Source organism: Paenibacillus sp. FSL K6-2524 (assembly GCF_038005525.1).
In the GTDB taxonomy this organism is placed as follows: domain Bacteria; phylum Bacillota; class Bacilli; order Paenibacillales; family Paenibacillaceae; genus Fontibacillus; species Fontibacillus anaericanus.
Genome location: NZ_JBBOSP010000001.1, coordinates 1840243 through 1897913, shown reverse-complemented (window position 1 = coordinate 1897913; position 57671 = coordinate 1840243). Strand labels below are relative to the sequence as shown.

49 protein-coding genes, 2 tRNA genes, 1 pseudogene and 1 other annotated feature (1 of these 53 running past the window's edge) are annotated in these 57671 nt (G+C 42.9%); of the genes and pseudogenes, 17 read left to right on the top strand and 35 right to left on the bottom strand.

Annotation, left to right across the window (positions count from 1 at the left end; all coding sequences use genetic code 11):
* From NST85_RS08390 to NST85_RS08375, 4 genes are all read right to left on the bottom strand, one after another.
* Positions 1 to 903, bottom strand: the 5' portion of a protein-coding gene (locus NST85_RS08390; RefSeq protein ID WP_127192430.1) for an aminotransferase class I/II-fold pyridoxal phosphate-dependent enzyme. 309 nt of this gene lie to the left of the window's left edge; the window shows 903 of its 1212 coding nt (coding positions 1-903); its start codon is at positions 901 to 903; the stop codon falls past the left edge of the window.
* Positions 904 to 916: 13 nt separating this feature from the next.
* Positions 917 to 1417 carry an Lrp/AsnC family transcriptional regulator gene (locus NST85_RS08385; RefSeq protein WP_127192431.1) on the bottom strand — a complete coding sequence of 167 codons (501 nt, stop codon included), beginning with the start codon at positions 1415 to 1417 and terminating at the stop codon, positions 917 to 919.
* A gap of 181 nt (positions 1418 to 1598) precedes the next feature.
* The gene (locus tag NST85_RS08380; RefSeq protein WP_211350101.1) at positions 1599 to 1955 is read right to left on the bottom strand and encodes a spore coat protein; all 357 of its coding nucleotides are present in this window, start codon (positions 1953 to 1955) and stop codon (positions 1599 to 1601) included.
* A gap of 73 nt (positions 1956 to 2028) precedes the next feature.
* Positions 2029 to 2262, bottom strand: a complete 234-nt coding sequence (locus tag NST85_RS08375) for a hypothetical protein (RefSeq protein ID WP_127192433.1) — start codon at positions 2260 to 2262, stop codon at positions 2029 to 2031.
* A gap of 161 nt (positions 2263 to 2423) precedes the next feature.
* Between NST85_RS08375 and NST85_RS08370 the strand changes: the two genes are divergently transcribed.
* The gene (locus NST85_RS08370; protein ID WP_341189057.1) at positions 2424 to 3647 is read left to right on the top strand and encodes an NAD(P)/FAD-dependent oxidoreductase; all 1224 of its coding nucleotides are present in this window, start codon (positions 2424 to 2426) and stop codon (positions 3645 to 3647) included.
* Positions 3648 to 3743: 96 nt separating this feature from the next.
* On the opposite strand, the gene NST85_RS08365 is transcribed toward NST85_RS08370, so the two are convergent.
* From NST85_RS08365 to NST85_RS08355, 3 genes are all read right to left on the bottom strand, one after another.
* Positions 3744 to 4274 carry a hypothetical protein gene (locus NST85_RS08365; protein ID WP_307394169.1) on the bottom strand — a complete coding sequence of 177 codons (531 nt, stop codon included), beginning with the start codon at positions 4272 to 4274 and terminating at the stop codon, positions 3744 to 3746.
* A 131-nt stretch (positions 4275 to 4405) separates the two neighbouring features.
* A complete protein-coding gene (locus NST85_RS08360; protein WP_341191092.1) occupies positions 4406 to 4822 on the bottom strand; it encodes a DUF350 domain-containing protein in 417 nt (138 codons plus the stop codon).
* Between the two features lie 18 nt (positions 4823 to 4840).
* On the bottom strand, positions 4841 to 7207 hold the full coding sequence (locus NST85_RS08355) for an endonuclease MutS2 (protein WP_341189056.1): 2367 nt from the start codon (positions 7205 to 7207) through the stop codon (positions 4841 to 4843).
* Between the two features lie 145 nt (positions 7208 to 7352).
* Between NST85_RS08355 and NST85_RS08350 the strand changes: the two genes are divergently transcribed.
* Positions 7353 to 7715 carry a phage holin family protein gene (locus NST85_RS08350; RefSeq protein WP_341189055.1) on the top strand — a complete coding sequence of 121 codons (363 nt, stop codon included), beginning with the start codon at positions 7353 to 7355 and terminating at the stop codon, positions 7713 to 7715.
* A 187-nt stretch (positions 7716 to 7902) separates the two neighbouring features.
* Positions 7903 to 8280, top strand: coding sequence for a cupredoxin domain-containing protein (locus tag NST85_RS08345; protein ID WP_127192438.1), 378 nt, complete (start codon positions 7903 to 7905; stop codon positions 8278 to 8280).
* 76 nt (positions 8281 to 8356) lie between these two features.
* Here NST85_RS08345 and zapA read toward each other — a convergent pair whose 3' ends face one another.
* The 3 genes from zapA to pheS all read right to left on the bottom strand — a co-directional run bounded on the left by zapA (position 8357) and on the right by pheS (position 13520).
* Positions 8357 to 9898 carry a cell division protein ZapA gene (zapA, locus tag NST85_RS08340; RefSeq protein WP_127192439.1) on the bottom strand — a complete coding sequence of 514 codons (1542 nt, stop codon included), beginning with the start codon at positions 9896 to 9898 and terminating at the stop codon, positions 8357 to 8359.
* Between the two features lie 113 nt (positions 9899 to 10011).
* Positions 10012 to 12459 (bottom strand): phenylalanine--tRNA ligase subunit beta, encoded by a 2448-nt coding sequence (gene pheT, locus NST85_RS08335; RefSeq protein ID WP_127192440.1) that lies wholly within the window; start codon positions 12457 to 12459, stop codon positions 10012 to 10014.
* A 26-nt stretch (positions 12460 to 12485) separates the two neighbouring features.
* Positions 12486 to 13520 (bottom strand): phenylalanine--tRNA ligase subunit alpha, encoded by a 1035-nt coding sequence (gene pheS, locus NST85_RS08330; protein WP_127192441.1) that lies wholly within the window; start codon positions 13518 to 13520, stop codon positions 12486 to 12488.
* Positions 13521 to 13569: 49 nt separating this feature from the next.
* Positions 13570 to 13859 (bottom strand) — a binding site (T-box leader).
* A 124-nt stretch (positions 13860 to 13983) separates the two neighbouring features.
* Between pheS and NST85_RS08325 the strand changes: the two genes are divergently transcribed.
* Positions 13984 to 14175, top strand: a complete 192-nt coding sequence (locus tag NST85_RS08325) for a YwbE family protein (RefSeq protein ID WP_127192442.1) — start codon at positions 13984 to 13986, stop codon at positions 14173 to 14175.
* 44 nt (positions 14176 to 14219) lie between these two features.
* Here the strand turns inward: NST85_RS08325 and NST85_RS08320 are convergent.
* From NST85_RS08320 to NST85_RS08295, 6 genes and pseudogenes are all read right to left on the bottom strand, one after another.
* A pseudogene (locus NST85_RS08320) lies at positions 14220 to 16038 on the bottom strand (APC family permease).
* A gap of 306 nt (positions 16039 to 16344) precedes the next feature.
* Positions 16345 to 16415: transfer RNA gene (locus NST85_RS08315), tRNA-Gly, on the bottom strand.
* A gap of 8 nt (positions 16416 to 16423) precedes the next feature.
* A tRNA-Pro gene (locus tag NST85_RS08310) sits at positions 16424 to 16500 on the bottom strand.
* A 107-nt stretch (positions 16501 to 16607) separates the two neighbouring features.
* A complete protein-coding gene (locus NST85_RS08305) occupies positions 16608 to 18728 on the bottom strand; it encodes a putative bifunctional diguanylate cyclase/phosphodiesterase (RefSeq protein ID WP_341189054.1) in 2121 nt (706 codons plus the stop codon).
* Between the two features lie 280 nt (positions 18729 to 19008).
* Entirely contained in the window at positions 19009 to 20460 is a 1452-nt protein-coding gene (locus tag NST85_RS08300) for an IS1182 family transposase (RefSeq protein ID WP_127195312.1), read from the bottom strand.
* A 143-nt stretch (positions 20461 to 20603) separates the two neighbouring features.
* Positions 20604 to 21563: an aldolase catalytic domain-containing protein gene (locus tag NST85_RS08295; protein ID WP_127192445.1), complete on the bottom strand. Its 960-nt coding sequence runs from the start codon at positions 21561 to 21563 to the stop codon at positions 20604 to 20606.
* Between the two features lie 232 nt (positions 21564 to 21795).
* On the opposite strand from NST85_RS08295, the gene NST85_RS08290 reads away from it, so the two are divergent.
* Genes NST85_RS08290 through NST85_RS08280 form a run of 3 tightly spaced genes read left to right on the top strand, consistent with a single transcriptional unit; the run spans position 21796 to position 24321 of the window.
* Entirely contained in the window at positions 21796 to 22023 is a 228-nt protein-coding gene (locus NST85_RS08290; RefSeq protein ID WP_246054085.1) for a FeoA family protein, read from the top strand.
* Between the two features lie 29 nt (positions 22024 to 22052).
* Positions 22053 to 24110, top strand: coding sequence for a ferrous iron transport protein B (gene feoB, locus NST85_RS08285; protein WP_127192446.1), 2058 nt, complete (start codon positions 22053 to 22055; stop codon positions 24108 to 24110).
* A 49-nt stretch (positions 24111 to 24159) separates the two neighbouring features.
* Positions 24160 to 24321, top strand: a complete 162-nt coding sequence (locus NST85_RS08280) for a FeoB-associated Cys-rich membrane protein (protein ID WP_127192447.1) — start codon at positions 24160 to 24162, stop codon at positions 24319 to 24321.
* Positions 24322 to 24391: 70 nt separating this feature from the next.
* Here NST85_RS08280 and NST85_RS08275 read toward each other — a convergent pair whose 3' ends face one another.
* The 7 genes from NST85_RS08275 to ilvB form a co-directional block, all read right to left on the bottom strand.
* Positions 24392 to 25510: an ATP-binding protein gene (locus NST85_RS08275; protein ID WP_127192448.1), complete on the bottom strand. Its 1119-nt coding sequence runs from the start codon at positions 25508 to 25510 to the stop codon at positions 24392 to 24394.
* 253 nt (positions 25511 to 25763) lie between these two features.
* Entirely contained in the window at positions 25764 to 26180 is a 417-nt protein-coding gene (locus tag NST85_RS08270) for a hypothetical protein (RefSeq protein ID WP_127192449.1), read from the bottom strand.
* Between the two features lie 446 nt (positions 26181 to 26626).
* Positions 26627 to 27706 carry a 3-isopropylmalate dehydrogenase gene (gene leuB, locus NST85_RS08265; RefSeq protein WP_127192450.1) on the bottom strand — a complete coding sequence of 360 codons (1080 nt, stop codon included), beginning with the start codon at positions 27704 to 27706 and terminating at the stop codon, positions 26627 to 26629.
* A 609-nt stretch (positions 27707 to 28315) separates the two neighbouring features.
* The gene (locus NST85_RS08260; protein WP_341189053.1) at positions 28316 to 29827 is read right to left on the bottom strand and encodes a 2-isopropylmalate synthase; all 1512 of its coding nucleotides are present in this window, start codon (positions 29825 to 29827) and stop codon (positions 28316 to 28318) included.
* Positions 29828 to 29917: 90 nt separating this feature from the next.
* Positions 29918 to 30907 (bottom strand): ketol-acid reductoisomerase, encoded by a 990-nt coding sequence (ilvC, locus tag NST85_RS08255; protein ID WP_127192452.1) that lies wholly within the window; start codon positions 30905 to 30907, stop codon positions 29918 to 29920.
* Between the two features lie 166 nt (positions 30908 to 31073).
* Positions 31074 to 31562 (bottom strand): acetolactate synthase small subunit, encoded by a 489-nt coding sequence (gene ilvN / locus NST85_RS08250; protein ID WP_211350098.1) that lies wholly within the window; start codon positions 31560 to 31562, stop codon positions 31074 to 31076.
* Positions 31559 to 33304: a biosynthetic-type acetolactate synthase large subunit gene (gene ilvB / locus NST85_RS08245; protein ID WP_127192453.1), complete on the bottom strand. Its 1746-nt coding sequence runs from the start codon at positions 33302 to 33304 to the stop codon at positions 31559 to 31561. The genes ilvN and ilvB overlap by 4 nt, the downstream gene beginning before the upstream one ends.
* A 566-nt stretch (positions 33305 to 33870) precedes the next feature.
* On the opposite strand from ilvB, the gene NST85_RS08240 reads away from it, so the two are divergent.
* Positions 33871 to 34326, top strand: a complete 456-nt coding sequence (locus NST85_RS08240; RefSeq protein WP_127192454.1) for a GNAT family N-acetyltransferase — start codon at positions 33871 to 33873, stop codon at positions 34324 to 34326.
* Between the two features lie 10 nt (positions 34327 to 34336).
* Here NST85_RS08240 and NST85_RS08235 read toward each other — a convergent pair whose 3' ends face one another.
* From NST85_RS08235 to NST85_RS08215, 5 genes are all read right to left on the bottom strand, one after another.
* Entirely contained in the window at positions 34337 to 34672 is a 336-nt protein-coding gene (locus NST85_RS08235) for a hypothetical protein (RefSeq protein ID WP_127192455.1), read from the bottom strand.
* 167 nt (positions 34673 to 34839) lie between these two features.
* The gene (gene rplT, locus NST85_RS08230) at positions 34840 to 35199 is read right to left on the bottom strand and encodes a 50S ribosomal protein L20 (RefSeq protein ID WP_127192456.1); all 360 of its coding nucleotides are present in this window, start codon (positions 35197 to 35199) and stop codon (positions 34840 to 34842) included.
* A gap of 30 nt (positions 35200 to 35229) precedes the next feature.
* Positions 35230 to 35430 carry a 50S ribosomal protein L35 gene (rpmI, locus tag NST85_RS08225; RefSeq protein WP_127192457.1) on the bottom strand — a complete coding sequence of 67 codons (201 nt, stop codon included), beginning with the start codon at positions 35428 to 35430 and terminating at the stop codon, positions 35230 to 35232.
* Between the two features lie 79 nt (positions 35431 to 35509).
* Positions 35510 to 36004 (bottom strand): translation initiation factor IF-3, encoded by a 495-nt coding sequence (infC, locus tag NST85_RS08220; RefSeq protein ID WP_127192458.1) that lies wholly within the window; start codon positions 36002 to 36004, stop codon positions 35510 to 35512.
* Between the two features lie 288 nt (positions 36005 to 36292).
* Positions 36293 to 37531: a glycosyltransferase family 2 protein gene (locus NST85_RS08215; protein ID WP_127192459.1), complete on the bottom strand. Its 1239-nt coding sequence runs from the start codon at positions 37529 to 37531 to the stop codon at positions 36293 to 36295.
* A 592-nt stretch (positions 37532 to 38123) separates the two neighbouring features.
* On the opposite strand from NST85_RS08215, the gene NST85_RS08210 reads away from it, so the two are divergent.
* Both NST85_RS08210 and NST85_RS08205 read left to right on the top strand, forming a co-directional pair.
* Positions 38124 to 38651 (top strand): phosphatase PAP2 family protein, encoded by a 528-nt coding sequence (locus NST85_RS08210; protein WP_127192460.1) that lies wholly within the window; start codon positions 38124 to 38126, stop codon positions 38649 to 38651.
* Between the two features lie 60 nt (positions 38652 to 38711).
* A complete protein-coding gene (locus NST85_RS08205) occupies positions 38712 to 39848 on the top strand; it encodes an MGDG synthase family glycosyltransferase (protein WP_127192461.1) in 1137 nt (378 codons plus the stop codon).
* Between the two features lie 90 nt (positions 39849 to 39938).
* Here the strand turns inward: NST85_RS08205 and trmB are convergent, their stop codons facing one another.
* Entirely contained in the window at positions 39939 to 40658 is a 720-nt protein-coding gene (trmB, locus tag NST85_RS08200; protein ID WP_127192462.1) for a tRNA (guanosine(46)-N7)-methyltransferase TrmB, read from the bottom strand.
* A gap of 333 nt (positions 40659 to 40991) precedes the next feature.
* Here trmB and NST85_RS08195 point away from each other — a divergent pair, with 333 nt between their 5' ends.
* From NST85_RS08195 to NST85_RS08185, 3 genes are all read left to right on the top strand, one after another.
* Positions 40992 to 41945: a TIGR01212 family radical SAM protein gene (locus NST85_RS08195; protein WP_370877645.1), complete on the top strand. Its 954-nt coding sequence runs from the start codon at positions 40992 to 40994 to the stop codon at positions 41943 to 41945.
* 1 nt (position 41946) lies between these two features.
* Positions 41947 to 42531 (top strand): class I SAM-dependent methyltransferase, encoded by a 585-nt coding sequence (locus NST85_RS08190; RefSeq protein ID WP_127192464.1) that lies wholly within the window; start codon positions 41947 to 41949, stop codon positions 42529 to 42531.
* Between the two features lie 67 nt (positions 42532 to 42598).
* Positions 42599 to 43537, top strand: coding sequence for an alpha/beta hydrolase (locus NST85_RS08185; RefSeq protein WP_445671175.1), 939 nt, complete (start codon positions 42599 to 42601; stop codon positions 43535 to 43537).
* A 673-nt stretch (positions 43538 to 44210) separates the two neighbouring features.
* Here the strand turns inward: NST85_RS08185 and NST85_RS08180 are convergent.
* A complete protein-coding gene (locus NST85_RS08180; RefSeq protein ID WP_127192466.1) occupies positions 44211 to 45983 on the bottom strand; it encodes a B12-binding domain-containing radical SAM protein in 1773 nt (590 codons plus the stop codon).
* A gap of 11 nt (positions 45984 to 45994) precedes the next feature.
* On the bottom strand, positions 45995 to 47836 hold the full coding sequence (gene recQ / locus NST85_RS08175) for a DNA helicase RecQ (RefSeq protein WP_127192467.1): 1842 nt from the start codon (positions 47834 to 47836) through the stop codon (positions 45995 to 45997).
* A gap of 165 nt (positions 47837 to 48001) precedes the next feature.
* Between recQ and rlmD the strand changes: the two genes are divergently transcribed.
* Positions 48002 to 49513 carry a 23S rRNA (uracil(1939)-C(5))-methyltransferase RlmD gene (gene rlmD / locus NST85_RS08170; RefSeq protein WP_341189052.1) on the top strand — a complete coding sequence of 504 codons (1512 nt, stop codon included), beginning with the start codon at positions 48002 to 48004 and terminating at the stop codon, positions 49511 to 49513.
* A 118-nt stretch (positions 49514 to 49631) separates the two neighbouring features.
* A complete protein-coding gene (locus NST85_RS08165; protein ID WP_341189051.1) occupies positions 49632 to 50339 on the top strand; it encodes a DNA alkylation repair protein in 708 nt (235 codons plus the stop codon).
* A gap of 123 nt (positions 50340 to 50462) precedes the next feature.
* Here NST85_RS08165 and NST85_RS08160 read toward each other — a convergent pair whose 3' ends face one another.
* Positions 50463 to 50732, bottom strand: coding sequence for a PQ-loop domain-containing transporter (locus NST85_RS08160; RefSeq protein WP_307394217.1), 270 nt, complete (start codon positions 50730 to 50732; stop codon positions 50463 to 50465).
* A 124-nt stretch (positions 50733 to 50856) separates the two neighbouring features.
* Between NST85_RS08160 and NST85_RS08155 the strand changes: the two genes are divergently transcribed.
* Positions 50857 to 53130, top strand: a complete 2274-nt coding sequence (locus tag NST85_RS08155) for an MFS transporter (protein WP_341189050.1) — start codon at positions 50857 to 50859, stop codon at positions 53128 to 53130.
* A 102-nt stretch (positions 53131 to 53232) separates the two neighbouring features.
* Here the strand turns inward: NST85_RS08155 and NST85_RS08150 are convergent, their stop codons facing one another.
* The 3 genes from NST85_RS08150 to NST85_RS08140 form a co-directional block, all read right to left on the bottom strand.
* Positions 53233 to 54243 carry an aminoglycoside phosphotransferase family protein gene (locus tag NST85_RS08150; protein ID WP_127192471.1) on the bottom strand — a complete coding sequence of 337 codons (1011 nt, stop codon included), beginning with the start codon at positions 54241 to 54243 and terminating at the stop codon, positions 53233 to 53235.
* A 188-nt stretch (positions 54244 to 54431) separates the two neighbouring features.
* Positions 54432 to 56156, bottom strand: coding sequence for a cellulase family glycosylhydrolase (locus NST85_RS08145; protein ID WP_127192472.1), 1725 nt, complete (start codon positions 56154 to 56156; stop codon positions 54432 to 54434).
* Between the two features lie 187 nt (positions 56157 to 56343).
* Positions 56344 to 56748 (bottom strand): GNAT family N-acetyltransferase, encoded by a 405-nt coding sequence (locus tag NST85_RS08140; protein ID WP_127192473.1) that lies wholly within the window; start codon positions 56746 to 56748, stop codon positions 56344 to 56346.
* 324 nt (positions 56749 to 57072) lie between these two features.
* On the opposite strand from NST85_RS08140, the gene NST85_RS08135 reads away from it, so the two are divergent.
* Positions 57073 to 57624: a 50S ribosomal protein L25 gene (locus NST85_RS08135; protein WP_127192474.1), complete on the top strand. Its 552-nt coding sequence runs from the start codon at positions 57073 to 57075 to the stop codon at positions 57622 to 57624.
* Positions 57625 to 57671 lie beyond the last annotated feature (47 nt).

Here is a 57671-nt window from a genome sequence, read left to right as displayed (position 1 = left end):
TTTCTCGCTTAACCCATTCTTCAAAGCTTCAAGTGCAGCCACTTGGCCCATTACTGGGGCACACATCACTGTATATTGGTGAATTTTGAGCATGGCATAGATCAGTTCAGGATGACCACAAGCATATCCCATACGCCATCCGGTCATAGCGAACGCTTTAGAGAACCCATTTACTAAGATCGTTCGATCCTTCATACCTGGTAGGGAAGCAAAGCTAACGTGTTTTTGACCATATGTTAATTCGGAATAAATTTCGTCTGAAATAACGATCAAATCATTCTTTTCCACCAACTTGGCAATAGGTAGCCAATCCTCGTAAGTCATGATCCCCCCTGTTGGATTATTGGGGTAATTCAATATCAGCACTTTCGATTTCGGTGTAATCTTCTCAGAAAGTTGTTCCGCCTTCAGTTTAAAACTGTTCTCTGCATTGGTCTCAATCTCAATAGGTACCCCGCCCCCAATGGAAGCGATCGGAGAATAGGAGATATAACAAGGCACTGGAATCAGAATTTCATCTCCTGGTTCGATCAGTGCCCGTAGCGCTAGGTCTATTGCTTCGCTACCTCCGACGGTAACGAGGATTTCATCCTTCGGATCGTATTTCACATCATAGCTGATGTACAAATACTCTGCAATTGCTTCCCGAAGTTCAGGCGTACCCGCATTTGAGGTATAACTGGTATATCCTCTTTCAAGAGAATACACACAGGCTTCGCGCACATGCCATGGTGTAATGAAATCTGGCTCACCTACACCAAGTGTAATAATATCCTTGCTTCCACTAACTAGATCAAAGAACCGTCTTATGCCCGAAGGTTGGATTTCTCTAACGAGCGGAGCTAAATAAGAGGTCATAGAACGATCCGACAGTTCGGACGATTGCTGTGAATTTATACTCATACTATTACTTCCTTTACGGAGATATCAACAGACGGCGGTCTTCTTCAGGATCTTCGAAGATGATTCCGTCTTGTTTGTATTTTTTAAGAATAAAGTGCGTTTTCGTTGATAACACGGATTCCAATGGGGACAGTTTATCAGATACAAAACTAGCGACTTCTTTCAAGTTGCGCCCTTCCACTTCCACAAGTAGATCATAGGCACCTGACATGAGATAAACCGACATTACTTGTGGGAACAAATAAATTCGTTCCGCGATCGCTTCAAACCCACGCCCACGCTCAGGAGTAATTTGTACCTCGATTAAAGCGGTCACCTTCTCATCATCCAATTTACTTGAATTGATAACCGTCGCGTACTTCACAATTACATGATCTTCTTCTAACTCTTTGATAACCTCTGTCACTTCTTCTGTAGTTGCCCCAAGCAGGGTTGCAAGAAGAGAAGGATCCCTACGCGCATCCTCTTTCAAAAGATCCAGCACTTTCAGCTTCAATTCACTCAATTGTTTCATGCTTCAATCCTCCAGCGCTGTTCCGATGACCTACACTTAGTTTATAGCCCTCGGAATCTAAATTTATTACTATTTTACATGAATTCAAGGTTGATGCAAAGAAAAACCGTCCGCTAGGGAGTGCATTCCCTAGAAACGGACGGTGATCATCAACAATTGATTCATTCTACACCTAAAGGGGTTACATATAATTCGATTGCTGCGAAGAGACATTGGACTGAGGTTGATACGATGTATTCGTATTCGCTACTCTTTGTTGTACGAATTGTTGAGCTTTTTGTATCGTTTGTTGAGCTGATTGTAGCTGCTTGCTTACTTCTGTCCGTGGGGCCGGCGTAGGTGCGGTATACATATTGTTTTGTGACATGAGTTGATAAAGATCACCTTGGAGCTTCAAGGTACTGTTGGTCATCTCAGTGAATAGCTGACGGATACTTGGACAATTTGATTCAGTAGTTGCCGTTGTATATTCCCGAACCGAACGTTTTAAGTCACAAAGAATCGTATTAAGTAAATCCTCCAGTGGAAGTATATCCATATTTTGCAATTGTGAATTCACAGTTTTTGTCCTCCCATATTTTTATTATTACCTGCAGTAATTGTCTTCTGAATTAATGAGCTTGAGTCGGGGCTAAATGCTGATGTTGTTGTAAAGCATCAGTCAGTTTCGTCAAATGCTGTTCATGAGTACGGATATGCTCCGAAAGGGCTTGGCTAATCGTTGGATTGTGACAAACTACGGCTGCCGCTGCACATTGCTTAACCAGTAAATCTTCATTTGAAATGCAATCGGAGATGTAATCCAATTCTTTGTTTGAAATCGGCTGCATTTGCGATACGTTCATGGTTGTGTTCCCTCCTGATTTTAGTTGCACTCAGGCATATTATGTCCCGTAACTTGCCTGATATGTGTTTTAAGAAAAGTCATAATAATGAACACGACTTGTAGAACGTTATCTCATGGAGATAATGACTATATCCTGATAACCGATGGAGGGATAATGATATGAGGCTGCATAGTGGAATATATTTATGGCCGGAAACAGTGCCAAACCGACCTCAATATCCAGCACTATCCGAAGATATTTCCTGCGACTGCCTGATTGTTGGCGGAGGTATAGGAGGCGCACTTTGTGCAAATTTACTCTCTAAAAAGGGTGTAAAGACTGTACTGATAGATAAGCGAGAGATAGCCAGCGGGAGTACTTTAACTAATACTGGCTTATTGCAATATTCCAGTGATAAAACACTGTCTTCCTTTATACAAACTTTCGGTGAGGAAACCGCCGTTCATTTCTATAGACTATCCCAAAGGGCGCTGGTCAAGCTTCAGGAGATCAGTTCACAATTTGAACCTAATGCACGACTCATTCCACGAAGCAGCTTATATTTAGCAAGCACCTTAGATGATGTCGACGTGCTCCGCGAAGAGTTTGAAACGCAGCGACGATTTCAATTCCCTGCAGAATGGTGGGATGAAGAAATGATACGCGAGCGATTCCCCTTTACAAGACCAGCAGCTATCTATACATATGGTGATGCAGAGGTTAACCCATTAATGCTGGTTCATGAATTAATTCAGGAGGCTTCATCCAACGGAGTTCGAGTTTACGAGCACAGTAACGTAAATGGATTCCAATTTCATGAAAATGATGTGAAGTGCCGATCAGGTAAGTGGGAAATCACAGCAAAGCACATCATTTTTGCAACAGGTTACGAAACCCAACAATTCAAAAAAGATCAAGGAGCTAACTTAACGAGTTCTTATGTAACAGTGACCGAACCAGTGCAAGATTTCAACGATTGGTATCAACGTTGCCTCATTTGGGAGACCGCAAGACCCTATTCATATTTGAGAACAACTCCAGATGGTCGGATTATATCCGGAGGACTCGATGAACATTTACCTGGGGGAGTGCTGGAAGATAACCGTTATATCCATCAGAGTAAAAAGCTTTTAAACGTCATTCACACCATGTTTCCGCGCAAAGCTGCTCTGAAATCGGAATATGCTTGGGGAGCGGTGTTTGGAGGAACACGTGATGGCCTGCCCTACATTGGACCCCATCCAGACTATCCTCATTGTTATTTTCTAGAGGGATATGGGGGAAATGGAACCGTGTGCAGTATGATCGCCGCCGAGATGATCACAGATGTGTTAACCGGTATCCATCGGCCTGATATGGAGATATTCTCCTTAATGCGAACATCTAAACCTAACCGAAGATGATCCAAGATATCGTAGAAAAAGACAAATGGCAGGACTAAGGATTACTCCCTTGTCCTGCCATTTGTCACCCTATAAATTGATAATTTAACAGAGTTATTACTTGTCGTTTTCTCCACTAATCGTCTGAATCAACGCATTTCTATCGTCTTCCGAGAGGAAACGACTAACATGGAAACAGGCTGAACAAACATATACATTCAGTTTCGCGTTGTCCAGTACTAAAGGATTTTTCAGCCCTTCTGGTACAACTCCTTCGAAGTCACCATGTGCAAGGGATTGCTTACCCGTGAATAACATGTATTCCCTGCAATGCGGGCACTCTGGAACTTCATCTTGTCCATTTAGCAATGTCTCAACACCAGATTCATAAACAAGTGGATTTCTGCCACCCGCTGCAAAAACATCCAAGCGGCGGCTAGACTCCAACTGTTCCTCATTCTCCTCTTCCCAGAATGGTTGTCCTCCTTTGTTACCTTCTTCTTCATCCTCTATGTCAGAATCAAGATCAATATTCAAAGTGCGATATCCTTTTAATTCATTGTGGCAATAAGGACATTCTTCCTCAGGACCTAGTTCCTCATCCCATACAATTTCCGTCTGACACCATGGGCAAATCGTTGTTTCCATGCAGTCCATCCTTTCCATAACTTAATTTAAGCGTTCCAAAGATAATAGATGCCCGCAGCCATAAAAAGCACAGCAGCTACGAACAAAATTCTTGCTAAATTCCGCATAAAATTCTTCAAACTATACTCCCCCTAACCTATACAAGCTCCAATTAGATACGATACCGATATCGAAACGGTCATGGCAATAAATCCAACCGCCACATTACCGGCAGCAATTTCTTTATCGACTTGAAAAACCGATGTCAAAAATTGAAACAATACATAGGCTACAAAGAGCATTCCAATGCCTAGAGAAGACCAAAGTATGAAATCATAGATCGTCGACTCATTAGCCGCACTACGAATGATATGACTAATCCCGAATATCTTCCCACCCGTAGCAAGTGACGCGGCTAGATTCCCACGTTTAATCTCTTGCCAGCAATTATATCTCGTTACAAGTTCAAAGAAGGAAAGAAACACGACTAATTCCATAACTGCTACAGAAAGATAACCGACCATAAACCCAAATGGCTGTTCAAGCAGTGGATCAATGTTTCCCACGATCTCCCCTCTTCTCCCCTGTTACTTAAGTTCTGCTACTGTTACTCCTGTACCGCCTTCACCATAATTCCCAAGACGGTAGCTTTTTACATGTTTATGTTTACGAAGGTAATCTGATATCCCTGTACGCAAAATTCCAGTACCTTTGCCGTGAATAATATTGATCTGACCTAAGTTTCCTAGGTATGCCTCATCAATAAAACGATCAACCTCAATGAGAGCTTCCTCTAAGTTGGCACCACGAAGATCCAATTCACTACGCACGTGTTCATCTCGTGTCCGCTTCACGTTAGCTAATGTACGCCCCGCCGGCTTGCTTTCAGGAGCAGAGCCAATCAACTCCAAATCGTCCAAGCGAACTTTCATCTTCATGATCCCAAGCTGAACAACAGCTTCCTTTCCTCCAGCTAGTTCTACCACAAGCCCTCGTTGGTTCAAGCTATATACCATCACTTCATCACCAGGGCCTATGGAACGTGCTGCTTTGACCGCTTTAGGCTTAGCCCCTACCTTTTTCCGGCGTTGCGGTTCAGCTTCATCCAACTGTTTGCGAGCGGCAATAAGTTTATGCTCCTTGACCGAAGCACCTTCCTCTTGGGCGAGTTTCCGTAGATCCCTGATAATCTCCTCGGCTTCATTTCGTGCCTTAGCAATGATCGCAGATGCCTCTTCTTTAGCCTTGTCCAAGCGTCTGTCTCGCTGCTCTTCAAGTTTCTGTAGTTCCACCTCATGACGACTCCGTAAAACTTCCAGTTCACTACGCAGCTTCGCTGCAGTCTCGCGTTCCTGTTCTGCCCCAAGGCGATTCTCTTCGAGTGAAGCAATCATATTCTCGACACGAAGATCTTCTTCTTTGACCTCTCCCCGAGCGAAATCTAAAATATCATCTTGCAGTCCAAGACGGCTCGCTATAGCAAACGCATTACTTCGTCCGGGAACACCAACTAATAGTCGATAGGTCGGGCTGAGTGTATTTACATCAAACTCCATGCTCGCATTAATAACACCCTTACGCTCATATGCATAGGCTTTTAACTCACTATAGTGTGTAGTAGCTACCATACGACTGCCCAGAGAATGAATATGCTCGAGAATTGCTATAGCAAGTGCCGATCCTTCCGCCGGGTCAGTTCCTGCCCCAACCTCATCAAGTAGCACTAGGCTTTTGGGTGTCATTACGTTGAGTATCGAAATGATATTGGTCATATGGCTGGAGAAGGTACTGAGACTCTGTTCAATACTCTGTTCATCACCGATATCAGCATAAATGGCATCAAACACACATAATTGAACCCCATCTTCAGCGGGTACAAATAGTCCTGACATGGCCATCAGACTAAGTAGACCAATGGTCTTTAACGTTACCGTCTTTCCGCCCGTATTGGGTCCAGTTACGATAATGGAGGTATACTCATTGCCTAGCTCCACATCGATAGGAACAACTTGATCAGCAGGAATAAGCGGATGCCGGCCCTTTTTCAGCTTTAAAAATCCTCGATCATTCATTCTCGGCATCGCAGCTTTCATCTCACGAGCCAAACGCGCTTTGGCAAACAAGAAATCCAATTGAGCAAGTATATCACTGTCATACAACAGTAGTTCCGTCTGATCTCCAACTAGAGCAGTCAGCTTCTGGAGGATAACTTCGATTTCACGTTCTTCCCGTAGACGTGTCTCGCGCAGCTTGTTATTCATAGCTACAATTGATTCGGGTTCAATAAACAACGTTGCTCCCGATCCCGACTGATCGTGTACTATGCCCCCGAAATGAGCCCGATACTCCGCCTTCACAGGAATAACGAACCGGTCTCCCCTGATTGTAATCAGCTGATCCTGCAGCATCTTGGAAATAGAGGAAGAACGAATCATCGCATCCAGTTTCTCACGGATTCGGACTTCACCGCCTCGTAGTTCCCGGCGGATTTGTGCCAACTCAGCACTAGCAGAGTCTAGAACTTCAGCGCTGTCATTAATACAGCGTTTAATTGCCTCTTCTAGCGACTTCTGCTCGCTAAGTGCATCACTGAGTGTAAATAGCAACTCAATAGGCTCTTCGTCATGAATAGCGGAGATATACCTTCTGATGCGCCGCGCTCCCTCGAGTGTCGTTGCCACACCAAAAAGTTCATGTGGATTCAACGTTCCCCCGATGCGGGCACGCTTCGCGGCTGGAGTAATATCAACAATTCCCCCAAAAAGTGGAGAGCCTTTTAGACGATCGACTTTAAACGCTTCGTCCGTCCCCTGCAGTAGTCGTTTCACTTCCTCCAGTTCAGAAACAGGGTGAAGTTGCTCTGCAGCAAGCTTACCTAGCGGGGTCTGACAATATTTATAAAGTTTATCTATAATCTTACTATATTCCATGGTTCTTAATATTTTCTGATCCAAGAACTTTCACAACTCCCCTCGTGCTATGAGTCCATTATAACGAAATGACTCATTTTTTGCCATTTCGGATAGTTCGGTACATAAGAAGTGCAATTATGGAACAATATAATCATGTGCAGGATCAAATATAAGGAGGCCATATACCATGCATTTTTTGGGACATGTCGTACGTTTTATCGTCTCTGCGGTGGTTCTGTTAGTTGTGGGATGGCTCGTTCCGCAATTCAGTATCGGTGATTTTGGCAGCGCCCTACTACTGGCTCTCGTCATAGCCTTGTTGGGTTGGGCTGTTGAAGGCATCTTCGGAAAAAGAGTCTCCCCTTTTGGACGCGGAATCGTCGGATTTCTAGTCAGTGCACTTGTGATCTGGTTGGCTCAGTTCATCGTGTCTGGTGTAACTGTATCCATTATCGGAGCATTGCTTGCAGCACTGGTGATTGGGATTATTGATCTATTCATCCCAGTGTCTACACCGTTTAACGCAGCCAAGGAGAAATCTTCCCGCTGACATCTATTTCATGCATTGAACTCCTTGTTCTTGAACAAGGAGTTTTTTGCAGCAAATAAATACGCCAATATTCCAAATAAATGAAATTGTTCATGAATTTATCATACTCATTATGATCACCCTCCCACTTTTCACTGTATGATCTTCTTATAATTGTCACAATTTATTTACATTCAGGAGGGTATCTATGAGAAAAACACTTGCTTTTATGATTGGACTCACTTTTTTGTTCATTATTTCTGCTTGTAATGGCAATGGATCACAGGCTAGTAATAACACCTCTGAGAGCAATGTAATACCTGAAGCAGAACTGGTTATCACCGCTACCGATTACAAATTCGACCAGACAGAATATCATTTAAAGAAGGACGTTCCTGTAAAAATAATTTTCAAAAATGAGGAAGGTAATCACGGCCTCCTCATTCCTGGATTAAAGCTACAAATGGACCGACAAAATGATACAAAGGTAATCACACCGACCAAATCAGGTAAATACGAAATATCCTGTTCGATCATGTGTGGCACGGGCCACGGTACAATGATCTCCACAATCATCGTAGAATAACTAAGCAAGCGCAAGAGCCCCCTAATTTTTCTGGGGGCTCTTACTTTTAAGTCAGAAAAAATGCTGCATCCATAAATTATTCCTGTTCGATTAATTCGATCCACTCATTATATTCAGATTGAAGCTTAGAGTAATCTTCCTTCAACCGAGAATATTCTTGTTCCGTCTTAAGCACTTGATCCCGTTCGACCTCACGTTCAACCTGAAGCAGTCGGTACTCATGCGACACAATTTCATAACTTTCAGAAATTTGACGCAATTGTTCCGCTATTTGCTCCCTTTGTTCCTTCAACTCGCTGAAATCCGATGATAAAGTCAAGACTTGTTCCCCACCAGCAGCACTTTCTTTCTGCCATTGGCTTAATTGCCGTTGAAGGTCTGCTTCAGTCTCACGCCATAACACTAACTCCTGTTCAGCTGATGCCAATTGCTCTCTCCATTGCAACTCTCGGCTTTCCGCTTCCAGTCGAGATGTTTCCTGTTCCTCAGCCAGCGCAGCATAATCCTGAACTTCACGCTCTGCTTCATTCAGCCGCTTACCAAGTCGCGCTAATTGTTCCTGCAAAGTCGATTTCTCATCTTCTAGTGACTTTGTTGCATGGACCGCACTAGTCCGTTCCCTCGTAACTTGATCCATCTGAGAGCGTAACAATTCCACTTCAGAGTTTAACTTCCGAACCACGTTCTTCTCAACCTGAAGTCCTTCTCGGGTTAAATCAGCTTCTTTCGCCGTGGACTCCAACAACTCTTCTAGTTTCTCATTACGATCTGCCGCTTCCAACAGACCAATTTCTAGACGACTTAACTCTTCATTACGCATCTCCGCTAGTTTCTGCCATGACTTCTCATTCTGAAGCGCACTTGTCACTTCTGAACGAAGCTTGTCTTCTCGTTCTCTAGCTTCCTGTAGTAAACGTAGCTGCTTCTTTGTCTCAGTTTCTGCCGCTTGTAACGATGCTTGCATTTGCTTGGCCTGCTGTTCCAGCTTGGTATGATTATCCTTAATCCGTTGTTCAGCAACCTTAGCCGCTTCCTCACGTTGCTGTGACCCCTTCACCTGAAGAAGAAGACGCTCAACTTCACCCTTCTCCTTCTTGGCTTCTTGTTCCACCGCAGATAGTTTGGTCCGAAGTTGCGCACTACCGCCCCGCTCTTCGGCCAATTGTCGTTCTAATTCCTGAACCCGAGCAGTAAGCTTGTTTACTTCTGAAGCCCGTTCTTTCACCGTATTCTCACTCTTAACAAGCTGCTCACTATTCAATTTATTATCCATCTTTAATTGATGTTGTTCCTCTTGCAGAGTCTTGTACATATTCTCTTGCTTCGTATGCAAAGCCCCTAGAACAGAAATCTCTTGTGAGAGCCCGGCTTTCTCTTGGAGTGTTGTTTGCAGTTCATCCCGGATTTGATCGGTCTTAACTGCTTCCTCCGCCATACGGACAGCGGCCAATACAGCAAGTCGTGGTGTATCCAAATGAGAATACATTTTGGATATAGCACGCATATGTTCGTCTACGCGGCGTGCAACCTGATGCATGTATTCAGCACTGCTGCCAACAATTTTATAAGAAGTTCCATAAATCTCAACATTTACAGTTATTCGGTCAGGGGTAGTCAAAGATTTGTGCCTCCTTCGGTCCTCCGTTGTGTTTCCTGATGTCTTATACTTGCACGAAAGTCACATCGAATCGATACTTTACATTGATTCGATGTGACTTCAATTAATTCCTGCTATTTTCTCAATTCTGCAGCAAAAGTTTGTTCAAGTGCAGAAACCACCTTTTCATGGACCGCCGAAATCTCTTCATCCGTTAGCGTACGCTCATGATGACGATAAACAAGCGAAAGGGCTACACTCTTCTTGCCCTCTCCAAGCTTACTTCCGGTATATACATCAAAAACCTTGACCGATTCAAGCAATTCTCCCGCCGTTTCCTTAATAGTAATAATCAAGGATTCTGCCACTATATCGCTACCAATAACTACAGCGATATCTCTTTCCATCGCAGGGAATCGCGGCAATTCACGATATTCAACATGTTCTCCCGCAAATTGATACAATGGCTCCAACAGAAGTTCTGCAACGTACGTATCGTCCAAATCCTTCTCACGTTGTACCTCTGGGTGAAGTTGACCTAACGAACCAATCAACTGCTTACCTTCCGGAAGGTTCAAATATAGCGACGCTGATCGACCAGGATGGAAGCCTTGTGGGCTATTAGCTTCATAAGAAACCATATTTCCCATTCCTAGATAAGCAAACACACTTTCTAATGCACCTTTTAGATCAAAGAAATCAACCTTTTCAGTCGAAACATTCCAGCGTTTCTCTACGCGATCTCCCGTAAGTAGAAGACTTAAGACCGGAAGCTCCCGCGGTTGTTTCGTCAGGTTCTCTTCATCGGATTGGAATACACTACCGATTTCAAATAGCGCCAGATTCTCTTCTTTACGATTGCGATTGTATGCTGCAATATCAATCAATCCAGGCAACAAACTGCTTCTTAATACACTACGATCTTCGCTCATTGGCATGGCCAATTTCACTTCATGTCCGCCTTTACCAAGCATAGGGAAGATACTTCCTGCTCCTTCGCGTATGAAGGAGTATCCCATCGCTTCCTGAAAACCTCCATGTGACAGCAAACCACGTAAAGCACGACGAAGTGCTTGAGGTCTACTATATCCACCTGGCGTTGTTGGTCCTTCAATTGCTGTTACAGGAATATTATCGTATCCATACAAACGAGCTACCTCTTCAATGAGATCAACGTCACGGGTAATGTCACCTCGGCGCGTAGGCACAGAGACATTAATCACGTCGTTAGCTAGATCACTATGTCCAAATTGTAGTCGTGACAGAATCACTTTGATCTCTAGTGGGGAAATATCTGTTCCTAAATAATCATTCAACTTATTGACAGATAGAGCTACCGATCTTTCTTGCGGCTCAGCAATAAGTGATTCCACCACACCTTGATGAACAGTGCCACCTGCATAGCTAGCCATGAGTGCAGCCGCCCGATCTAAAGCAGGTAATACAGCGCCCGGGTCAACTTCTTTCTCGAAGCGTTGGGAGGCTTCAGAACGAAGTCCTAATTGGCGAGAAGTTTTCCGTATTGTACCGCCATCAAACTTAGCGGACTCCAGTACAATATTAACACTGTTCTCCGTAACCTCTGAATGAAGTCCACCCATAACCCCTGCCAAACCAACAGGTTTGTTATGACCATCGACGATCAACAGCGCTCCTGCTGTTAGATTACGCTCTTGTCCATCCAGTGTAACTAGCTTCTCGCCTTCTTCCGCTACCCGCACGCCAATCGTTGCGCCTGCAATCTGATCAGCATCAAAAGCATGAAGTGGCTGTCCATACTCCAGCATTACGTAGTTCGTAATGTCAACAATATTGTTGATTGGGCGAACACCCGCAGCCATAAGCCGGTTCTGCATCCAAAGTGGCGAAGGTCCAATCTTGACCCCCGAAATATAACGCACAGCATAATGGCTACATAATTCCGGGTTATCAATTTTCACAGATATAGAATCTTTAGCAGATTGGCCTGTAACTTCGACCAGATCGGCTGCCGGAAGCTTAACATCTCTACCCAGAATAGCACCTACTTCGTATGCAGCACCAATCATGCTCAAACAATCCGAACGATTAGGTGTTAGATCAAAATCCATCACTTTGTCATCCAGCCCGAGTAGTTTGGTTATCGGTGTTCCAATCTCAGTTGCTTCTGGGAGCACAAGAATTCCTTCTTGTTGTTCTTTCGGGAGCAATTTGACATTCAACCCAAGTTCCTTAGCCGAGCAGATCATGCCTTGCGAAACAACACCACGCAGCTTAGCTTTCTTGATTTCTAACCCGTCTGGAAGCTTAGCTCCTACAAGGGCAACAGGTACTTTCTGTCCTGCATCAATATTCTTTGCACCGCAGACAATTTGAAGATCTTCCCCAACACCTGCGTCAATAATACATACATTCAGTTTGTCAGCATCAGGATGCTTTTCTTTGCTCTTTACATAACCAACAACAACCCCAGTCACGCCAAGATTGCGATTTTCAACGGAATCGATCTCGATTCCCGAGCGGGTAATTTGCTCCGCCAACTTTTCTATGTCTACTTCATCCAGACTAATATAATTTGACAACCATTCGGTTGATACTTTCATCTTAGGTTCCCTTCCCTCTTCAGAAATTAAATTGTGGCAAACTGACCCAAGAAACGCAGATCATTATTATAGAAGTGACGAATATCATCGACTCCATATTTAAGCATTGCAATCCGCTCAACACCCATGCCGAACGCAAAGCCGCTGTATTTCTCCGGATCATAACCGCTCATTTCAAGCACTCGTGGATGCATCATTCCGCTGCCTAGGATCTCAAGCCAACCGGAGTTCTTACATACTCGGCAGCCTTTCCCACTACATTTCACACAGGTTACATCTACTTCTACACTAGGTTCAGTAAAAGGAAAGAAGCTTGGACGTAAGCGAATTTGTGTGTCAGATCCAAACATCTCGCGAGTGAACTGCAGCAACGTGCCTTTGAGATCACTCATCCGAATCCGCGGCCCAATAACAATGCCTTCGATTTGATGGAACTGGAATGAGTGAGTCGCATCATCGTCATCCCGGCGATAAACTCTACCTGGACAGATCACCTTAACCGGAACCTCACCCTTCATGGCCTCCATTGTCCGTACTTGAACAGGCGAAGTTTGTGTCCGCATCAACAGATCTTCCGTTAAATAAAATGAATCCTGCATGTCCCGAGCCGGATGATTCTTCGGCAAATTAAGGGATTCGAAGTTGTAGTAGTCGGTTTCCACCTCTGGACCTTCAGCAATACGATATCCCATACCGATAAAGATGTCCTCAATGTCTTGAATAACTTGATTCAGTGGGTGAATCCCGCCCTGTTTCAATGGACGTCCTGGTAGAGTAACATCGACTTTTTCAGCCGCCAGCCGTTGTTCTGTTTCTTGGCGTTGGAAATGTTCTTGCTTTTCTTCGATTAACGATTCAATCGCGCCTCGCACCTCATTTGCTACCTGTCCGATCAATGGCCGTTCTTCTGCACTTAGCGATCCCATGCCTCGTAAAATTTCTGTCAACGGACCCTTTTTACCCAAATATTTGACCCGCAGATCATTCAGATGGGTTGCATCAGCGACCTTGCTAAGTTGTGCCACCGCTTCCTGCTTGAGTTCTATCAAACGTTCTTTCATCGATAAATCCCCCTTTTAATTAAAACAACAAAAAAAGGCCTTCTCTCCCGTAAGGGACGAAAAGACCGTGGTACCACCCTTGTTAGAGTACACATGTACGAACTTACGGCATAGCCGCAAGAGGTTACGTACTGCTCAAACTCTCACTTTAACGATATAACGGATCGTGACCGGTATTCCCTACTTCATAAACTCTGTCTCACTCGACAAAGCTAGAGGTTCAAGAAACTGCTCCAGAGTGAACTTCAACAGCCCAATTTCCATAGAGACGTTCTCAATCATCGACGTCTCCTTCCTGTAAGGAGGATTCTGTTTACTCTTCTCCATCATTGCATTTATTTAAAATTAACTTGACTTACCTGCTATTATATGAAAAGTTGCACTTAATGGCAAGTAAGTAACTTGTTTTTTTGTATTACTACTATGTTATGGTATCTTAATGATGATAAGGAGATGGAGAGATATGAACGGTACTGAACGCAAGAACATCACACCCGGCATCACCGTTGACATTGTACTTAAGAAAGACCAGCGTACAGGACAGCTAACTAGAGGAGTCGTTAAGGATATCCTCACCAATTCGCCAAACCATCCTCACGGGATTAAAGTCCGACTTCAAGACGGTCAGGTAGGTCGGGTCAAGTTGATACATTGATGATAACAAATGAAGCCTCGGACAAGTCCGGGGCTTCACCCAATTTAGCGTTTCAGATGAAAAGGAACCGTTGTAACGATGACATTCTTATTCCTAATCAAATAGGCGCGCATCATAATACTGGTCTGATTATGCAGTAAATTTTCCCACCAATGTTTGGTGATAAATTGCGGAATTAAAATGGTGATATGATCCTCTTCTGATTTTTTCCATTCAACAGTCTGTATCAATTTCAATAAAGGCCGTAAAATACTCCGATATCTCGATTTCAAAACGACTAACCGAATTCCCGGATCCCACTCTTCCCATTTTTGCTCCATTTTTTGAATCGATTCATCGTCAAATCCTATATAGACTGCTACTACGTTATCGGACAAGGTTTTAGCATAACTTACCGTATTCAGCACGACTCGTGTGATACCTGAAATCGGAATAATTACTGTATTTCCCTTCGAAATAGGCTTATCAAGGCTAAGATCGATACGCAATTGGTCTGCCGTATTCTCGTAGTGCTTACGTATGCGAAAGAAGCCGTATACGACGATCGGTAGAAATACGAAGATCATCCAAACATGACTAAATTTCGTAGTAATGAAAATGAGTGTAATCGACAATGTAGTCAGCATACCAACTGTATTAATGAGTAGCTTAAATTGCCAACCCGAAGGCTTTACTCGAATCCATCTGATCATCATCCCTAGTTGGGATAAAGTAAACGGAATAAATACACCAACCGCGTACAGAGGAATCAAATTCTCCGTATGTCCTCCAAAAGCAATGACCAGTATCGCCGAGAGCGAACTTAGAAACAGAATCCCATTAGAAAAACCAAGTCGATCTCCTCTAACCATGAACATATGCGGCAAATATTTGTCCTTAGCTAACATAAAAGAAAGTAATGGAAACGCAGAATAAGCTGTATTAGCTGCAAGAAACAATATAATGGCTGTAACACCTTGTATGAAAAAATATAACGTTCCTCTGCCGAAAGTCGCCGCAGCGATTTGTGAAACTACTGTTTCCTTAGGATTGGGCTGAATACCATACCAGTAAGCAAGTAAACTGATTCCGGTAAACATAATCCCTAGAATAATCCCCATCATCATGAGTGTCGCTGCCGCATTCTTTTCCTCGGGTTTACGGAAATTAGGAATAGCGTTAGATACGGCTTCCACACCAGTTAAGGCCGAGCAGCCGGAACTAAATGCTTTTAAGCAATAGAAATAAGCTGACATTCGAGACAGTAGCACTGAGCTCATGTGCCGAGGCCACCGCACCACCTGTTAAATATTTAAATACCCCACAAATAATCAGAACAAAGATTGACACAACGAACAAATAGATCGGGATTGCTAATACGGAGGCTGACTCAGTTACACCCCTGAGGTTCAGGATTGTAAGGAAAACAATCATACCAAGCGCTATAAGTACCCTATAATCATGAAGTTCAGGAAAGGCAGAAGTAATGGCATCTGTGCCCGCCGACGAACTTACAGCTACTGTCAATATATAATCGACAAGCAGCGAGCCCCCCGCGATCAAACTCGATGAGACACCTATATTCTCTTTTGCAACAATGTATGCTCCCCCTCCACCAGGGTATGCAAAAATCGTCTGGCGATAAGAGACAATCAGAATGGCTAATAATCCGAGAACCGCAACAGAGATCGGTATCGAATACCACATGGCAGCAGCTCCTGCCGCCATCAACACAATAAGAATCTGCTCCGTGCCGTATGCTACGGAAGATAAGGCATCTGAGGATAGAATCGCGAGTGCCTTAAATTTACTAAGTTTCTCCCCTTCAATTTCTGTTGATTTCATCGGTCTACCGATGAGCATTCTCTTTACTTTCTCGAACATACAGCGTCATCATCTCCTGGTAATTTAAACTGCCAAGATCGTATTATACTCCGTTTTCATTTTTTTACAATAATTTTTCTGGCATTTTCATTACATTTAATTACATTTTTATCGTCCGTATTATTACGCAATGAATCATGCAACCTTAACAAATAAAATACCCCACATGACAACAAATAAAACTCCACTGGAATATACCAGCGAAGCTTTCCTTTCCCCAATTTCATTGTAAATGTAGGGTTCCCTTTCGAAAAAATAACATAAAAAGAGACCCTTGCTACGCAAAGGTCTCTAATCTTACATATAAGCGGGTGATGGGAATCGAACCCACGCTATCAGCTTGGAAGGCTGAAGTTCTACCATTGAACTACACCCGCAACTTAGATGGTCGGGACGACACGATTTGAACATGCGACCCCCTGGTCCCAAACCAGGTGCTCTACCAAGCTGAGCTACGTCCCGAAGCTTCCCTGAGATCAGAATCTCGAGTGAAGACAAGAAATAATATATCACTTTTCAAGAGTCATTGCAACATATATTTTATATTATTTTTATAATCACGCATCTCTTTAACCAACAAGCCTAGTAAGGAACTGTGATTCAAATACCCCGGCAGGTACTGGCTTACTGAATAAAAACCCTTGCCCCTCGTGGCAATTCTGCAACTTCAAAAATTCAAGTTGATCTTTACTCTCCACTCCCTCTGCCGTCACTTTAAGTTTTAGATGATGCGCCATTGTAGTGATTGTTGACACAATAGCAGCGTCATTTCCATCGAGCATAACTTCCTTAACAAAGGAACGATCAATCTTGAGACGGTCAATAGGTAAGGTCTTCAAATAATAAAGTGAACTGTACCCTGTTCCAAAGTCATCAATGCTGATATATAGCCCTAAACGCTTCAAGCTATGTAGTTGTTCAAATGCCGTATCAATATCAAAAGTCATAGTCTCTGTGATTTCAAGCTCCAGATAACACGCCTCAAGCCCAACTTCCTTGAGGATCATGTCGACGCGATCAGCAAGGTTATACTGTCGGAATTGACGCATGGATAAATTAACAGATACACAGATAGGTTCATACCCTTCGTCTTGCCACTGCTTATTATGTTGGCATGCAGTCCTAAGCACCCATTCACCCAAAGGTACAATCAAGCCACTCTCTTCGGCAAGCGGAATAAACTCTCCTGGAGAGAGTAGTCCTCTCGTTGGATGATTCCAGCGGACTAACGCTTCCATACCCACCGTGTTACCCGAATCAAGACTAACCTGTGGCTGAAATTCCAGGAAGAACTCTCCACGATCCAGCCCTTTACGCATATCGTTCTCCAGTTCCACTTTGGATTGAGTTCGTAATTTCATAGCCGGTGTATATCGTATGAAATCTAAACCAAGCTCCTTAGCACTATGGACAGCCATGTCTGCATATTGAATCATCTGATCTACCGAGTCTCCGTCTTCCGGAAATATAGATAATCCCATACTGAGCGATATATGATATTCAGTCTTATCAATCATAACCGCTGGATTCACGGAACCCAATAGCTGCTCTGCTCTCATTTCTACAGCTTCAACATCACCATATCCATGTATAACGATTGCAAATTCATCTTCCCCCATCCGATATATTACCTCAGACGGAGAGCATAAATCAGACAATCGTTCCCCCACTTCAGTAAGCAGCTTATCACCTGCGCTGTATCCAAGCGAATCATTAATTGCCTTGAACCGATTAATATTAATAACAGCCACACCTATCCGATTAGAACCTTCGCCACAAGATTCCAAACTCCCCCCTAAGCATTCCCTCATTTTACGCAAATTAGGTAGTCCGGTTAAATCATCATAATAGGCCATATGTTTCATTTGAGCCTCGATAATTAGTTGCCCCTGAAATGGATCCTCGATAGTTAATTTATATACACCTTTCAATACGAAATAATAGGAGATACCCATGCACCATTCACCAATTGCATGTTCCAAACCTGTTCCCAATGGGTCTACAAACGTTAGTAGAATATGTCCCAGCATCATGAATACTAATGCAGTTACTACCGTCAGAGCCGCAGCAGGACGCTCCTTGCGATGGATATACATAATTGCACAAATCCCCAAGCCATATAGAATAGGGATAGCTACCTGTGAAACTCGCTCGAAGACTCCAATGCCATTCACCCCAAACAAAGTTGGAAGTTGTTTCTGATATATGTATAATATGAAGATTGTTCCTAAGTTAAGTACAGCCGCCCCCAGAAACACGAGTACTTTATGTCTTTGTGATATTTCCCGATCCGGGAAACTAAAGATAAACAGCAATCCTAAGGCCCCTAACGCGTGTGAGAGTAGTAAGAACCACATAGATAAACTATTATTCGGTTCAAAACCAAAAATATGAATACCACTAAAAGTAGCAATATGAAATACGTCCAAGGTTCCCAAAATAGAGAATAAAACAGCAGAATATAGTCGTCTTCCCGATAGATTGTTCGTGAACAATATCCACCCCTGAGCAAATACTGCAAATGACACCGCAACGCAAATAATACCTGCCAATAGATTCATCGCTTGAAGACTATTCGCACTAATAGATGCCCCATCCATTATAGCCGAAAGTCTGATCACGCCAAGCATCACTGTCAAACCAAGTATTCCCTGAATGATTGTTTTTCTTTTCTCTACCTTGATTTGCATGTTATTTTCCCCCGGATGTATAAAAATACGTGATTAGCTAATATACGAATTCAACATTATTCTGCTATTTCCTCCTTCCTTATCGAAAAATACAATAGATCGCAAAGTTTTGTCGGAAATTTAGAACTCAAAAAAAGCCCGGAGTATTTCGAGGCCACTGAAGAACTTGTAGTTTTTCAGAACTGCTAAAGTTAGACTAATAAAAAGACGACCTTTTTTCCCGTATTTCGGGGTGAAGGTCGTCTTTGCGTTATTTAAGCAGGCCTATACGGCTAGCTTCTTACTTCAACAGCTTCATAATTCGTTTTAGATTAACCGTGAATATAGCCATAGCGCCTTGAAGCTCCATCCCTAATAGACCCGAGGAAGTGGCTACATCATACCCGTGTCTGTGCTTGAGTTCACTATTCTTTGCTTCTATTTTGTAGCGTTCCTTTGCTTTCTCTTTAAAGTACTCACTTTCTTGGAACGTCGTTTGTTCTGAATGTTCGGTAGATTTAATACTCACCGAGTAGGTTTTACTTTTTGCTCCATCTTTATAGCAACCTTCTTTAAACGGGCATCTTTTACATTGCTCTACTTCAAAGTAGTACGTATCGACTTGGTTGCTCCCGATGGCTTTCTTTCCTCCGCGCGCTTTTCGGATCGCCATATGCCCGGCCTTACACACGTACATACCCGCATCTTTATTAAATTGAAACTCATCTTCTCTCTTGCGAGCGCCTTGTGTAATACGAGGATTAAGTTTGGCGATAAGTTCAATTTCATTGTCTTTAGTGTAAACAATGTTGTCCTTTTCGGAGTAAGCAGTATCTCCGATTATGGATCTAATTTCCATACCTGCTGCCTTACTTTTTTCAATCAGCGTTTGCAATTGCTTACCGTCATTCTTTTCGCCTGTCGTGACAATGGCTGCCGTAATGATCCGTTCCTCCGTCATGGCAATATGGGTCTTGTAGCCAAAGAACGAGGAATCTGCGCTCTTGTGGCCTATCTTGGCATCCTGATCTTCGGAGATCCTCAGTTGCTCCAGGTCATCCGTGACCGTTTCTTTCAAGAGATTCAAGGGCTCTTTTATTTTGGGTAATTCACAGATGCCACCTTCGGCTTCAAGCACGGCAATGAGTTTTTGACAGTAGTCAATCTCTTCCTCAAGTACATCGCTGGTATTCTTGACCGGGAACTTGGATTTTAGGGATTCCTCCGCCTTGTAGACCGCCTTTCTCAACTTTCGGGAACGATTCAGCAAGATTTCCCGAGGCGATTTCTGGTTGTAGCGTGCTTTTGTATGGGTTGCATCGACGATGATGGATTTGCTTTTAATAATGCCCTTTTCGAGTGCAATTTCAACTGTTTTGCCTACGAGCATGTCCAGCAAATTCAAGTCTTTCAGCCGCAGCTTTCTGAATTTGGTTAATGAACTTGCATCAATCACTGGATCTTCAGGAGCCATATCTAGAAAATATTTGAATGACATGTCGTACTTCGAACGCTCGACGATATCTATGTCAGACAACTCAAAAATTGTTTTTAAGAGCAAATACTTAAACATTCGAATCGGGTCGACCGCATTTCGGCCATTAACTAAGCAGTAACGCTCTTTCAGTTCTTCATAAACAAAAGAAAAGTCGACAAGTTCATTGATTTGCCGCAACATATTATCTTTGGGAATCACTAAGTTATAAAGTTCTATATAGGGGCTTAAAGCCAAGGTTTGTTGTTGTTTAATCATTACATTCACCTACTCGGATTAGTACCTTAATTATATAGAAAAAAAGCATAATTCTCCTCAAAATTCGAGAAGCATTATGCTTTTTATATAATATGGACTTTTTCAGTGGCCTCAGTATTTCCCGGACTTTTTTTTGTTAGATCTTATTTTTTGTCAAAATTCACTTCAGGGGTCGTCATTTTATCAAAAAAGTCAACTGCTTTATCTTTGTCCGCTGAAGAGCGCAGTGCCATAGCCGAACGTGGATGCTCGTCTAATGTTCCTGTGATCATGTAAGGAATAATATATCCCCACTCCTCTTTCTCACGAAGAGGAATTAGAAGCTCTTCAAGCACTCCAAGAATCGGTCTAAGCTTGTAGTTCGTATTCTTCAAATGAGTTACCAACAACTCAGTAGGACAGTTACCAGCCGCGCGGCCCATACCATAAACGGATGCATCAAGGAGTTCAACTCCATGATCAACTGCTACGAGTGTATTGGAGAATGCCAGCTGCATATTGTTGTGAGTATGCACACCTAAGCGTTTGTTAGGCAAATGGGTTTTGAATTTCTCAACTAAATACTGCATATCTTTATAATCGAGACTTCCATAGGAATCCACGATATAAACTACATCTACGACGCTCTCTTTGATCATCTCAAAAGCTTCGATTAATTCATTCTCCATGACATTGGACAACGCCATAATATTAATCGTTGTTTCATAACCAAGATCATGAAACACTTGTACAAGTTGAAGGGCCTTGTCCACATCTTTAATGTAGCAAGCAACTCGAATCAGATCGAGCATACTTTCACTACGTGGTAGAATGTCGTTCTCGTCTACCCGGCCGATGTCTACCAATGCTGACAACTTCGTATGACCCTTCTGCGGTATAACCTTACGCAAGAAATCATCGTCTAGAAATCTCCAAGGTCCAGCGTCTTCTGCACCCTTGAGTAGTTTAGGACTATTCTTATATCCAATTTCCATATAATCCACACTAGCTTCATTCAAGCCAGCATATAATTTTTGTACAAATTCCACACTGAAGTCCCAGTTATTAACCAAGCCACCATCGCGAATAGTACAATCTACAATTTTACTCTGATTTATTTTCATTTCTATCGATCCCTCTCCATCTTTTGTTGTTCTATCCATCTTACTTGAATCGAAATCAAAAAGTAAAGTATATATTAGCCGTGATGTACATCACAGTACAGCGATCTTCATCATGATATATTACAACTAATTCTAATTGAGATTGATTATCAATATCTTTAATCCCACATATATTACACAAGTTAAAATACACCAAAAAAACTTACTTCATTATAATAGGAGGATTTGAGCCATGATGATTTCTTTGAAAGAGTTAAAGCCGAACGAGACGGGCGTAATTAAAAGTATTGGAGGCAGTCGCCCGATTCGCAGAAGGCTAATGGATATGGGAATCACTCCTGGAGCCCAGATTATTATGAGAAAAGTTGCCCCACTTGGCGATCCTATTGAAATTAATATACGTGGTTATGAACTCAGTATCAGAAAAGCGGAAGCCGACCAGATTACAGTAGAAAAATAAAGAATAATTTTGTAGAGGATGGGTGACAGATGAGTTATCGGTTTGCTTTGGCAGGAAATCCTAACAGCGGTAAAACTACACTATTCAATAACCTAACAGGTAACAATGCACACGTTGGTAACTGGCCTGGAGTGACCGTTGAACGAAGAGAAGGAAAGTGCAAGAAGTCAACTGAAAATATAGTCATCATTGATTTACCCGGTATATACTCCCTATCTCCCTACACTCCTGAGGAAATCGTCGCCCGTGATTTTCTGACAAACGATAAGCCCGATGTCATTATCAACATCGTAGATGCTACCAATATTGAACGTAATTTATATTTAACTACACAGTTATTAGAACTTGGTATACCTACTATTATTGCCCTCAATATGATGGATGAAGTGGAGCTGCGTGGTGATAGAATTGATGTTGTCAATTTGGAGAAACAACTGGGAGTACCTGTTGTCCCGATCACCGCTTCAAAAAACCAGGGAATCGAAGAACTTCTGAATAGAGCCCTTTCCTTTGATAAAGACCACCCTCTTACTACTAAGAACGCTCTGGAAAACACCAAAATATGCGACACAATACAAGAAATTAGCGAATTGTTAGCAGCAGGTGGATATACGAACACACTATATTATGCGATCAAGTTAATTGAAAGAGATGAGCAGATTAAGGACACTTTAAAGTTAAATCCATCCTTGAACTTATCCATCGATAAGGCTATCGCTCGAGCAGAACATCAATCCGGTGAAGAAATCGAAATGCTAATCGCAGATTTGCGTTACCAATACATAACGGAAGCGATCTCCGAACATGTTCAAAAAGGAAAAACAGCAGGAGAACTTACCTTTTCTGATAAAGTCGATAAAATAGTCACCCACAGAATTTTAGGATTACCTATTTTTTTCCTCATTATGTATTTAGTCTTTGAAATTGCTGTTGGTACTATTGGAGCTTGGATTGTAGATCCCTTTGGAGCCTTTCTAACCGAAACATTACCCGAAGTCGTAACAAACTTTCTGATTTGGGCCGGAGCATCGGACGCTATCCAAAGCCTTGTTGTAGGTGGTGTTCTTACAGGTGTCGGAAATGTCTTGTCCTTCTTGCCACAGATTGTGCTGCTCTTCTTGTGTCTGTCCATTCTGGAAGATGTCGGCTATATGGCAAGAGTAGCCTTTGTTATGGATAGAATATTCCGTTATTTCGGACTCTCAGGCAAAGCATTTGTACCTTTACTTATGGGATATGGATGCTCCGTTCCAGCTATCATGGCTACACGAACCTTAGAAGATGTTAAAAGCCGACGTCTGGCCATTACTGTGATGCCATTTATGTCATGTAGTGCAAAACTACCTGTCTATGCTGTATTTGCTGGCGCATTCTTTACTGCTCACCAAGGTCTGGTAATGTTCACCCTTTACTCTCTTGGTATTCTCATTGCAATGCTCTCATGTCTTCTATTAAATAAAACCGTGTTACGAGGTGATGCTGCTCCTTTCGTAATGGAACTCCCTCCATACCGTATCCCAACTTTAAAAGCTACGACTACGCATACTTGGGAAAAAGCGAAGGGCTATGTTGTTAAAGTAGGAACAATACTTCTCTCCATGACCGTTGTAATCTGGTTTCTTCAATCCTTCAACTTTTCACTACAATTAGTTGATAATTCTTCCGAAAGTATTTTCGGTTCTATTGGGAGTGCGATTGCCCCGATTTTTGCCTGGAATGGATTCGGCTTCATTAAGGGTACAACGATAGCTCATTGGCAGATTGGTGCAGCTCTACTTACCGGTTTAATCGCTAAGGAAGCCGTAGTAAGCACACTGGGCATTTTGTATATTAATGATGGTGGGGAACAATTGACTAGTGCATTAAGTACCGCGCTTCAGGCACACTTTACCCCATTAGCGGCTTTCTCTGCTATTGTCTTTGTCTTACTCTATGCTCCATGTGTCGCTGCCATCGCTACGGCAAAGAAAGAGTTAAATTCATGGAAGTGGACCCTGTTCACCGTTGCCTACCAGTGTGGTGCAGCATGGCTAATTTCGATGATCATTTATCAAGTGGGATATTGGCTGGGCATCGGACTTGTTTAGTTAGCCATCTTTATGCGACCTCTAGAATCACATTTTGAGGAGGGAGATTATGATAGATTTTCTAATTATTATCCTGCTAGCTGGCATTATTGGATTTACTGTATGGCGTTCTATTAAAAAACGCAAATCAGGTGGTGGAGGCTGTGCTGGGTGCAGTGGTTCGTGTGCAGAGTTTAGCGCATGCGATATCAAGGAACCTAAAGGAAAGTAAAGCTGAAATTCTGGACTAAAAAAGGTCGGGCAGTGATTCTGCTCGACCTTTCTTTGCATGTTATACAACCTTATAACCTCTCTCCAACCATCGGAAGAGTAATCACAAAAACAGTCCCCATACCTTTCGTACTATCCACAGTTATATCTCCCCGATGATTCTTAATAATTCGGTAACTGACCGATAAGCCTAAGCCTGTACCATTTTCTTTCGTTGTGAAGAAAGGATCAAACAACCGATTCATCAAAGCCTTATCCATACCATTCCCATTATCTTGAATTATGATATTAACGAATTCTCCATCAGGCTGTGTTGAAATAGCAATGATCCCCCCATGATCATCCTCTATCTCCTCAATCGCTTCCATCGCATTCTTGATAATATTCAGAATCACCTGCTTGATCTGTTTCGTATCTATCGAGACATTCAGCACCCTATCTTCCTGGAGGTTCAGAATCACCTCACAGTTCTTCATCAGAGCCTCACTCTCTGTAAGAAGTACAGCTTCCTTTAGTAGGGTTGAGATATCAACAATGCTCTTCAGCGGAACAGTGGGCTTCGATGAATTAAGAAATTCATGAATAATATCGTTGGCACGATCGATTTCCGCCAAAATAATCCGTGCATATTCATCTCTACCCAATTGAATGAGATGAGGACGTAAAAGCTGGATGAAGCCACGAATTGAAGTCAAAGGATTACGAATCTCATGAGCAATCGCCGCTGATATTTTACCGAGCATTGCCAGTTTATCATTATGGTAGGCCGTTTGTTCGATTCGTTTAAAATCGGTAACGTCCTTAACACTTAATAAAAAGTCTCCATCCATCTGATCACCGTAGGTAATTGTAATAAGCCAATTTCTTCCGTACTCATCAACAAACTCATGAAACTTCTTGCTATAAAGAAATGTTTCTCGATATAGTTGTACAACCTTTCTCTTCAGAAAACGACTAAGATGCGGATGACGGAGTACCTGTAATAAGTTACAACCAATCAGTGACTGCCCTGGTAAATCAATTAATTTAGCCATCTCTACATTGATAAAGGTAAGAATCCCATCGCTGTCAAACAGTATAATTCCACTATCTAGGTGTTGCAGCACATTTTCATACTTATTTTTTACAAGCTGGGTCGATTGGTACGCTTTCACAGACTGAAGCAATGTTTCTTGGAATTCACTCAACAAATCGGTTCCCCCTCTTCCCAAAAATGAGCTTGTCCGATAATTATGTACGAGGCAATTAATTACATTCCCTCAAATAATAATTTCGCAATCAATGTAAGCGGACACCATGAGATTATCACTTATAATCATAGTAAAGTTTTCCAAATTTCGTCAATCAGAGATACTGTCGAAAAAAGTGGGATCATCACTAATCATCATAATTTCCACAAAAAAAAGAAAATAGCCCTCCTGAGGAGAGCTTTTATAACACATTTCATCCCTTGCTATTGTTATGTTGCAGTTTCATTCTTCTCCTACTCATTACGGCAAGTCGTTTCTTGAGCTCATTTTCCCATTTCGTATCTTTAATAAATTTAGCCACCGTAAGCAGATCTAACGACATATCTATTTGACTCTGCACAATATCAATCGGATCCTCATCTTCACGATTCACACAATTCCCAAAAATTGATTCCTCATCTTCCATAACAAAATCCTGGAAGTCAATCTCTGATACTCCATCTCCATGAGCATACTCCGCTAAGATTTCGTATTCGTTCTCCACTTTATAATGAACCTCAACCCGATTACACACCGGACAAAAAAGTAGGGGAACATTATGGACTTGCGTACGATAATGCTTCAAAGTTCCCTTCGTCCCCACCATACTTGCACCACAGCAAAAACTCATTCCCCATCACCCTCTCCGAATTCTGCTCACAGGAACCACGGCCTTATATCTTATAGAACTTCCTATAATTTATTCGAGACCCTTACCTCAAATTCCTTTGGAAAAATTTAAAATCGACATTAATGCAAACTTTGAGCTAAAAGGACCAAATTATGAAAGTCTGGGGCAAAAGGCCCCCTGTATTGGCAAGGTGTATTTGCCAGTCAGAGGGCCTTTCAATACATATTACTGAATTATGAGTTCAGGTTCTTCTGACCTGGTTCAATTAGAGAATACCATAGTCACCTGTTACGACCGCCATATTAATATCAGGAGCGGGCATTCCAACTAAACGTTCTGCCATTAAAAATCCCTCTTCAAATGTTAGCATTCACATATATCAAAGTCAATATTATAGTAATTTCATTATTAGAGTAACTCTAAATACGAATTACTTATAAATTGTCTTACTTTTGAATTGCAGCTACGATCAAATCGCCCATCTCTTTGGTACCGATAGCTTGGCTCTTATCCACTGCGATATCACTCGTACGATGTCCGGCATTCAGCACTGATGCTACTGCCGATTCAATCGCATCAGCTGCATCGGCATATCCAAAGGTCATCCGGAACATCAATGCAACAGAGAGGATTGTAGCGATCGGATTGGCTAGATTCTGTCCAGCAATATCGGGAGCTGACCCGTGTACTGGTTCGTACAGTCCAAAGCTACCTTCCCCTAATGAAGCTGACGATAGCATGCCAATCGAACCGGTCAGCATTGCTGCTTCATCACTCAGAATATCACCGAACATATTCTCAGTCACGATAACGTCAAAGCTGGAAGGGCGTCTCAGCAATTGCATCGCACAATTATCAACGAGAACATGCTCCAACTCTACGTCCGGATACTTCGGAGCAATTTCATTGACAACTTCACGCCATAAGCGTGAGGTTTCCAATACGTTTGCCTTATCGACGGAAGCAAGCTTCTTGCGACGTTTCTGGGCAATTTCGAACGCTTGAGTGACAATCCGTTCTACTTCTTTGACATTATATGCACAAGTATCAACTGCTTCTTGTCCATGCTCAGTATCACGACGGAATTTCTCACCAAAGTAAATACCGCCTGTCAACTCACGAACAACCATTAAATCCGTACCTTCAAGAACTTCTGGCTTCAAAGTTGATGCATCCTTCAGACAGTCAAACACTACAGCCGGACGTAAGTTTGAGAATAAACCAAGAGCTTTGCGAATCCCCAGTAGACCTGTTTCGGGACGCAACTCTTTCGGATTGTTATCCCATTGCGGACCACCAACAGCTCCCAATAATACTGCATCTGCACGCTGGCAAACTTCCAATGTTTCTTGTGGAAGTGGTGTTCCTTTTTTATCTATAGCGATGCCTCCAAAAAGCGCATGCTCTGTTTCAAATTTATAGCCGAACAATTCTTCTGTACGTTTCAATACTTTTTCCGCTTCAGCCACTACTTCTGGTCCAATACCATCGCCAGCAATGACTGCAATTTTCTTCACTTCTCCCATAACTTTCAACTCCCTTTCAATATACCTAAATTCACTCGAAATAGACTCTTACTCTGTTGTATCATAATCAACAAGGTTAAACAAAGATATAGAATCTATTAAGTCTATAGGATGAGCCTATAAGCACAATCTTGTTTCTATAAAAAGCCCATTTCTTGGATTACATAGTCAATTGTCTATACACGTTAGTCTAAAAATGCATAATGTGAGTCGAATCAACATACTTGAAAATATGGAGGTAGAAACCTTATGTCGGAAATCAATCATACAAGTTCCGGAATAATCTTAGTGTTGTTTATTTTATTAGTGATCGTCTCGAGCTCATGTGTAAGCCGTCCCCACATCGCTAAAGTTGCATCTGTGACTCCAAATCAACCTTTTTCACCTAATCAATCCTTTATGCCGAATCAATCTTTTATGCCTAATCAGTCTGTTATGCCAAACCAATCCTTCTCACCAAATTCGTCTATGTCACCAAATTCATCTTTTTCACCCAATTCGCCTTTTTGATACGGCGTACTCGAGAGTTTGCCAATATTACAGAAAAAGTCCGCAGCGATAACTCTCTGCGGACTGGATTACCATTTAGATTATTCTGAGAAATGTTCTTTAACCTCTTGTCTCAATTAATCTGTTAAGAGCGTCGACATAGGCACGAGCGCTTGCCTCCAAAATATCCGTACTAACGCCTCTGCCTTGAACTGAAATTTCATTTTGCGTGAGCACGACATGCACTTCACCTTGAGCATCTTTACCGTGGCTAACGGACTTAATTGAATAATCAGACAGCGTCACTTCTTCTCCAACTTCCTTATCAATGGCATTATAGAGAGCGTCAACCGAACCGTTACCTTCCGCTTCTCTCTCAAGCACATCACCATCAACCGTTACGATGCGAACTTTAGCAGAAGGTATCATTTCATTACCGTACGAAACATAGATCGTCTCCAAAGAGAAAAATTCCGGCGTATCAATCAGTCTCTCTTCCACAATGGCTAACAAATCTCCATCGCTGACATCTTTTTTCTTATCGGCCAATTCCTTGAACTTGGCAAACGCTAGGTTGAGACGTTCCTCATCCAACGTATATCCTAGATCAATCAGTTTCTCTCTGAACGCATGACGTCCAGAATGTTTCCCAAGCACTAGCTTACTCTCCTTAAGTCCGATCGTCTCGGGAGACATAATCTCGTAAGTCGTCTTCTCTTTCAACATACCATCCTGATGGATACCTGATTCATGTGCGAACGCATTAGCTCCGACAATCGCCTTATTACCCGGTACAACCATCCCTGTCAGTCTACTTACTAGTCGACTGGTACGAGAGATCTCGGAAAGAGCGAGTGAGGTTTTGGCCCCAAAGAATTCGCTTCTTGTTTCCAAAGCCATCGCAACTTCTTCAATTGCGGTGTTACCTGCACGCTCACCTATCCCATTAACCGTACCTTCAATCTGATCGGCACCGCCAAGAATGGCAGCAAGAGAGTTGGCTGTAGCCATCCCCAGATCATCATGACAGTGTGCACTTAATTGGATTTTCTCGATATTAGGCACCTTTTCTTTAAGCGTCTTGAAAATGTTACCGTATTCATGTGGATATAAAAATCCCACTGTATCCGGGATATTGACCACAGAAACCCCTTCTGAAATAGCCATTTCGGTCATCTCACACAAAAATTCAATTTCAGTTCTCCCCGCATCCTCGCAAGAAAACTCTACTTTGGAGAAATATTTCCGCGCATACCGAATCGCTGCTTGCGCAGTTTCTAGCACCTGCTCTTTCTCCATCTTCAGTTTGTATTTGCGATGGATCGGACTTGTCGCTAGAAATAGATGGATACAAGGGTCTGCAGCACCTTTCAACGCTTCCCGGACCGCATCAATGTCTTGGACACGAGAACGTGATAACCCTATTACAGTAGATTGTTTGATCGCACGAGCTACGGCGTTTACAGAAGCCAAATCCCCGGGGGAAGCAGCAGGAAATCCTGCTTCGATACGATCTACACTAAGTTTTTCAAGCTGATAAGCAATCTCCAGCTTCTCCCTAGTATTGAGATTAACTCCTGGAGACTGTTCCCCATCACGTAGCGTTGTATCAAAAATATAAATTTTACGCATCCCTACACCTCCTGAATTTTAGTAGGCCTACAAAAACTTAATGCGGCTCATGCTGATGCATGGCCGCATTGATAGATAGGAATGAACTATTTATTTAATCCAGTGCATTAGACCGCGCAATTCCCGGCCAACCACTTCGATCGGATGATTTGCTTCATTACGACGAGTCGCTGTAAGGAAAGCACGATTGGATTGATTCTCAAGAATGAAATCACGAGCGAATTTACCTTGTTGAATGTCAGTCAATACGGCTTTCATTGCTTTCTTCGTTTCGTCAGTAACGATACGAGGTCCAGTTACATAATCACCATACTCAGCTGTATTGGAGATGGAATCACGCATTGTTGCCAATCCACCTTCATATACCAGGTCGACAATCAATTTGAGTTCATGTAAACATTCGAAGTATGCCATTTCTGGAGCATAACCTGCTTCGGTCAATGTCTCAAAGCCCGCTTTGATTAGTGCACTAACGCCACCGCAAAGTACAGCTTGTTCGCCGAACAAATCGGTTTCTGTTTCTTCGCGGAATGAAGTTTCGATAACCCCAGCACGAGTACAGCCAATACCTTTTGCATAAGCAAGTCCAATTTCTTTCGCTTTGCCAGTAGCATCTTGATGAATTGCAATTAGTCCTGGAACACCAAAACCTTCAACGTAAGTACGACGAACCATATGTCCTGGTGATTTAGGAGCTACAAGCAAAACGTCATTGTCAGGGGATGGCACGATTTGGCCAAAATGTACGTTAAATCCGTGTGCGAACAATAAAGCTGCACCTTTTTTGATGTTTGGAGCGATTTCACTGTTGTATACTGATGCTTGTGTTTCATCTGGCATCAAAATTTGTACCACGTCAGCACGGCGAGTAGCTTCCGCAACGGATAGCACTTCAAAGCCATCTTCTTTAGCCTTATCAAAAGATTTACCTTCGCGGAGGCCTACCACTACGTTAAGTCCGCTATCACGCAAGTTTTGTGCGTGGGCATGTCCTTGGCTACCATAACCGATAATTGCGATAGTCTTTCCTTTTAATACGCTAAGTTCTGCATCTTGTTCATAGTACAAAGTAACTGCCATTTTTATTAGCCTCCTAAGAATGTGGGTAGCATATAAGCTTACCCTTATTAATTTTGTACCTCCGCCTGATGAGCGGGCGTTTCAAAGGACCACTGATATTTACATCTTACTTGGATCCTCTCAAACACCCGCCCACGGACGAGAGATAATTTAAAACATTTACAAATTATGCATTTCCTCGAATCATAGCTGTAACTCCTGTTCGGGACAATTCCCGAATACCATACGGTTGCAACAATTCTATCATAGCATTGATCTTCTCTGTGTCACCAACAACCTGTACAATCATGCTGTTAGTTCCGATATCCACGACTGCTGCACGGAACGTTTCAACAACACCCATAATCTCGGGACGCTCAGCAGGTTCAGACTTCACTTTAATCAATGCTAGTTCACGACCTACCATTGGTTTAGAACTCAGATTCACAACCTTGATGACGTCGATCAACTTATAAAGTTGTTTCTCAATTTGCTCTAGTGTCTTGTCGTCTCCTTGAGTCACAATGACCATCCGAGACAACCCTACTTCTTCTGACTGTCCAACCGTAATGCTCTCAATATTAAAACCACGTCGTCCGAATAGTCCGGACACTCGCTGCAAAACTCCCGGCTGGTCGTTCACTAATACCGAAATAGCATGGCTCTTCATCATCATTCACTGTCTCCCATCAACATTTGATCAATGGTAGAACCTTGCGTAACCATTGGATATACGTTCTCCTCTTTACGGACCACGAATTCCACTAGAACTGGCCCTGGAGTATCTAAAGCCTCTTGCCAAACTTGCTTGGCATCCTCTTTGTTACTCGCTCGCAAACCTTTAACACCATAGGCCTCTGCCAATTTCACAAAATCCGGACTGCCGGCAAGATCGATATGGCTATAGCGATTTTCATAAATCAATTCCTGCCATTGACGAACCATTCCAAGCACCTGATTATTTATTACAACGATCTTCACTGGGATGTTGTTGATCGCACAAATCGCCAGTTCTTGAGCACACATTTGCATACCGCCGTCACCATTGATCGAAATGACTAGTCGCTCTGGATATGCCATTTGTGCACCAATAGCTGCCGGAAAGCCAAATCCCATAGTTCCAAGTCCGCCGGAAGTAATCCAAGAGCGCGGCTGATTGAATCTGTAATATTGAGCAGCCCACATCTGATGCTGTCCTACGTCTGTCGTTACAATGGCCTCACCGCTCGTTGTATCATTCAACAGCTCAATTACCCATTGAGGTTTAAGCTCTGTATCGGAATCAATATATTTCCACGGCTTATCTTGCTTCCACTGACTAACTTTAGTTCTCCAAGCATCAGCTTTATTACTACGTCCTACGAGAGGATTTAACATTTCAAGCACCGTTTTGACATCTCCAACAATCGGAATATCTGCCTTTACGTTCTTGCCTATTTCTGCCGGATCAATATCAATGTGAACGATCTTAGCAAGCGGTGCGAAACCATTCAGCTTGCCTGTCACACGATCATCAAAGCGGGCGCCGATGTTGATTAATAGATCGGCCTGTTGGATCGCTTGGTTAGATGTGTAGGTTCCGTGCATACCCGGCATTCCCATCCATAATTCATTCCCACTTGGGAATGCGCCAAGTCCAAGTAATGTTGTCGTTACTGGTATTTCCGTTCTAGTCACGAATTCGAATAACTCTTCATGACCACCCGAGTATACAACACCACCTCCAGCGATGATCACCGGACGTTCTGCTTCCTGAATTGCTGCTGCCAGCTTATCAAGCTGAAGACGATTAGGCACGACTGTTGGATTGTAACCACGTAATTTTATGGATTGACCTGGTTCAAACAACGTTTTGTTCGCTGAAACGTCTTTCGGAATATCAATCAGCACCGGACCCTTGCGTCCTGTATTCGCGATATGAAAAGCTTCGTGAATAATGCGCGGTAAGTCCTCTACGTTTCGAACTAGATAACTATGTTTTGTAATCGGCATTGTGATACCGGTAATATCCGCTTCTTGGAATGCATCTGTACCAATCAGGCTGGATACGACGTTACCAGTAATTACCACCAAAGGAACTGAATCCATAAACGCTGTTGCTATCCCCGTGACCGTGTTAGTCGCTCCAGGGCCGGAGGTGGCGATACAAACCCCCACTTTGCCACTAGCTCTAGCATAACCGTCCGCTGCATGGATGGCTCCTTGCTCATGTCTTGTCAGCAAATGTTTGAAATCAGTAAATCCGTACAACGCGTCATAGATATATAATACCGCGCCACCTGGATAACCGAAGACACACTCGACACCTTCTAATAGCAAACTTCGAAGCAAGATTTCTGAACCCGAAATAACTTCTGGTTTCATCCATTTCTCACGTAATTGTTCTGTAGACTGCACTTCCGGAATATGCGCACTCATCAGTCATCCTCCTTCCAAATGTTAGGCAGTTCAATTCATACAACAAAAAAAACCCTTCATCCGCCGGAATAGTTTCCTATTCCGAGGGACGAAAGGTTATAGCTTCCGTGGTACCACCCATTTTCACCCAGCACTTCGCAGTGCCAAGCCTTGACGAGTAAAAGCATGGCTAGCCCCTACCCGTGGTCTCTAACGCAGACCTAACGATTCTCCCTAATAAGCCCCTCTGCAGGAATCCCGTAGGACATTCTGCTTCAGTAAAGCTTTTCAGGAAAACAGCTCCGAGGTGAGCTCGCATTTAAGGGGTAATGGTGGTGGTTTCAGCAATTCCATCCACTCTCTGAGCAAAGAGCCCTTAAACCTTCGTCCTCATCATCGCCGATGCATTTATGAACGTAAAATGTTAGAAACATTATATGATTAGTTTACACGCCCCGTCAATACCCTTTTAAAACATAGGCCTCGGATTTCTCAAAACAGTGCTGATCGGAACGTATCTCCACCCTATTGTCATATGATATCAAACAGCGCCCAAATTATACACAGTAAGGAGGAATACGAGCGAAATGATCCGCTTTAGAAGGCCTAAACAAGATGATCCTATCATTATCAGTTTGATCAAAAAGGAGCTTGTCCCCCTCTCTAGCTTACCAACAAATGAACTGAATAAAGTTATTGAGGAGTTGCCCAAACGGCTTTCGCGCGGCGTTACGCTAGTAGTTTCGCCTTATTACGAATCTGATTTGGTGGGATTCATTCATTTTATGATTCACGGCGAACTGCTATATATCGATATGATGGCCGTATTACCTGCACACCGCAGTAAGCAGCACGGCAAAACCCTTATGGCTCAGGCTGAGAACTTCGCTAGTTCTCGTGGATGCAAAAGATCAAAAGTAATGGTGGACCAGGACAACACCAGAGCCCACCAGTTCTATCAGAAGCTGGGATACCGTTCTGTACGTTTCATTCAGATATCCCAATGCTTCGAATTAGAGAAGAACTTATCCATACTTGCTTAACTAAAGCTATCTACCGGAAATATCCATACGGGTAACCGCCGCCATAGCCACCGTAGCCGCCGCCGTAACCCCCATACCCATAATTGTATCCTCCATAGCCGCCATAACCTCCATAACCACCAAAGCCACTAACACCAGGTGACGTTCCGATGGCCAGAAGATCGAACAGAACAAGAGGAATTATTGCTTTCGTTCTGACTTTCTTATTTGAATCCTGACTTAAAATTAGGCGATTGCCACTAATTCTCACCAATTTTCCTGTAACGAAGCTACCATCTTTTCTATAGGCGGTAATGGATTTTCCAAGCCATTTTTCGGCTTCTTTCCTTGTAATCTTTTTATTCATGGAAATCCTCCTCCGAAATTTACTGTTCAAAGACACCAGCACTGTCTTATCCCCAACATATTCGGTAAAAGCGGATTCAGCTTACGCCATCGCCTTGCTATAAAAAAAAGGCACCTCGAACAAGTACAATACCTGTTCGAGGTGCCTAATTATATAAATCCAATTATTTACGCGTTGATTTTCTCTTTAGCTACAGTAGCCAAAGAATTGAACGCAGGAAGATCATTTACAGCCAAATCAGCAAGCATTTTGCGGTTAATGTTCACTTCTGCCAATTTAAGACCATGCATCATTTTGCTGTAAGACAAGCCGTTCAAACGAGCTGCCGCGTTGATACGAACAATCCACAATCTGCGGAAATCACGTTTCACTTGACGACGGTCACGGTATGCATACAACAGGGATTTCATTACCTGTTCATTAGCTGTTTTAAAAATGCGGTGTTTCGAACCAAAGTATCCCTTAGCAAGCTTCAATACTTTTTTATGACGACGACGAACGACAAATCCGCCTTTAACTCTTGCCATATTAATAAACCTCCCAAAAAGTTATGTTAATTATTTCAAATTAGCTAATTGTTGCTTAAGACGACTTACATCTCCTGAATACATTACAGGACTATTCGCTAGTACGCGTTTACCACGTTTCGATTTATGGGACAACAAGTGGTTACGGTTAGCTTTGTAACGTCTTACTTTACCTGTACCAGTAATCTTAAAGCGGCCTTTCAGGCTGCTGTGGGTTTTCATTTTCGGCATTGTACTTCCCCCTCAGAGTTTGTGAGCTTTCACTTTGCGAGTGACCCGCTAAAGTAGAACAGCTTGTATAAGCTAATGCTTAGTTTTTCGGTGCCAAAATCATAATCATGCTGCGACCTTCCAATTTAGGAAGTCGTTCAACACTACAGCTTTCTGCAACTTCTTCTTTGACGCGGTCCAAAATTTTCTTTCCGAGGTCGGCATGGGCAATTTCACGGCCGCGGAAACGAACCGAGCATTTGACCTTGTCGCCTTCATTCAAAAATTTGATCACGTTACGAAGTTTCGTCTGGTAGTCATGTTCCTCAATATTGGCACGGAACCATACTTCCTTGATGTCCACTATCTTCTGATTCTTACGGGCTTCTTTCTCTTTCTTCTGCGTCTCATAACGGAATTTTCCGTAGTCCATAATCCGACATACCGGCGGCTTGGCCGTCGGAGCGACGTTAACCAGATCCAGATTCAGGTCGATTGCCATTTGTAGTGCTTCGCGAATTGGTGTAATACCAATTTGTTCGCCTTCAGCGCCTACTAAGCGTACTTCTTTAGCCCGTATCTCATCATTGATCAAATGTTCCTTACTGATAATTATCCACCTCCAAATATTTGTTACCATTGCGACCGAAAGGCCAAAATTAAAAGGGATGCAGGTTTACGCCCGCATCCCAAATTGATCATCAATTCTTCATGAACATTCATTCATAAATTAAGATCAAAACCAGTCAACACGAAGTTGAACAGGTGAGAAGCCCTGGCCTCTGCTTGCAATCCATTATTAATCTGTTTACAACACCAAAATAATATATCATATGGAGCAATCACAAGTCAAGCAATGATTCACACTTTTTTTGTGAGCCCATTAAACCTGTTTACTTTGTACCTCTTCCAGTCGAACAACTCGAGTATGTTGGGTATGGCTCCATTGTTTGTTGTTTTGCGTAAAGAACGCATAGAACGTAATCGGCCACCACGATAACAAGTAAATTGGGAACAGAATGAGATAAGCATAAACTTTCTTAAACTTAACCTTCTCCAAGATCATAGCCATCAAGAAGATAAATACATTAGCAGCGATTGCCACGAACGATATCCACATCGGGAAGTAACCATACAAATTCGCTAAGCGTGGTTCACCCATAAATGATTGATCTACCCAGATTACAGCAGTCATTAAGAAAGTTAACAGTACGATATATACGTTAGCTCCATAAAGCGCCATATCCAGTTTGATTAGATTCCGTTCCTTGATACTCTTCCAAAGTAACGGGAAGAAATATCTCCGAGCTACCGTAAAATGTCCCTGCATCCAGCGCAGCCTTTGACGAGCTGAAGCCTTGAACGTAAGTGGCTTCTCGTCGAACAGCTTCGCATCATAGTTGAATACCGGGTAGATCCCACGTTCAACACAGCGCATTGTAAATTCCAAATCTTCCACAAGGCTGGTGGCTCCCCACCCAATCTCCTTCAGAAGTTCAGTTTCAAAGCACATCCCAGTACCACCGAGGAAGTTAGCCATATTCAAATTATGGCGAGACAGCTGCCATAAACGATTGCAATACCAGTACGAAATACCATAAGAGGCCGTAATCCATGAATCCTCTGGATTTTTCGTATCGATATATCCTTGAATTACCCGGGCACCTGAACACAGATCGTTATTCATTTCACTCAGGAAATCTGGATGAGCCAGATTATCTGCATCAAACATGACAACTCCATCATATTGCCTAGGCATTTTCCAGAGTTGCTTCAACATCCATTCAATCGCATAACCTTTACCACGTAAATTTTGATTTGTACGAACGCATGCGTTCATTCCGTGACTCCGAACGATTGCCGCCGTATTATCTGTACAGTTATCACAAATTACAAATACATCGTAAAGTTCTTTCGGGTAATTAAGATGCTTTAGGTTCTCCATTAGAGCCCCTACTACTTTTTCTTCGTTATGTGCCGCTACCAGCACAGCAAAAGATTTATTCGGCGCAAATTGTTCTTTTTTCTTTTTCTTGTACATGCCGAATAAAGATAATCCAAATTGATACAGACCTATCACTGCCAGAAAAACTTGCAGAGATACCAAAATGGTGTCTATCATGATACTTTGTACCCCCTTTTAACTCCTCAATTTCTTTATCTACATTTTTGGAGTTTTCTTTTTTTAATGACCCTTATATAGTTTACAAAAACGAACAACCTGTTAGCGCATTACGATTTTCCTCGACTTTAACTTATTTGTCAAAGTTCATGTATGGCTCTTATGCTGAAAATTCAACCGAAGTCAGTCTATATCTCCACAAGGCAACGTTGTTACCTGCAATCTGTGCGATTAGTTCTTATTTTCATCCATTTTGGCTTTTTTTATTTCCTAAGGCCCCCTTTTTTTTGCTAATTGTTACGCGAATGTAAAACACTCATAATAACAAACGAATAAAAATTTAAAAAGTTTACGAAATTACTTATATTTCTTTAAACTTTTTTGATATCATTTGAATCATTGTAAAGGGTGGAAAGTCAAGAGTCAAAAAACCGAATTCCATTTTAACAAAAATTAACCTCTAACCTTGAAAAGACCCGCGAATAAAAATATGATAAGTCTAACCCGAAAATGCCATGCTACGACTAAGCCCTAATTCACTGAGTGCAATTTTGGGCCGTACACGCGGCCAATAGAAGCGCGGAGGGATCACATGAATCATTTAATTGAAAAGCTCAAACAACTTGATCAACAGCTTTTTATGAGAATCAACGGCCGCTTCCACAGGAGTTTTCTTAACTTTTGGTTTTATCATCTAACTCATCTAGGAGGAGCTCGTTTCACCATATTATCTATACTATTTATTTGGTGGCTCTGTCCTGAACCATGGAGTACGATCGGTCTCCAAGCTGGTGTTGCATTGGCAGTCAGCCATATTCCAGTAGCACTCTCGAAGAAAATATATCCACGTATTCGGCCTTATTTGATCTTACCGGGAACAAATACTTTCAGGAATCCTCTTACCGATCATTCTTTTCCATCGGGTCATACAACGGCTATATTTTCAGCTACAGTGCCCTTCATGGTAGCTCAACCGGGCCTTGTCCTTATTCTAGGCCCTATAGCACTGCTAGTTGCGATCTCCCGAATATATTTAGGTCTACATTACCCCTCCGATGTTCTCGCTGGAGTCGTGATCGGCACCTCAGTTGCCCTCGGAACGGTTGCATTATGGACGTAAACGGGATATTGTTAAATTGTTAAGTCATGGGAAAACCTTGCGGGAAAAGGTGAAACTATAGTGCATAAACAAAGAGTCTTACTTTTATCTGAGGGGTTTGGGGCCGGACATACCCAAGCGGCATACGCTCTCTCAAGCAGTTTACGCAAGATAGCGCCTAATGTGCAGACGAAAGTGATGGAACTCGGCAGTTTTCTAAATCCGAGGATGGCACCGTTCATCATAACAGCTTACAAAAAGACGGTATTCACCCAACCTCGACTTGTTCGGATGATGTATCGCAGCAACTATAAAAAGTCTTTAAATCGATTGACGACTTTAGCTCTTCATCGGCTATTTTATACGCACACAACACAGATCATCCAGCAACTCCATCCTGATGTCATCGTGTGTACGCATCCGATTCCTAGTGCTGTCATTTCACGCATGAAACGACTCGGACTAGATGTACCACTATGCACGGTTATTACCGATTACGATGCTCATGGAACTTGGGTTAGCGCCGAAGTCAACCGTTACCTAGTATCTACGGAGCCGGTGAAGGAAAAGCTGCTGGAACGAGGTGTTGAGGAGGATAAAATCCAGATTACTGGAATTCCAGTCCATCCGAACTTTTGGGAACGCCACGGAAAAGAAGACATTCGGAATCAATTTCATTTACATGACATGCCTACAATTCTTGTCATGGGTGGCGGTTGGGGGTTCATGAAGGACGAAGCGGTTAATTCGTTACTCGCCATGAACCGAGACCAGATCCAACTTATTTTCTGTTTCGGTAGTAATGTCAAATCGCTGGAGAAGATGAAACGTGATCCTCGGTTTATTCATCCGAATGTTCACCTTCTTGGCTTTACAAAGGAAATCGACAAACTGATGGAGGTATCCGATCTCCTCATTACGAAGCCAGGTGGTATGACTTGCACGGAAGGATTAGCCAAAGCCATCCCGATGTTGTTTCATAAGCCACTTCCTGGCCAGGAAGAAGAGAACTCTCAATATTTCGCTGCACAAGGTTGGGGGACACCGATCAGCTCGTTAGACGATATTACGAATTGGATCAAACGGTTGATCGATAACTATGAGGAAGTAACTGCTGAACGAGAAAAAGTCCTCAGTGAGATCGCCAGTTATCATCCAATGCAAAGCGCACAAGCCATTATGGATATTCTAGAAAGTAACAACAAGGCCCTAATTTAACTCTCGCACGTAAAAAGCCAACACCCCATTAAGTAATCATGGGCTGTTGGCTTTTTACTTATAAACTTTCACATGAATCGAATCAAGTTACTAAAAATTATCCATCTTATGCTCGTGGTAGTTACGTAAAGCCGCCTCACCTACGATGACCTCACAACGATGAATAGGCATTCCTTGCCCCACGAATTTGCTTTCGTATTCTGTCATCACATGGTCTTCATTAATTCCGTTCGCATGAAGACTAAGCGATATATTACTCATTTGCAGTCCGCTCGCAGCAAACGAATTGAGTGAAAACTGAAACAGATCTCTAGAATCCGTTTTAAAATGAATTTCACCCTTTTCATTCAACAACTTAATATATTTATCTAAAAACCGTGGATGTGTCAGTCGTCTCCGCCCATGCTTTGCTTTTGGCCAAGGATCACTGAAGTTCAAGTAAATCCGCTCTACCTCACCAGGGGCAAAAAACTCCTCGATCATTTCAATATTACCAAGCGCGAGTCTTACACTCTGAGGCTCTTGCTCTCCCCAGATAGCACGAACTTTCTCGCTTGCACGACGAACCAACTCGTCATACATGTCCATACCGATAAAGTTAACTTCAGGATATTTAGCACTCATTCCACTAATGAATTGTCCCTTTCCCATCCCAAGTTCAATATAGATAGGGCGATCATTTCCAAACAATTCGGACCAACGTCCTCTGTATTCCTTGGGCTCTAATATAACGATATCTTGCTGACTCTCAAGACTCTCTCGAATTCCTTTTCTGCCGCGTAAACGCATGTCATTCCTCCGCTTTCTCATAGTGCATGTTCAACCTTTTATAGGCCATCCTTGCAATATTGTGCCTAAGTTCCGCTCAATTGTAAAGAGTAAAAACAGTGAAAAAGGAATCTTGCAGCCGCCGGGGAGACGGTTCACATGATTCCTTTTTCGATATATTTTGGAATTGGGGTCCAACGATTTCAATACATTCAAAATAACATAATCTGTAATTCATCGCAAGAAAGCTCAGAGACCGGATTCCCCTTTTATATAAAATTTTGATACAATGAAACAGTGGAAGCCGTGGGATCACACGGTTTATTAGCAAAGTTAAAGCGAAACCTACTTTTGTGACAGAATAAAGGAGTTATGATGAACACACTACTACCCTCCTCCCCAAAATTGTGGGGAGACAAGCGATTTCATACATGGAATACAGAGATGCGGGATCAATTCGGTGGCAAAGTTTTCAAAGTCATGCTAGATGCCGGATTCACTTGTCCAAATCGAGATGGTTCCATTGCCAAAGGCGGCTGTACTTTCTGTAGCGCTCGTGGTTCGGGTGACTTTGCAGGCAGTCGGCGCGATGACCTTGTGACACAATTCAACAACATTCGCGACAAGCAACATATCAAGTGGCCTAATGCCCAGTACATCGGTTACTTCCAGGCGTATACGAACACATACGCACCTGTAGACGAGCTTCGCGAGTACTTCGAAGCTATTTTGGTGCAACCCGGTGTCGTTGGTTTGTCCATCGCTACGCGGCCCGATTGTCTTCCAGACGACGTGGTTGATTATTTAGCAGAATTAAATGAGCGTACTTACCTATGGGTTGAAATGGGATTACAAACTATTCATGACTCCACTTCAGAGCTTATAAATCGTGCGCACGATACTCAGTGCTATCTGGATGCTGTTGAGAAACTTCGCAGTCGTAACATTCGCGTTTGTACCCATATCATCTACGGACTACCACAAGAAAGTCATGAGATGATGCTAGATACGGGACGCGCCGTTGCCGCTATGGATGTGCAAGGTATTAAGATTCACTTGCTTCATCTCATGCGTAAAACCCCTATGGTGAAACAATATGAAGCCGGTTTGTTACGCTTTCTAGAGAAGGATGAATATGTGAAGCTGATTGTCGACACATTGGAATTCCTGCCACCTGAAATGATTGTCCATCGATTAACAGGAGATGCTCCGCGTGACCTCCTTGTTGGACCGATGTGGAGTCTGAAGAAATGGGAAGTTCTGAATGCGATCGATGATGAACTGAAACAACGGGATACTTGGCAAGGCAAGTTTTGGAGAGGATGTTAACATGGGCTTTCTCTCTGTATTAAGCTTCGCACATAAACTGACAAGTGAACGGTTGCAACCAGGTGATTATGCTGTAGATGCAACGGCTGGAACAGGTGCAGATACATTATTTCTAGCACAGGCTTGTGGTAAGCGCGGGCATGTCTTTGGCTTCGATGTTCAGTCCGAAGCACTCCACATCACTCAAGAACGCCTGGATAAGATAGAGCCACCCACCAGACTGGCTAAGGTAACTTTATTTAACCGAAGTCATGCTGAGATGGAAGATGCCCTTCCTGCGGAATCGCACGGGCGTCTTGGCTCCATCATGTTTAACTTAGGTTATCTACCTACCACCGAAGCCGATCACTCTGTTATTACTTTGACGGAAAGCACGTTAGAAGCTCTTGAGGTCGGTGTCCGCTTGCTTCGTCCACGTGGGCTTATCACTATAGTACTCTACCCTGGTCACCCTGGAGGTGAGACAGAGGCCGCCGCCGTTGAATCATGGGCTGCTAGCCTCCCCTCTTCTATTGGACAGAGCATTGTGTATCGCCAGTTGCAAAGATCAACCGCTCCATATCTTATCGCCATTGAGAAAAGATAAGGTGACTAAGAACAGGGCATCATAAGTGCATCATTATGAGATTAGGAAGTAGGATACTGAAAGGATGGTGTGGTCGTTGAGAGAAGAAAATTTTACTTTTCAGAATGATGCAGGACACCAAGTTTATGTATACCACTGGTCACCAGACGTTGAGTCAGCCCCACTGCGCGGAGTAGTACAAATTGCGCATGGAATGACCGAGACGGCCAAACGGTATGAACGATTTGCACAAGTACTTACGGAACAAGGCTTCCATGTATATGCTAATGACCATAGAGGCCACGGCTTAACAGCGAAAACCCAGGAAGAGCTTGGTCGTCCTGGTAAAGATGGCTTTAACGGCATGGTACGCGACATCATAGCGCTTGGAGACTTCATTAAGAAGCAGCATCCTAATCAGCCTCTATTTTTACTTGGTCACAGTATGGGGTCCTTTCTTACTCAAAAAACGATGTACACAAATCATCAAAATTACAAAGGATTTATACTGAGTGGAACTAATGGTCCACGGCCGTTACTACATATAGGACAGAATCTGGCTCGTTTTCAAGGCCTCTTACAAGGTGAACGCCATGCCAGCCTCTTGTTAAATGCACTTTCCTTCGGGAATTTCAACAAAAATTTCCTCCCAGTCCGAACATCCTTTGATTGGCTCTCTAGGGATGAAGCCGAAGTAGATAAGTATATCAATGACCCCTACTGCGGCTTTATATGTAGCACTAGTTTCTTCCAACAATTCTTTAGTTTGCTTTTAGAAATACACCGTCCGAGTCAACTAGAGAAAATCCCAAAAGAAAAACCCGTTTATATATTCTGTGGAGACAAGGACCCCGTAGGCGATAATGGTGCGGGAGTTCGTAAACTTGTTAAGTTATATGAACAACACAAGTTGCAGGACGTTGAAGTGAAGCTATATCCAGGCGGCCGACACGAAATGCTAAATGAGATTAACCGTGATGAGGTCAGTGCAGATGTTGTCGATTGGCTTAAACGACATACTGAATAAAACGGCAATAGATGCATAATAAAAACTGTGTTGTAGATGACCGCTACGATGACGGATTATTCTTTCGATCGCTGTTGCCCTTAGATTTCCTGATTCTATACTAGCTTTAACGGTAGAAATCTAAGGGCAAAGGCGAACGCTATCGCTTCTCCAGAACAATTCCGTCCTCTTCGCTACGTTCCTAGCATATCCATCGTTATTAAAATAGTGCTGATAGTGGTTTAGCGCCATAATTCAGAACAAAAAAGCCTCCGATAACGGAGGCACTGAAAAACTTACGTTTTAATTTAGAAATCAATTTAAATTGATAAAGGCGGAATTCCATTAGATATTAAATGGAATTCCGCCTTTATTTAGGCTCTACTCTATCTCTTTTGCTTCATAAGCGTCCTTGATCCCGCCTGAATTTGAAAAGAGGCATCTTTCGTACGAATAGATTGCGAAAAGAATACCGCTAGACAAAACCACACTTATAAAAAAGAGGAATACTGTTCGAAGTAGCGAAGATAGCGGAATTATCCTGAAGAAGCGTAAGCGTTCGCCTTTGTCCTCTGATTTCAACCACTATTCAGTATACAATCAAGAAATCAGAGGACAACAGCGATCGTAAGGATAATCCGATATCGTAGCGGCATCCTACACAAATATTTGCGGATTTTTTCAGTATCCTTGTCTATCCCTGAGGTGATGTCACTGTCAGTGGCATAGAATAGAAGACGGGTACTTCATTTTCTTCCTGCTGATATAGAACTATCAACAGTGACCCCTGCCCGTCACTCTCCTTGATTTCCTTCCCTTCCAATAGATCATTCAGCTGGAATGGCAACTCTTCAACCACAGCGAATTTCAGTAGCTCACGCTCATCTAAATGACGAGCGGCGAAATCATCGGACACGCTGGACGGCTCCTCAGCAAGACGCTTAAAGTAACTCACGCGCATGTCTTTAGGAACACGATCTTCCCACCATATTTTACGAGGCTTATATTTATGACCCAGGAAATAATCCAGCTTCATAAGACCAAGCACGATACCAGGCTCTTTAAGCCCACGACGAGTCAGAAAGTCTTGAAGACGTGTGAACAAATCCTCAAGTTGATGACCAATGCGTTGCCACCCTCGCTCCTCCCAGAAATCCCCGAACTCTTGGAAGAAATCAAACGGTGAATCAAACTCATGCTCCATCAAGTAATTCAGCGTGTGATCCATACGATGTGCATTCCAATATTTTTCTAGCACATCTTCAAGCCGCTTTAAGGAAATAATGTCCGAAAATGGCATGATATCATTTCCAAGTATTTCATACGGGGCATGATCCATGTATACATAGTTGTATTTAGCAGCTTCGTTTCTTAATCCAGTACCCCTCAGCAACTTCAGAAACCCAAGTTGAAGTTCCTCAGGACGCATAGCGAAGACATCATTAAATGTTTTGCGGAAACTGGCGTAATCTTCTTCAGGTAGTCCGGCGATAAGATCGAGATGCTGATCGATATTACCACTATTCTTGATCTTCATTACCGTCCGAGATAGCTTGGTAAAGTTCTGACGTCGCTTAACGAGTTCGTTCGTCGCATCATTGGTCGACTGAACGCCAATCTCGAACCGAAAAACACCTGGCGGGGCATTCTCAGCCAAGTAATCAAGCACTTCCGGACGCATGATATCTGCGGTAATTTCAAATTGAAATACACATCCACCATGATTCGCAATTAGAAATTCAAACATTTCCATCGCATAATTACGGTTAATATTGAACGTACGATCGAGGAATTTAATGATTTTGGCCCCATTATTGATCAGGTACAGCAAATCCGATTTGACACGTTCGATATCATAATAACGAACACCAACCTCGATACTAGAGAGGCAAAATTGACAGCTAAATGGACAACCACGGCTTGTCTCGAAATAAACTATACGTTTGCCCAAATCCGGAAGATCATCCGGAAATCGATGAGGTGTCGGTAGTGTATTTAAATCACTTTTTGGTCGACCAGGGTTAACTATAACTTCCTCACCCTTGCGATAAGTCGCACCAAACACATAGTGATATTTCTGATCCCCTGCTATCTCCTGCAAAAGATGGTGGAACGTCTCCTCCCCATCTCCCATTACAATAAAATCTACACTCTTCGAACGTCCCATCCAGTAAGGTGTATCATAAGAAACCTCAGGACCACCCAAAATGATCTTACATTCCGGTAAAACTTTTTTTAATAAATCGGCTAACTTCAACGTCTCTTCGATGTTCCAGATATAACATGAGAACCCAATCACATCCGGCTTGCGCTGATATAGATCAGAGACGACATTCATCACTGGATCCTTAATCGTAAATTCAGCTAGTTCAATATCAAATTCATGCTCGCTATATGCCTTCAGTAATCGAATAGCCAACGAAGTGTGTATATATTTTGCATTTAAAGTAGACAAGATGACTTTCATAATTCACAACCCTATTCCATATTTTGAAAAAATTCCAGAAACGGTCGACCATACTTGCGATATTTGACCTCGCCGACCCCTTTTATCCTCAGCATGTCCGACTCACTCGTTGGACAAACAAGACTCATCTCACGCAGTGTTGCATCATTGAAAATAATATAAGAAGGGACCCGGTCCCTCTCTGCCAGTTCACGACGAATAAGACGAAGTTGTTCAAATACGGTCTCATTAACTGCCGATGGTCCGTCATCGTATGCAGATCCTCTTCGCCGGTTACTGCTACTGCTCGCCGTTTTGGACAGAATAGGCTCAGGTGCTCGCATCATGACCTGATGTTGCCCTTTTAACACATCAACTGATAGCGGCAGTAGACGAACAATAGGATATTGCCCTTCAGACAACGCTAGATAGCCTTCAGCAATTAAGAGATTAATGAGTTCAGATATCTCCTTCTCCGTGCGGCGGCGCATCATACCATAGGTAGGCAACGTCTCGAACCCATATTGAAGTACCTTCTTGTTCTGCGAACCTTTTAGTACGGAGGCAACCAGTGACACACCAAAGCGTTCACGCATCCGATGGATACAAGAGAAAATAATCTGTGCATCAACTGTCATATCGACTAGCTCACGTTCATCCCGGCAGGAACTACAAATCCCGCAAGGCTTCCTGTCATGTGCTTCTCCGAAATAATCTAACATTCCCCACTTTAGACAGCTGGTTGAATAGCAATACTCGATCATTTGCTGAAGTTTACGATATTCGTTCCGTTTGCGGTCCCCATCTTGGGGATTCTGCTCAATCAGAAACTTTTGCGTCATAATATCCTGTGGACTAAAGAGTAGAATACAATCGCTGGGCTCTCCATCCCGCCCTGCACGTCCTGCTTCCTGTACATAAGCCTCCATGTTCTTAGGCATATTGTAATGAATGACGTATCGGACGTTCGATTTATCGATCCCCATACCAAATGCATTCGTCGCTACCATCACTCGGATATCGTCATAGAGGAATGCTTCCTGACTTTCCTCCCGCTCACGGTCTGGCAAACCCGCATGATATCGTCCGGCTGGTATGCCCGATTGACGTAAACGCTCGTATAGATCATCCACCTCTTTACGAGTTGCGGCATACACGATCCCGGGTTGATGGGCATGTGTCTCTGCATAATTCAATACGAAATCACGTTTATTCTCACCACGTAACACAGACATTGACAGGTTATCCCGTCCCAAGCCTGTCATGAACAAGGCTGGATCCTCCAACCGAAGTAATCGGATCATGTCGTCCATGACTTCCGGTGTCGCCGTAGCTGTAAATGCCGCGATAATCGGACGTTCTGGCAGGCTATTCACAAATGGAGATACGGCGAGATAACTCGTCCGAAAATCATGACCCCACTGTGAAACGCAGTGCGCTTCGTCCACGGCAACGCAGGAAATTTCTAAACTGCTCATTTCCTCACGGAACCAATCCAGTTCTAGTCGCTCAGGAGCTACATAGAGTAGCTTGATTTCGCCACGTTTAGCAGCGCGTATACGATCATTTACCTCTTTTCCAGATAACGTACTGTTAATATAAGCCGCAGGCACTCCCATTGTTGTGAGTGCATCCACCTGATCTTTCATCAATGAAATTAATGGTGATACCACCAAGGTCAGCCCCGGCAGAATTAAAGCCGGAATCTGATAACAGACCGACTTACCGCCTCCTGTAGGCATTATTCCAAGTGTATCGGACCCTGAGAGCACACTCTCGACGATCTTACGCTGCCCTTCGCGGAAATCGGGGTAACCGTAGTATTTTTGCAAAAAAGATTGGGCTTGTTCCATATGAAGTTCCAGCAGATTCATCTTAATAAGCTCCTTACGTTTCTCTTGCTCTATAAACCCTCTATCTACTTCCAGTTTAACGGGGATGAAGAAAATGGGCAAATTGACTTCGAGACTACATGGTACTTGCTACCCACTACGTGGTATATTGAGACTGAATAAATTTCAAGGATGGAGAATTAAACTATGAATGAACCAAAAGAATCAAATCGTTCCACTAACAAAACTAAAGGGCATCAACCACCGACTAACTCTAAAAAACGTCACTCGGGTACTAAACCTTCAGTAGGACGACCGGCCGCTCTGCGGGTACAGGATCGCGAGCATGCCGAAGAGTTACACATTGGAGATACTATTATTGTAACTATAAAGAGACTCGGAATAAATGGAGAAGGCGTCGGCTATTACCGTCGTAAGGCGGTATTTATTGTAGGTGCGCTTCCGGGCGAAGTCATTAAAGCCAAGGTGACCCGTGCTGAGAGTAATTTCATCGGGGCTGAAATTGTGCAGATAGAAAAGCGCTCCCCTCATCGGATAGATGCTCCATGCCCTGTGTTCGGTATTTGTGGAGGCTGTCAAATTCAGCATCTTTCCTACGAAGGACAACTGCAGGGTAAAGAAGAAATTGTGCGCGAGGCGTTTTCCCGCTTCGCAGGGATTCAAGATCTCAAGAAAATGAAGCCGATCCTCGGCATGGAACATCCATGGGATTACCGAAACAAGGCACAACTTCAACTTGGCATGCAAAAAGAACAAATCATCGCTGGACTTTATGGAACTGACTCTCACAAGCTGGTTGATATTACGGGTTGTCCAATCCAACATCCGAAGGTAAATGAAGCTGTAGACAAGACCAGAAAAGTGCTTCAAAGTCTAAACATTCCAGTCCATAAAGACCAGGACCGTGGAAACCTAGGATGGATTCGCACAATCGTTGTACGCTGGGGGTTCCAATCTGAGCAACTTCAACTTACGCTCGTGACTGCAAGCGAAAAACTTCCTAAGCGTGATTTGCTTGTGAGAGAACTTCGACTGGCGATTCCAGAGCTCGTCAGCATCTCCATGAACGTCAATCCGAAGAATACCTCCCTTGTTTTCGGGAACAAAACGCTGCTTATTTGGGGAGAGGAAGGGATTCGCGAGTCTCTTGGTGACCTGGAATTTACTCTGTCGCCACGTGCCTTCTTCCAACTGAATCCCCTGCAAACAGTCAAGCTGTATGAATCAGTCCGAGTTGCCGCAGCATTAACAGGCCAAGAAACGGTTGTAGACGCTTATTGCGGCACAGGGACGATTGGTCTGTGGCTCGCACCTTATGCGCGTGAGGTTCGGGGGATAGAATCGATCACGGAAGCTGTGTTAGATGCCAAGGACAATGCGGCTCTTAACGGACGTAGTAATGTCTCATTCTACGAAGGTTATGCAGAGGATCTATTGCCTCGTTGGGTTAAAAATGGCTTCTCACCTGACGTTATCATTGCCGATCCACCACGTACTGGACTCCACCCAAGTTTTATGGAGGCTGTCCTGCGTACGAAACCTAAACGTTTCGTATATGTATCCTGTAACCCATCCACTCTCGCCAAGGATTGCAAAGTCCTAATGGAAGGTGGATATTCTATCGAAATGGTGCAGCCTATCGATATGTTCCCACAAACAAGTCAGGTGGAGGCAGTAGTGTTATTGGTTAGAAATTAGTTTCACATTGAATTAACAACCTCATGCAATGAGATAATTCTCACTGCACGAGGTTGCTTTTAGTTACTTTCATTTCTATAATCACGATATAAAATCTCTAGGCAAAGGAGTGTTAAACTTGGATTTAGAAACGGTTATGCAGGAGTTGGAAGCACTTGGGAAGGAACGACTCAAAAAAATTTACATATCCAATGGTGCGCATGAGCCGCTTTTTGGTGTGGCAACAGGTGAAATGAAGCCCCTTTTTAGAAAAATAAAAATAAATCAACCGTTGGCAGAACAGCTTTACGCTACAGGGAACTATGATGCCATGTATTTTGCCGGAATAATTGCGGATCCCAAAGCGATGACTGGAACGGATTTTGAGCGATGGATTGATGGGGCATATTTCTATATGCTGTCCGATTTTGTGGTTGCCGTAACTTTGGCAGAAGCAGACATTGCGCAAGAAGTTGCTGATAAATGGATCGCTAGCGGAGAAGAGTTGAAAATGTCAGCGGGGTGGAATTGTTACTGCTGGCTTCTGGGTAATCGCCCGGACAGTCAATTTTCCGAAAGCAAAATAGCCAATATGCTTGAAATGGTGGAAAGCGCGATTCACGATGCACCAGAACGAGCGAAATACACAATGAATAATTTTATTTCTACTGTAGGGATATCCTATTTGCCTCTTCATGATATGGCGGTCGAGATCGCAAAGGCAGTTGGCCCTGTAACAGTCAAAGGGAATAAGAAAAAAGACAACTATCTGCACGCTTCAGAGCGTATCCAGAAGTCAGTAGATAAAGGAATCCTTGGATTCAAACGCAAACATGTAAGATGCTAGGATGTTTGAATCCGTGCTTAAATAGTTCAATAATCACAAACAAATGAATAAATTGAGGGATACCACCAAAAAAATGGTATCCCTTTTATATATCATTAAAAACCGCTTAGCCATTGAACAACGTTAACGAGATTTATATCGCATAATAAGGACAACAACAATAGAAACAATACATAAGGATACAGTATTAGTAATCAAAAAAGCTAAACCCACACCACTAATTGCCAAACTAATTGCATATGCTTCCATGAGGCTAATCCCTACCACCATCAGCAAGTACGATCTTAAACTTAAATCTGATACAGATTTTGTTCGAATGATTTGAATGATTTGTGGTATATATCCTAAGGCAAGAATGGCTCCTCCAATGAGTTGTAATACAGATAGCAACATCGCTATACCTCCCCTATTATATATACTGTTGTATGGCGATGCAGCCCAGATTGTGCATTCTTTATTTTTCTATACCTAATGCGGCAATTTTGAACAGGCTCTTATATGGAAAAGAGGTAGTTACATGTCAAAAATGGAATTGAAACCGATGGGGCAACCCCCACGGTTAACGAACAAACGGAAAAGAATTAGTCCACTTGCTCCGAGCTGGAAGGGAGCCTCCATTGCATTAGCCATCGTCGCATTATGCTTGTATTTCATCCAAGGATATTCCTTTTTTGGAACGCGCGGTTTGGGCGATTATCTGCTGGGGACGTCATTGCTCTTAATTGTGATTGTGCTCGTAACCGGCGTAATTGCAGGCGTGCTTCACGTTACCAAGCGAATGCCTTCACGTTTTGTTTGGATTGCTATCGCTTCGTTTTGTTTGCTATTCATTAGCTTCATGGGGCCCATGCAATTGATGTTTATCCTCCCATTATTAATAATTCTAGTGTTTTCTGTACTGGGAGCCCTCTTATCCTCATTGATAACCGGTAGATACCGAGAGGCTAAGCTTGTCTCGAAAGTAACCGCTGGGATTTTGTTGGCAATTACGCTAGGGACCATTGGCATTGGCGGGTATTGGCTGCTGGACAACGGCAATGCAGATTTGGCGAAGCCGTACCGGTTATCAGCGATGAAAACTGCGGACCGTTACCGGACGACAGCAGCGAACCCAGCTGAACAAGGACCGTATACGGTCAAAACGTTGACATACGGTAGCGCAAACAGTTATCGGAAGGAATTTAATCAGACTGGATCACTCGTGACAAAACAGGTGGACGGATCAGCTTTTGTGGAAAAATGGTCGTCTAACCGTTCAAATACGTTTGGTTTCGGACCAGATCAAATGCCGCTGAATGGATCAGTCTGGTATCCTGATGGCGAAGGATCGTTTCCGTTAATCGTCACCGTTCATGGCAACCACACCGCAACCGATTATTCAGACCCGGGATATGAATATTTGGGCAAGCTGTTGGCAAGTCGCGGGTATATTTTTGTATCCATAGACGAAAATTTTCTCAATTCATCCCTTTACGATGATTTGTTTACACTCAAACTGCTGGAGAAAGAAAATTCAGCACGAGGATGGTTGATGTTAGAGCATCTGAAAGTGTGGAACGAGTGGAATAAGACGAAGGATAATCCGTTTTTCGGTAAAGCGGACATGAGCCAGATCGCTCTGATCGGTCACTCTCGCGGCGGCGAGGCGGTAACGGTCGCAGCGGCGTATAACAAGCTGCCCGCCTCCCCGGAAAATGGAAACATCAAATTCGACTACAACTTTGGTATCCAATCCGTCATTTCGATTGCGGGTACTGACGGGCAATACAAGCCTGCGGGACAACCGACTCCGCTAAAAGATTTGAACTATTTAACTTTGCACGGCACACACGACATGGATGTCAGCTCATTTTCCAGTGCGAGCCAATACAGTCGAATCGGCTTTTCAAACGACAGTGATTTTTTTAAAGCATCGGTATACATTTATGGTGCGAATCACGGCCAATTCAACACCACTTGGGGAAGTAACGACAATATAGGACTAGGCAATAAACTGTTCAATATCGCTCAACTGATACCGCAGGAAGAGCAGCTACAAGCGGCCAAAGTGTTCATCTCGTCCTTCCTAGATACGACATTGAAAGGAAAAAGCGAATATCGGTCCATGTTCCAAGATATTGGTTATGCTCGAGAGTGGCTACCGGACACCATGTATATCAGCAACTATATGGACTCAAATACAAAGCTCATTAGTAGCTTTGACGAAGACATCGATCTCAGTACGACGACCTTGGCAGGAGGAAGGATGATCGGAGAACATTTGAAACAGTGGAGAGAGGAAAAAGTCGAGCTGAAATTTGCGCCCGACATATACAGTGCAGTACGTCTCGGATGGGACAGTGCTGCGACACCCGGCACTCCCTCCTACACCGTTGTTTTGCCAGATGGTAGTCTCGATGTACGGGAAACGAGTTCCATCGTTTTTTCGATGGCTGACCGGAATAACGAGACAACAAATCATGACAAGGACGCCCTCGTCGATTTAACCATCCATGTAGAGGACAGAGACGGTAACGTGGCGTCCCTCCCTCTCAGCAGCGAAGCTTATTTACTACCCATGTTCGAAGGTAACATCATAAAATGGCCATTCACGGCTTCGCAACCGACGAAGGAGCCGGTGTTCCAAAACTTTACGTTCAACCTTGCCGATTTAAAAAAGACCAACCCGGATTTCCAGCCTGAGCAATTGAGCAAGATTGGTTTTGTATTTGATAAAACAAAGAACGGCACGATATTGATCGGTAATATCGGCATCCAAAATGAAGATGTTGCAGTAAATAGTTCGCCTTAATACATCATCCTGCCATTTAACGTAAAGACGGCTGCCAGGTGGCAGCCGTCTTTACTATCGTTCTATTTTAAAGAGATAAGAAGGTTCACATTTTTTGTGAAGTCACTTTACCAAACTCAGCGCTGACTCTGTGTAATATTCTACCCATTCAGAGAATGAAAGGTCATCATCCCATGTAACCATCCCCATTGCCTTAGCACATCCCCAATCCAATATCCGCTGTTGAAGCATGTGTACTCTAATCCGCCCCTTATAAGCCTCTATTTGCTCAGGATGTGGTAAATAGACGGATAATAGGCGCTTGGCTACTTCTTCCTCTCCATAATTAATGTACATTGTGATTATCTTTATTAAGTCCGCTAGAGGGTCGCCGAAATAAGCGTTAGTAAAATCGAATAGGCCACTAAATCTCCAATTATTATTTTCCAATTCTAAGAGAAAGTTTTCGGGTTTAAAGTCTCCCATTACAAATGTTGGTGAACTAAATTCGTCAAAGGAAGACTTCGAAGCTTCCAGCAACTCTTCCACCCATAGCACATCTTGTGATGTTATGACTGAGTACTTCTTAGCATCTTCCACCCAAAATCTAATTCTATCGAAGAGCCATGCTCTATATGAATCCTCAAAAGGGCGTATCGTGAATGTTTCCGTGTCTAACTCACCATATTCGTCAACTTTCCAGCTATGGAGGTTCGTGAGCGTCTCAGCTACTAGTTCGGCTATCTTTAATTTTTCTTCTAAGTTAAGATTATCTTTGATTTGTTGCGAGTTCATATGTTTCCCAGAAAGACACGACATTAAAGCATATTCCCAATCAAAAATATCTGCTGCAGCATCTATCAAATAAGGAGTAGGGACAGCGATCCCCGTGCGATTATGTATATTTTCAACAAAATATTTCTCTTCAGCAAATTGTCCAGGGAACAAGGGGTTACCTTTAAATACAAATTTCCCTTCCGTCGAAGTAACAAACCAAGTCTGACCCATGGCGCCCTTTTCCGTTTTCTCAGATGATATGAGCCGTCCCAAGTTAAATCTATCAAGCATGGACTGGAATTGAGAATCACTTATAGAACCTAACTTATTCGGTGAAAAAATGATTGCAGTAGTCAAAAGACCATCTCCTTAAGAATATCTCTTTCGAACTCACGTTCCCATTTAATATCTTATATCCATTATCCTACAAATTCAAAGACAAAAAGTACACAGTAAATAAAAGAGCGTTCTTCAAGGGAGTCTTCCCCTTAATTGAACGCTCTTGTTATGACAATATAATTGGTTATAGCACCTAATGATTCTTTCTAAGAAGTTTTACCTACAATGTTGTCCCCTCTCTTCGTGATCGTGTACGTAACGATCTCACCACTCCAGAAATGGAATTTCAAAATTACTTCTCCGTCTTTCACATCCTTAAAGAAATCTGGAAGCAGTTTGATTTCATCGGTCATAAAAGAGGGACTAAATGTATTGTCATATTCCTTAAAGGAAGTCCAGTCTTGCGGACCTGCATTGCCGCCAGCGGCATATGTCGCTTCCATCGTAGCCACGCGGTTACCGTTAAAGTTGGTTGGAATAGCGAAAGCTTCTGTCGTTCCTTCAGCATTGTGCAATACCGGTTTGTCATTAACGGTTAATTTCAACTTCCAGTCAGGTCCGTTGTTGAACTGTACTGACAATACTGCATTGACTCCAAGGTTCCCTACGGTTGTCAACTTTGTGAGCAGACTTGATTTGAGGACTAACTCCTCACCGTTCAGCACAAAGTCCTCACCTTGCTTCAACTTTTGTCCATTTGTAACGATTCCAGTCAACTGGTTCCCATTTAGATTCAGGTTCACTTTAGCATCTTGAATCTCAGCGCCCTTAGCAAGATAGATGATGTCAGACTCCGCGGTCGACGAACGTCCGCTCCAACCGGCTTTCATAATATTGATCAGTTCTTCATCTGACCATTTATATGTTGTTCTGTTAAAATGTTGTCCATTATCCCACAACATACTGGTGACTTTCTTCTCCCTGAGAGTGTTGGTTAAAAACTCGAAAAACTTAAGTTTCTCTCCTTGCTCGATTGTATTCGTGTTCTTGTCAAATCCAAGTAGACCATATTCACCAAGAATTACAGGAATCCCCTTGGCAACAAAGGTGTTGGAGACATTATCGAATGTTGTAACGATATCTTTCGTTGTATCTTTCTCAAACTTATAGTATCCAGCAATGTTCACGCTGAACGGCCAGAAACCATAAAAGTGCACAGTAGCAATCAGGTTAGGATCGTTCAGCTTAACAATAGTATTGTAAAGCACATCTAGATCTTCCTGAGACGGGTTGGTCTCGCGTGTAGGTAGAACTAGTGGACGAACCGCATTTTTCCCACCTGATTCTCTAACAATCTTATGGAAAGATGTTAGCAGTTCATACAACATCTCATTCTGTTTCGCGCGATCCTCGGTACCCCCATCGGTAAAACGAGGTTCATTGATACTTTCGAACATTAGCTTATTGGAGTGATCCTTAAATCGATCCGCAATTTGTGTCCAAGTCGCCTGATAACGAGCAAGCACTTCATCATGCTTCTTCTCCATGTGGCTTACCCACAACCAAGAGTCATGATGGATGTTGATCATAACATAGAGATCTGCATCCAGTGCCCAGTCCACAACTTCTTGAACTCGGTTCATATATGCCTGTTCGATCGTATAGGTTGGTGCATCACCTATGTGCTGATCCCATGTAATCGGAATCCGGATACTCTTGTATCCTTGAGCAGCGATCTGCTCAATTAACTCTTTGGTCACACGAGGGTTGCCCCATGTTGTTTCGTCAATTCCTGTAGCATCAAGCGTATTACCCAAATTCCAACCAGGCTGCATATCTTGAACATAGGATTGGATACTACCTTTGGCCGCGTTTTTAGCCTCCTGTTCCTTTTTAGGATCGGCAGCGGAAACAGAAGCTGAGAACATAGAAAGTAATAGACTCGCAACAATAGCTAAGGACAAAATCGATTTTTTTCTACTCGTTATCATATCATTCTCCTTTTTGTAAGCGTTTTCTATTAACTAATTTATCATGCTGCATCTTCTTAAAATACCGTAATAATTTATGGAAAAATCATATGTAAATCAGTGAGTCAAATTAGCGGCTGTAGGATAAAAAATAAACCCGCTCCGTTAAGAGTGGGTTCTTGGGTTCTCATTTTCCGTTAGTTAATCATCATACCAACTCTGAAATATACATGGGCTTACTTCCATCTTCTGATTTGAACCCAAGTCTAATATAGAAGTTCACTGCATCAGGATATGAAATTAATACTTTTGATTTATACCCTTTATATCGCTCAAGCATCATGTTCATCAGTTCCTTACCAATACCATTACTCTGATAACTTGGATTAATAAGTGCGTAATGAAAATATGCCGTTAAAACACCATCAGATAAAGCATTTACTAACCCGACAAGCTTGCCTTCATCCCATGCTGTTACAACGGAGTGCGACCCTTCGATTGCTTGTAAAAGTTGCTTTGGATATTTACCAGACTCCCAATCCACTGATAAGAACAACTCTTCAAGAGCTTCTTCTGTAATGCCCTCTTTACTTGATGTGTAGTAAATACTCATTTCGATCCTTCCTCTCTTATCATCTATTATATTAAAAAATCACGTAATGATCATTTCTCTACATCACACTTCCGTTCACGGTTTATTAATTCTCGTATATTCGACAGTCTGGTAGCTTTATGCTATGGTATCACTTACGAGGCATTTCGTTCCACTGGAACGAGGTGCCTTCGCGCGTATGTAACCAGGTTTACATTAAATGTATTTAAGGTGGTGATGTGATGGTGCTCTTCCATCCCCGCGTGGGCGGGGCAATTCTAGGTAAGTTAAGAGAAAGGCTTTTGGGAGCACAAAAAAATTAAGTATAATGAGGAGTCGATTGTAATGAGAGCATGTTTTCAGGCGGAGCTACGTCAACCAACAAACCGAAATGGATTGAAATCTTTACGCAGAGAGGGCCGTCTTCCCGGTATAATCATGAGTCCCAATGAAGATACGACCATGATTCACGTTGCGTTAAAAGAGTTCCAACGCTGGGCAAGAAACGGTGGAACAGGTGTGCTTGAATTAAATTTGGAGGGAACTGAACCGATTCCGGTACTTCTTGAAGCCATTCAAAGGGATCCGGTATCCCGAGACTTGATCCATGCTGATTTTCTACGAGTGAATCATAAGGAGATTGTTCGTACATGGGTTATGGTTGATTATATTGGCACCCCAATTGGTACGAAAAAGGGTGGCGTTCTGCAAACCCAAGTGACAATGATCGAAGTCGAAGCACTACCTGCAGACTTACCTGCTTCGATAGCTATCGACATTAGTCATTTGGAAATTGGAGATTCTCTCCAAGTTGGAAATCTACAGATTCCTAGCGGTGTTGAATTGATCTCCTCAGTTAATGAGTTTCTATTATCCGTTATCACTCCTAAATTATAATTGTATTTATATCTTCGATAAGAAAAATAATTATATATAACAGAAAG

Bases quoted from the DNA above. Each gene is read 5' to 3' on its own strand.
- leuB (WP_127192450.1), bottom strand. From the start codon at position 27,706: ATGGGAGAAGTGAAGAAAATTGCAGTCATTGCTGGCGATGGTATTGGA.
- NST85_RS08160 (WP_307394217.1), bottom strand. From the start codon at position 50,732: ATGTTGCTATCTGTATTACAACTCATTGGAGGAGCCATTCTTGCCTTA.
- NST85_RS08260 (WP_341189053.1), bottom strand. From the start codon at position 29,827: ATGCGTAAAATTTATATTTTTGATACAACGCTACGTGATGGGGAACAG.
- ilvN (WP_211350098.1), bottom strand. From the start codon at position 31,562: ATGATGATGAAGAGCCATGCTATTTCGGTATTAGTGAACGACCAGCCG.
- NST85_RS08370 (WP_341189057.1), top strand. From the start codon at position 2,424: ATGAGGCTGCATAGTGGAATATATTTATGGCCGGAAACAGTGCCAAAC.
- NST85_RS08195 (WP_370877645.1), top strand. From the start codon at position 40,992: ATGAACACACTACTACCCTCCTCCCCAAAATTGTGGGGAGACAAGCGA.
- NST85_RS08270 (WP_127192449.1), bottom strand. From the start codon at position 26,180: ATGAGTTTTTGCTGTGGTGCAAGTATGGTGGGGACGAAGGGAACTTTG.
- NST85_RS08280 (WP_127192447.1), top strand. From the start codon at position 24,160: ATGATAGATTTTCTAATTATTATCCTGCTAGCTGGCATTATTGGATTT.
- feoB (WP_127192446.1), top strand. From the start codon at position 22,053: ATGAGTTATCGGTTTGCTTTGGCAGGAAATCCTAACAGCGGTAAAACT.
- NST85_RS08375 (WP_127192433.1), bottom strand. From the start codon at position 2,262: ATGAACGTATCGCAAATGCAGCCGATTTCAAACAAAGAATTGGATTAC.
- pheT (WP_127192440.1), bottom strand. From the start codon at position 12,459: ATGAAAGTATCAACCGAATGGTTGTCAAATTATATTAGTCTGGATGAA.
- NST85_RS08210 (WP_127192460.1), top strand. From the start codon at position 38,124: ATGAATCATTTAATTGAAAAGCTCAAACAACTTGATCAACAGCTTTTT.
- NST85_RS08365 (WP_307394169.1), bottom strand. From the start codon at position 4,274: ATGGAAACAACGATTTGCCCATGGTGTCAGACGGAAATTGTATGGGAT.
- NST85_RS08135 (WP_127192474.1), top strand. From the start codon at position 57,073: ATGAGAGCATGTTTTCAGGCGGAGCTACGTCAACCAACAAACCGAAAT.
- rlmD (WP_341189052.1), top strand. From the start codon at position 48,002: ATGAATGAACCAAAAGAATCAAATCGTTCCACTAACAAAACTAAAGGG.
- pheS (WP_127192441.1), bottom strand. From the start codon at position 13,520: ATGAAAGAACGTTTGATAGAACTCAAGCAGGAAGCGGTGGCACAACTT.
- NST85_RS08190 (WP_127192464.1), top strand. From the start codon at position 41,947: ATGGGCTTTCTCTCTGTATTAAGCTTCGCACATAAACTGACAAGTGAA.
- rplT (WP_127192456.1), bottom strand. From the start codon at position 35,199: ATGGCAAGAGTTAAAGGCGGATTTGTCGTTCGTCGTCGTCATAAAAAA.
- NST85_RS08140 (WP_127192473.1), bottom strand. From the start codon at position 56,748: ATGAGTATTTACTACACATCAAGTAAAGAGGGCATTACAGAAGAAGCT.
- recQ (WP_127192467.1), bottom strand. From the start codon at position 47,836: ATGAATCTGCTGGAACTTCATATGGAACAAGCCCAATCTTTTTTGCAA.
- NST85_RS08300 (WP_127195312.1), bottom strand. From the start codon at position 20,460: ATGATTAAACAACAACAAACCTTGGCTTTAAGCCCCTATATAGAACTT.
- NST85_RS08235 (WP_127192455.1), bottom strand. From the start codon at position 34,672: ATGAATAAAAAGATTACAAGGAAAGAAGCCGAAAAATGGCTTGGAAAA.
- NST85_RS08290 (WP_246054085.1), top strand. From the start codon at position 21,796: ATGATGATTTCTTTGAAAGAGTTAAAGCCGAACGAGACGGGCGTAATT.
- NST85_RS08240 (WP_127192454.1), top strand. From the start codon at position 33,871: ATGATCCGCTTTAGAAGGCCTAAACAAGATGATCCTATCATTATCAGT.
- NST85_RS08380 (WP_211350101.1), bottom strand. From the start codon at position 1,955: ATGGATATACTTCCACTGGAGGATTTACTTAATACGATTCTTTGTGAC.
- NST85_RS08155 (WP_341189050.1), top strand. From the start codon at position 50,857: ATGTCAAAAATGGAATTGAAACCGATGGGGCAACCCCCACGGTTAACG.
- NST85_RS08180 (WP_127192466.1), bottom strand. From the start codon at position 45,983: ATGAAAGTCATCTTGTCTACTTTAAATGCAAAATATATACACACTTCG.
- NST85_RS08350 (WP_341189055.1), top strand. From the start codon at position 7,353: ATGCATTTTTTGGGACATGTCGTACGTTTTATCGTCTCTGCGGTGGTT.
- rpmI (WP_127192457.1), bottom strand. From the start codon at position 35,430: ATGCCGAAAATGAAAACCCACAGCAGCCTGAAAGGCCGCTTTAAGATT.
- NST85_RS08295 (WP_127192445.1), bottom strand. From the start codon at position 21,563: ATGAAAATAAATCAGAGTAAAATTGTAGATTGTACTATTCGCGATGGT.
- NST85_RS08345 (WP_127192438.1), top strand. From the start codon at position 7,903: ATGAGAAAAACACTTGCTTTTATGATTGGACTCACTTTTTTGTTCATT.
- NST85_RS08145 (WP_127192472.1), bottom strand. From the start codon at position 56,156: ATGATAACGAGTAGAAAAAAATCGATTTTGTCCTTAGCTATTGTTGCG.
- NST85_RS08215 (WP_127192459.1), bottom strand. From the start codon at position 37,531: ATGATAGACACCATTTTGGTATCTCTGCAAGTTTTTCTGGCAGTGATA.
- NST85_RS08325 (WP_127192442.1), top strand. From the start codon at position 13,984: ATGAACGGTACTGAACGCAAGAACATCACACCCGGCATCACCGTTGAC.
- NST85_RS08305 (WP_341189054.1), bottom strand. From the start codon at position 18,728: ATGCAAATCAAGGTAGAGAAAAGAAAAACAATCATTCAGGGAATACTT.
- ilvC (WP_127192452.1), bottom strand. From the start codon at position 30,907: ATGGCAGTTACTTTGTACTATGAACAAGATGCAGAACTTAGCGTATTA.
- NST85_RS08385 (WP_127192431.1), bottom strand. From the start codon at position 1,417: ATGAAACAATTGAGTGAATTGAAGCTGAAAGTGCTGGATCTTTTGAAA.
- ilvB (WP_127192453.1), bottom strand. From the start codon at position 33,304: ATGAGTGCGCATATTCCGGAAGTGCAGTCTACAGAACAATTACGTGAG.
- trmB (WP_127192462.1), bottom strand. From the start codon at position 40,658: ATGAGAAAGCGGAGGAATGACATGCGTTTACGCGGCAGAAAAGGAATT.